At 71.6% G+C, this 57,671-nt stretch carries 47 protein-coding genes and 1 riboswitch (1 of these 48 running past the window's edge); of the genes, 24 read left to right on the forward strand and 23 right to left on the reverse strand.

The window, feature by feature from the left end; all coding sequences use genetic code 11:
• From ACIQOE_RS36550 to ACIQOE_RS36560, 3 genes are all read right to left on the reverse strand, one after another.
• On the reverse strand, positions 1 to 890 hold an 890-nt coding region (locus ACIQOE_RS36550), incomplete at its 3' end, for an alpha-amylase family glycosyl hydrolase (protein ID WP_401416247.1).
• Positions 887 to 2,950 (reverse strand): alpha-1,4-glucan--maltose-1-phosphate maltosyltransferase, encoded by a 2,064-nt coding sequence (locus ACIQOE_RS36555; protein WP_365558814.1) that lies wholly within the window; start codon positions 2,948 to 2,950, stop codon positions 887 to 889. The genes ACIQOE_RS36550 and ACIQOE_RS36555, both read right to left, overlap by 4 nt.
• Positions 2,951 to 3,215: 265 nt before the next feature.
• Positions 3,216 to 4,418, reverse strand: coding sequence for a S8 family peptidase (locus tag ACIQOE_RS36560; RefSeq protein ID WP_401416250.1), 1,203 nt, complete (start codon positions 4,416 to 4,418; stop codon positions 3,216 to 3,218).
• Between the two features lie 218 nt (positions 4,419 to 4,636).
• Here ACIQOE_RS36560 and ACIQOE_RS36565 point away from each other — a divergent pair, with 218 nt between their 5' ends.
• Positions 4,637 to 7,261, forward strand: coding sequence for a glycosyltransferase family 1 protein (locus ACIQOE_RS36565; RefSeq protein WP_401416252.1), 2,625 nt, complete (start codon positions 4,637 to 4,639; stop codon positions 7,259 to 7,261).
• A 67-nt stretch (positions 7,262 to 7,328) separates the two neighbouring features.
• On the opposite strand, the gene ACIQOE_RS36570 is transcribed toward ACIQOE_RS36565, so the two are convergent.
• From ACIQOE_RS36570 to ACIQOE_RS36600, 7 genes are all read right to left on the reverse strand, one after another.
• The gene (locus ACIQOE_RS36570; RefSeq protein WP_351323398.1) at positions 7,329 to 7,844 is read right to left on the reverse strand and encodes a DUF1990 domain-containing protein; all 516 of its coding nucleotides are present in this window, start codon (positions 7,842 to 7,844) and stop codon (positions 7,329 to 7,331) included.
• 70 nt (positions 7,845 to 7,914) lie between these two features.
• Positions 7,915 to 9,558, reverse strand: a complete 1,644-nt coding sequence (locus ACIQOE_RS36575) for a M4 family metallopeptidase (protein ID WP_401416255.1) — start codon at positions 9,556 to 9,558, stop codon at positions 7,915 to 7,917.
• A 250-nt stretch (positions 9,559 to 9,808) separates the two neighbouring features.
• Positions 9,809 to 11,842 (reverse strand): M4 family metallopeptidase, encoded by a 2,034-nt coding sequence (locus tag ACIQOE_RS36580; protein WP_401416257.1) that lies wholly within the window; start codon positions 11,840 to 11,842, stop codon positions 9,809 to 9,811.
• A gap of 289 nt (positions 11,843 to 12,131) precedes the next feature.
• Positions 12,132 to 13,874, reverse strand: coding sequence for an ABC transporter ATP-binding protein (locus tag ACIQOE_RS36585; protein WP_401416259.1), 1,743 nt, complete (start codon positions 13,872 to 13,874; stop codon positions 12,132 to 12,134).
• Positions 13,871 to 15,637 carry an ABC transporter transmembrane domain-containing protein gene (locus tag ACIQOE_RS36590; protein WP_401416261.1) on the reverse strand — a complete coding sequence of 589 codons (1,767 nt, stop codon included), beginning with the start codon at positions 15,635 to 15,637 and terminating at the stop codon, positions 13,871 to 13,873. The genes ACIQOE_RS36585 and ACIQOE_RS36590 overlap by 4 nt, the downstream gene beginning before the upstream one ends.
• 22 nt (positions 15,638 to 15,659) lie before the next feature.
• Entirely contained in the window at positions 15,660 to 17,537 is a 1,878-nt protein-coding gene (locus tag ACIQOE_RS36595) for an ABC transporter ATP-binding protein (RefSeq protein WP_401416263.1), read from the reverse strand.
• The gene (locus ACIQOE_RS36600; protein WP_401416266.1) at positions 17,534 to 19,387 is read right to left on the reverse strand and encodes an ABC transporter ATP-binding protein; all 1,854 of its coding nucleotides are present in this window, start codon (positions 19,385 to 19,387) and stop codon (positions 17,534 to 17,536) included. The genes ACIQOE_RS36595 and ACIQOE_RS36600 overlap by 4 nt, the downstream gene beginning before the upstream one ends.
• Positions 19,388 to 19,583: 196 nt before the next feature.
• On the opposite strand from ACIQOE_RS36600, the gene ACIQOE_RS36605 reads away from it, so the two are divergent.
• The 4 genes from ACIQOE_RS36605 to ACIQOE_RS36620 are packed head-to-tail and all read left to right on the forward strand — an operon-like array spanning position 19,584 to position 23,131.
• Positions 19,584 to 20,492, forward strand: coding sequence for an ATP-binding cassette domain-containing protein (locus ACIQOE_RS36605; protein WP_401416269.1), 909 nt, complete (start codon positions 19,584 to 19,586; stop codon positions 20,490 to 20,492).
• On the forward strand, positions 20,489 to 21,223 hold the full coding sequence (locus ACIQOE_RS36610; RefSeq protein ID WP_365558830.1) for an ABC transporter permease: 735 nt from the start codon (positions 20,489 to 20,491) through the stop codon (positions 21,221 to 21,223). The genes ACIQOE_RS36605 and ACIQOE_RS36610 overlap by 4 nt, the downstream gene beginning before the upstream one ends.
• 29 nt (positions 21,224 to 21,252) lie before the next feature.
• Positions 21,253 to 22,497 carry a sensor histidine kinase gene (locus tag ACIQOE_RS36615; protein ID WP_365558832.1) on the forward strand — a complete coding sequence of 415 codons (1,245 nt, stop codon included), beginning with the start codon at positions 21,253 to 21,255 and terminating at the stop codon, positions 22,495 to 22,497.
• Positions 22,487 to 23,131 carry a response regulator gene (locus ACIQOE_RS36620; RefSeq protein ID WP_401416273.1) on the forward strand — a complete coding sequence of 215 codons (645 nt, stop codon included), beginning with the start codon at positions 22,487 to 22,489 and terminating at the stop codon, positions 23,129 to 23,131. Before ACIQOE_RS36615 ends, ACIQOE_RS36620 begins: the two co-directional genes overlap by 11 nt.
• Before the next feature lie 40 nt (positions 23,132 to 23,171).
• Here ACIQOE_RS36620 and glgX read toward each other — a convergent pair whose 3' ends face one another.
• Positions 23,172 to 25,403, reverse strand: a complete 2,232-nt coding sequence (gene glgX, locus ACIQOE_RS36625) for a glycogen debranching protein GlgX (RefSeq protein WP_399012791.1) — start codon at positions 25,401 to 25,403, stop codon at positions 23,172 to 23,174.
• Between the two features lie 243 nt (positions 25,404 to 25,646).
• On the opposite strand from glgX, the gene ACIQOE_RS36630 reads away from it, so the two are divergent.
• From ACIQOE_RS36630 to ACIQOE_RS36655, 6 genes are all read left to right on the forward strand, one after another.
• Positions 25,647 to 26,882, forward strand: coding sequence for an Ig-like domain-containing protein (locus ACIQOE_RS36630; RefSeq protein ID WP_351323410.1), 1,236 nt, complete (start codon positions 25,647 to 25,649; stop codon positions 26,880 to 26,882).
• Positions 26,883 to 27,058: 176 nt separating this feature from the next.
• Positions 27,059 to 28,285 (forward strand): Ig-like domain-containing protein, encoded by a 1,227-nt coding sequence (locus tag ACIQOE_RS36635; RefSeq protein ID WP_365558834.1) that lies wholly within the window; start codon positions 27,059 to 27,061, stop codon positions 28,283 to 28,285.
• 29 nt (positions 28,286 to 28,314) lie between these two features.
• On the forward strand, positions 28,315 to 29,082 hold the full coding sequence (locus ACIQOE_RS36640) for an enoyl-CoA hydratase/isomerase family protein (RefSeq protein WP_401416278.1): 768 nt from the start codon (positions 28,315 to 28,317) through the stop codon (positions 29,080 to 29,082).
• A gap of 187 nt (positions 29,083 to 29,269) precedes the next feature.
• Positions 29,270 to 29,878, forward strand: a complete 609-nt coding sequence (locus ACIQOE_RS36645; protein ID WP_351323413.1) for an ATP-binding protein — start codon at positions 29,270 to 29,272, stop codon at positions 29,876 to 29,878.
• Between the two features lie 63 nt (positions 29,879 to 29,941).
• Positions 29,942 to 30,736 carry a polysaccharide deacetylase family protein gene (locus ACIQOE_RS36650; RefSeq protein ID WP_351323415.1) on the forward strand — a complete coding sequence of 265 codons (795 nt, stop codon included), beginning with the start codon at positions 29,942 to 29,944 and terminating at the stop codon, positions 30,734 to 30,736.
• The gene (locus tag ACIQOE_RS36655; RefSeq protein ID WP_351323416.1) at positions 30,736 to 31,929 is read left to right on the forward strand and encodes a YncE family protein; all 1,194 of its coding nucleotides are present in this window, start codon (positions 30,736 to 30,738) and stop codon (positions 31,927 to 31,929) included. Before ACIQOE_RS36650 ends, ACIQOE_RS36655 begins: the two co-directional genes overlap by 1 nt.
• Before the next feature lie 9 nt (positions 31,930 to 31,938).
• On the opposite strand, the gene ACIQOE_RS36660 is transcribed toward ACIQOE_RS36655, so the two are convergent.
• The gene (locus ACIQOE_RS36660) at positions 31,939 to 32,571 is read right to left on the reverse strand and encodes a GNAT family N-acetyltransferase (RefSeq protein ID WP_401416281.1); all 633 of its coding nucleotides are present in this window, start codon (positions 32,569 to 32,571) and stop codon (positions 31,939 to 31,941) included.
• A gap of 188 nt (positions 32,572 to 32,759) precedes the next feature.
• On the opposite strand from ACIQOE_RS36660, the gene ACIQOE_RS36665 reads away from it, so the two are divergent.
• Positions 32,760 to 32,972 carry an EF-hand domain-containing protein gene (locus ACIQOE_RS36665; RefSeq protein ID WP_351323419.1) on the forward strand — a complete coding sequence of 71 codons (213 nt, stop codon included), beginning with the start codon at positions 32,760 to 32,762 and terminating at the stop codon, positions 32,970 to 32,972.
• A gap of 66 nt (positions 32,973 to 33,038) precedes the next feature.
• On the opposite strand, the gene ACIQOE_RS36670 is transcribed toward ACIQOE_RS36665, so the two are convergent.
• A complete protein-coding gene (locus tag ACIQOE_RS36670) occupies positions 33,039 to 33,827 on the reverse strand; it encodes an ATP-binding cassette domain-containing protein (RefSeq protein ID WP_365558841.1) in 789 nt (262 codons plus the stop codon).
• A gap of 144 nt (positions 33,828 to 33,971) precedes the next feature.
• On the opposite strand from ACIQOE_RS36670, the gene ACIQOE_RS36675 reads away from it, so the two are divergent.
• Entirely contained in the window at positions 33,972 to 34,649 is a 678-nt protein-coding gene (locus ACIQOE_RS36675) for a FadR/GntR family transcriptional regulator (protein ID WP_401416284.1), read from the forward strand.
• A gap of 69 nt (positions 34,650 to 34,718) precedes the next feature.
• The gene (locus ACIQOE_RS36680; protein ID WP_351323422.1) at positions 34,719 to 35,417 is read left to right on the forward strand and encodes an NAD(P)-binding domain-containing protein; all 699 of its coding nucleotides are present in this window, start codon (positions 34,719 to 34,721) and stop codon (positions 35,415 to 35,417) included.
• A 74-nt stretch (positions 35,418 to 35,491) separates the two neighbouring features.
• Here the strand turns inward: ACIQOE_RS36680 and ACIQOE_RS36685 are convergent, their stop codons facing one another.
• The 9 genes from ACIQOE_RS36685 to gcvT form a co-directional block, all read right to left on the reverse strand.
• The gene (locus ACIQOE_RS36685) at positions 35,492 to 36,052 is read right to left on the reverse strand and encodes a glycoside hydrolase family 25 protein (RefSeq protein ID WP_351323423.1); all 561 of its coding nucleotides are present in this window, start codon (positions 36,050 to 36,052) and stop codon (positions 35,492 to 35,494) included.
• An 81-nt stretch (positions 36,053 to 36,133) separates the two neighbouring features.
• Entirely contained in the window at positions 36,134 to 36,649 is a 516-nt protein-coding gene (locus ACIQOE_RS36690) for a helix-turn-helix domain-containing protein (RefSeq protein WP_401416287.1), read from the reverse strand.
• Positions 36,650 to 36,861: 212 nt separating this feature from the next.
• On the reverse strand, positions 36,862 to 38,343 hold the full coding sequence (locus tag ACIQOE_RS36695; RefSeq protein ID WP_401416290.1) for a SagB family peptide dehydrogenase: 1,482 nt from the start codon (positions 38,341 to 38,343) through the stop codon (positions 36,862 to 36,864).
• Between the two features lie 40 nt (positions 38,344 to 38,383).
• On the reverse strand, positions 38,384 to 39,667 hold the full coding sequence (locus ACIQOE_RS36700) for a YcaO-like family protein (protein WP_401416292.1): 1,284 nt from the start codon (positions 39,665 to 39,667) through the stop codon (positions 38,384 to 38,386).
• A 78-nt stretch (positions 39,668 to 39,745) separates the two neighbouring features.
• Positions 39,746 to 39,904 carry a hypothetical protein gene (locus tag ACIQOE_RS36705; RefSeq protein ID WP_351323427.1) on the reverse strand — a complete coding sequence of 53 codons (159 nt, stop codon included), beginning with the start codon at positions 39,902 to 39,904 and terminating at the stop codon, positions 39,746 to 39,748.
• A gap of 106 nt (positions 39,905 to 40,010) precedes the next feature.
• The gene (locus ACIQOE_RS36710; RefSeq protein ID WP_351323428.1) at positions 40,011 to 41,378 is read right to left on the reverse strand and encodes an L-serine ammonia-lyase; all 1,368 of its coding nucleotides are present in this window, start codon (positions 41,376 to 41,378) and stop codon (positions 40,011 to 40,013) included.
• Between the two features lie 56 nt (positions 41,379 to 41,434).
• Entirely contained in the window at positions 41,435 to 42,697 is a 1,263-nt protein-coding gene (gene glyA, locus ACIQOE_RS36715) for a serine hydroxymethyltransferase (protein ID WP_351323429.1), read from the reverse strand.
• Between the two features lie 31 nt (positions 42,698 to 42,728).
• On the reverse strand, positions 42,729 to 43,106 hold the full coding sequence (gcvH, locus tag ACIQOE_RS36720) for a glycine cleavage system protein GcvH (protein ID WP_351323430.1): 378 nt from the start codon (positions 43,104 to 43,106) through the stop codon (positions 42,729 to 42,731).
• Between the two features lie 131 nt (positions 43,107 to 43,237).
• Complete coding sequence (gene gcvT, locus ACIQOE_RS36725; protein ID WP_401416297.1) at positions 43,238 to 44,365, reverse strand: glycine cleavage system aminomethyltransferase GcvT; 1,128 nt, start codon at positions 44,363 to 44,365, stop codon at positions 43,238 to 43,240.
• A 157-nt stretch (positions 44,366 to 44,522) separates the two neighbouring features.
• Positions 44,523 to 44,620: riboswitch (glycine riboswitch) on the reverse strand.
• 162 nt (positions 44,621 to 44,782) lie between these two features.
• On the opposite strand from gcvT, the gene ACIQOE_RS36730 reads away from it, so the two are divergent.
• From ACIQOE_RS36730 to ACIQOE_RS36775, 10 genes are all read left to right on the forward strand, one after another.
• On the forward strand, positions 44,783 to 45,469 hold the full coding sequence (locus ACIQOE_RS36730) for an AAA family ATPase (protein ID WP_401416300.1): 687 nt from the start codon (positions 44,783 to 44,785) through the stop codon (positions 45,467 to 45,469).
• Between the two features lie 104 nt (positions 45,470 to 45,573).
• On the forward strand, positions 45,574 to 46,365 hold the full coding sequence (locus ACIQOE_RS36735; protein WP_362642329.1) for an enhanced serine sensitivity protein SseB: 792 nt from the start codon (positions 45,574 to 45,576) through the stop codon (positions 46,363 to 46,365).
• 181 nt (positions 46,366 to 46,546) lie between these two features.
• Complete coding sequence (locus tag ACIQOE_RS36740; protein ID WP_351323434.1) at positions 46,547 to 47,338, forward strand: enhanced serine sensitivity protein SseB C-terminal domain-containing protein; 792 nt, start codon at positions 46,547 to 46,549, stop codon at positions 47,336 to 47,338.
• A gap of 674 nt (positions 47,339 to 48,012) precedes the next feature.
• Positions 48,013 to 49,020, forward strand: coding sequence for an ABC transporter permease (locus ACIQOE_RS36745; protein WP_351323435.1), 1,008 nt, complete (start codon positions 48,013 to 48,015; stop codon positions 49,018 to 49,020).
• Positions 49,021 to 49,089: 69 nt separating this feature from the next.
• On the forward strand, positions 49,090 to 50,886 hold the full coding sequence (locus tag ACIQOE_RS36750; RefSeq protein WP_365558853.1) for an ABC transporter substrate-binding protein: 1,797 nt from the start codon (positions 49,090 to 49,092) through the stop codon (positions 50,884 to 50,886).
• Positions 50,887 to 50,997: 111 nt separating this feature from the next.
• Positions 50,998 to 51,996, forward strand: coding sequence for an ABC transporter permease (locus ACIQOE_RS36755; protein WP_351323437.1), 999 nt, complete (start codon positions 50,998 to 51,000; stop codon positions 51,994 to 51,996).
• Positions 51,993 to 53,090: an ABC transporter ATP-binding protein gene (locus tag ACIQOE_RS36760; protein WP_351323438.1), complete on the forward strand. Its 1,098-nt coding sequence runs from the start codon at positions 51,993 to 51,995 to the stop codon at positions 53,088 to 53,090. The genes ACIQOE_RS36755 and ACIQOE_RS36760 overlap by 4 nt, the downstream gene beginning before the upstream one ends.
• A 14-nt stretch (positions 53,091 to 53,104) precedes the next feature.
• Positions 53,105 to 54,403, forward strand: coding sequence for an ABC transporter ATP-binding protein (locus ACIQOE_RS36765; protein WP_401416305.1), 1,299 nt, complete (start codon positions 53,105 to 53,107; stop codon positions 54,401 to 54,403).
• A gap of 97 nt (positions 54,404 to 54,500) precedes the next feature.
• Positions 54,501 to 55,892, forward strand: a complete 1,392-nt coding sequence (locus ACIQOE_RS36770) for a M1 family metallopeptidase (RefSeq protein WP_365558857.1) — start codon at positions 54,501 to 54,503, stop codon at positions 55,890 to 55,892.
• 47 nt (positions 55,893 to 55,939) lie between these two features.
• The gene (locus tag ACIQOE_RS36775) at positions 55,940 to 56,599 is read left to right on the forward strand and encodes a trimeric intracellular cation channel family protein (RefSeq protein WP_351323442.1); all 660 of its coding nucleotides are present in this window, start codon (positions 55,940 to 55,942) and stop codon (positions 56,597 to 56,599) included.
• On the opposite strand, the gene ACIQOE_RS36780 is transcribed toward ACIQOE_RS36775, so the two are convergent.
• Positions 56,508 to 57,671: the 3' portion of an alpha/beta hydrolase-fold protein gene (locus ACIQOE_RS36780; RefSeq protein WP_351323443.1), read on the reverse strand. 66 nt of this gene lie beyond the right edge of the window; 1,164 of the gene's 1,230 nt are visible here — the last part of the coding sequence; its start codon lies beyond the right edge, outside the window; the stop codon is at positions 56,508 to 56,510. The genes ACIQOE_RS36775 and ACIQOE_RS36780 overlap by 92 nt on opposite strands.

Raw genomic sequence — 57,671 nt, forward strand, 5'->3', positions numbered from 1 at the left:
GCCATGAAGATGCGGGGCATCACCGGGAAGTGGAACGCCATGTGGCATTCGTCGCCGCCCTTGGCGTAGTCGCCGAAGTAGTCGACGACGTCCTCCGGCCACTGGTTCGCCTCCGCCAGCAGCACGGTGTCCGGGTACTGCGAGTCGATCTCCTTGCGCACCCGCTTCAGGAACTCGTGGGTGGCCGGCAGGTTCTCGCAGTTGGTGCCCTCGCGCTGGTAGAGGTAGGGCACCGCGTCCAGCCGGAAACCGTCGATGCCGAGGTCCAGCCAGAACTTCAGCGCCGAGAGGATCTCCTCCTGGACGGCCGGGTTCTCGTAGTTGAGGTCCGGCTGGTGGGAGAAGAAGCGGTGCCAGAAGTACTGCTTGCGGACCGGGTCGTAGGTCCAGTTGGACGCCTCGGTGTCGACGAAGATGATCCGCGCGTCCTGGTACTGCTTGTCGTCGTCCGCCCAGACGTAGTAGTCGCCGTAGGGTCCGTCGGGGTCCTTGCGCGACTCCTGGAACCACGGGTGCTGGTCGCTGGTGTGGTTCATGACGAAGTCGATGATCACGCGCATGCCGCGCTGGTGGGCGGCGTCGACGAAGTCCACGAAGTCGGCGAGGTCACCGAATTCGGGGAGGACGGCGGTGTAGTCGGAGACGTCGTAACCGCCGTCCCGCAGGGGTGACTTGAAGAAGGGCGGCAGCCAGAGGCAGTCGACGCCGAGCCACTGGAGGTAGTCGAGCTTGGCGGTCAGACCCTTGAGGTCGCCGATGCCGTCACCGTTGCTGTCCTGGAAGGAGCGCACCAGGACCTCGTAGAAGACGGCGCGTTTGAACCAGTCGGGGTCCCGGTCCTTCGCCGGCGTGTCCTCGAAGGTGTCCGGGACGGGTTCGTTGACGATCATATTGTGGGTGACCCTCCGATCTGCGGGGACGGTCGCAGCACCGTGAAGATATGCGCGGGTCGTCGACCCGGTTCCAGGCGCACATAGTTGGCCCTGCCCCAGTTGAAGGTTTCGCCGGTGAGCTCGTCGCGCACCGGTACCGACTCGTGCCAGTTCAGGCCGAGTTGCGGCATGTCCAACGAGACCGTGGCCTCCTGGGTGTGGTGGGGGTCGAGGTTGGCGACCACCAGAACCGTGTTCGAACCGCTCCGCTTGCTGTAGACGATCACCGATTCCTGGTCGGCGTGGTGGAAGTGGAGATCACGCAGCTGCTGCAGGGCAGGACTGGCGCGCCGGACGGTGTTGAGGCGGGTGATGAGGGGGGCGATGCCCTCGGTGTCGGCGCGGGTCCAGTCGCGGGGTGAGAGCTGGTACTTCTCGGAGTCGAGGTACTCCTCGCCGCCTTCTTTCAGCGGTGTGTTCTCGCAGAGTTCGTAGCCGCTGTAGATGCCCCAGGTGGGGGAGAGGGTGGCGGCCAGGACGGCACGGACCTCGAAGGCGGGACGGTGTCCGTGCTGGAGGTAGGCATGCAGGATGTCGGGGGTGTTGGCGAAGAAGTTGGGCCGCATCCAGGCGGCGGACTCGCCGGACAGCTCGGTGAGGTAGTCGGTGAGTTCCTGCTTGGTGGTGCGCCAGGTGAAGTACGTGTACGACTGCTGGAACCCGGTCTGGGCCAGGGTCCGCATCATCGCGGGGCGGGTGAAGGCCTCGGCGAGGAAGATGACGTCGGGATCGGTCCGGTTGATCTCCGCGATCACGCGCTCCCAGAACACCACGGGCTTGGTGTGCGGGTTGTCGACCCGGAAGATCCGCACGCCGCAGTCCATCCAGTGCCGCAGGATCCGCACCGTCTCGGCAATGATCCCGGCCATGTCGGTGTCGAAGGCGACGGGGTAGATGTCCTGGTACTTCTTGGGCGGGTTCTCGGCGTAGGCGATGGTCCCGTCGGGCCGGTGGTGGAACCACTCCGGATGCTTCTCCACCCAGGGATGGTCCGGGGAGCACTGCAGGGCGAAGTCCAGGGCGATCTCCAGGCCGTGCCGGGCGGCCTCGGCGACGAACCAGCGGAAGTCCTCCACCGTGCCCAGATCCGGGTGGACCGCGTCGTGGCCGCCCTCGGGCGAACCGATCGCCCAGGGCACCCCCACGTCCTCGGGCCCCGCACCCAGGGTGTTGTTGCGGCCCTTGCGGAACGTCGTGCCGATGGGATGGATCGGCGGAAGGTAGACGACGTCGAAACCCATCCGCGCGATCTGCGGCAGCCGGCGCGCCGCCGTACGGAACGTGCCGTGCGGCCGCTCGGGCGTGCCCTCCGACCGCGGGAAGAACTCGTACCACGACCCGTACAGCGCCCGCTCCCGCTCCACCAGCAACGGCAACGGCTCCGAACAGGACACCAACTCCCGCAACGGATACCGCGCCAGGACCTTGTCGACCTCGGGGCTGAGCGCGGCGGCGAGGCGCCAGGGAGCCGGGCTGTCCTCGTCGCGCAGGACCTCCGCGGCGGCCAGCAGGACGTCCCGCTTCTTGTTCTTCGGCACCCCGGCGGCGGCCCGTTCGTAGAGCCGGGCACCCTCCTCCAGGACCAGACCGGTGTCGATGCCCGCCGGGATCTTGATCTGGGCGTGATGCCGCCAGGTGGCGACCGGATCTCCCCAGGCCTCGACCTGATAGGTCCAACGGCCCGGTTTCCCGTCGACGGTGACGGTGGCGCCCCAGCGGTCGGTGCCGGGGGCCAGTTCGCGCATCGGGGTCCACGGACCGCGGCGGCCCTTGGGGTCCTTGAGGACCACGTTGGCGGCGACGGCGTCGTGACCCTCCCGGAAGACGGTGGCGGTGACCTCGAACGACTCCCCCGGCACCGCTTTGGCGGGCCGGCGGCCCTGCTGGACCAGGGGACGCACGTCGAGGACGGGGATGCGGCCGACGGCGGTGGCCTCGTCCGCGGGCTGTTCGGGCGGTGCGGCACGGGATGACGTGCGCTGGGTCGGAGGTGCTGACGACTGGTGCGTGGCGGGCATGACCGCTCCTGTCCGCGGCAACGAGGGTGTGGGCGGATGGCTGGTGACGGGACGGGTCCTGCGGCTGTATCCGAAGGTGTACTTGAGGGTCTACCTGTACGGGGTGTCAGCGCTGTGTCCTTGGGGTGTACCGGAGGAGCCTTCCCACAGTGTTCGGGTGGGCAATCCGGCACTTTGTTAACTACTCGGCCGTATGTCTACACACAAGACCGGCCCCGTTTGCGTACGAACGGGGCCGGTGGCGTGTTCGCACACGGAAAACGCTTTACGGTTCCGGCACCCGCAGGAGCCGGTTCGGGGACCCTGGCCCCACATCGGACACCTTCCCGCTCGCCGCCCCCGCAATCAGGGCGGCGGCGACCCGGGCCGGAGTCGCTCTCGGACGGTCGGCGAGATAGAGCGCGGCGGCGCCCGCCACGTGCGGTGCCGCCATCGACGTGCCGGAGCCGGTCGCGGTGGCGGTGTCGCTCCGGTTCGAGTCCGAGGTGATGGCCACGCCCGGGGCGAACAGGTCGACGGCCGGGCCGTAGTCGGAGAAGGCCGCGCGGGCGTCGGTGCGGTCGGTGGCGCCGACGGTGAGGGCCTGCGGCACGTCGGCCGGTGAGTAACCCGCCGCAGGGCGCGCGTTGTTGCCGGCGGCGACCGTGTAGGTCACCCCGGACCTGATCGAGTGGCGTACCGCGGCGTCGAGTCGGGCGTTGTGCGCACCGCCCAGGCTGAGGTTGGCGACCGCCGGTCTGCGGGCGTGCGCGGTGACCCAGTCGATACCGGCGATGACCTGCGCGGTGGTGCCGGCGCCCGTGTCGTCCATCACCCGTACCGAGACCACCCTGGCCTTCTTGGCGACCCCGTACCGGGTCCCGGCGACGATGCCGGCGACATGGGTGCCGTGGCCGTTGCCGTCACCGGCGGAGCCGTCTCCGTCGACGAAGTCCCAGCCGTAGCTCGCCCGGCCGCCGAAGTCGCGGCTGCCGATCCGGACGCCGGTGTCGATCACGTAGACGGTGACGCCCGCGCCGTCGGACGCAGGCCGGCGGTAGGACCGGTCGAGCGGCAGTCCCGCCTGGTCGACGCGGTCCAGCCCCCAGGACGGCGGGTCCGTCTGGGTGCGCGCCGGCCGCACCCGGCTGTCCTGGACGACGGACGTGACGCGCGGGTCCGCGGCGAGCCGCCGGGCCTGTTCAGCGCTTGCCCGGACGGCGTAGCCGTTCAGCACACTGCCGTAAGTATGGCTGATTGTCGCCCCGTAGCGGCCGGCCACGTCCCTGCCGGACGCCGACGCCCCCTTGATCCCCTCTCGCAGGGTCACCAGATAGCTCCCGGCGACCGAGCCGGGCCGCCCGGCACCCGCGACGGTCCCCTCCGGTACGGCGTGCGCGGGCAGGGCGGCCGACGACAGCACCACGGCCGTGACGACCGCGGTCAGGCCCCCCACCGGACGCGGACGCCGGTCGTTCCTCCTCGGCATGACGGCGCGTTCCCCCTCCTCGGCTCAGGAGGGCAGGGTCTCGTCCGGCGCCGGGTCCCACAAGGGCGCACGGCGCGTCCCGGTCCCTCCGCCGGGGGACGGAGCCGGGGGTCCGTTGGCCGAGCTCCGACGGCGGCCGCCCCGACACCGGTACCGTCTGAGGGACGCCGAGCCGCACACCGCCGTACGGCTCTCACCACGAACGCGTGGAGTGGAATGTGAAGGCGATCCGTCGGTTCACCGTCCGTCCCGTTCTCCCCGAACCCCTCCGTCCGCTCAGCGACCTGGCGCGAAACCTGCGCTGGTCCTGGCATACCGAGACCCGTGACCTCTTCCAGTCCGTCGATCCCGAGCGCTGGGCCGCCTCGGAGGGCGATCCGGTGCGGCTGCTCGGCAGCGTGCCGCCGGCGCGGCTCGCCGAGCTGGCCGGCGACCGCCGGTTCCTGCGCCGGCTGACGGCGGTCGCGGACGACCTCAACGACTACGTGACCGGCGACCGCTGGTACCAGTCCCGGCCGCAGGCCGCCGAGCTGCCGGCGGCCGTCGCCTACTTCTCGCCCGAGTTCGGCATCACCGCCGCCCTGCCGCAGTACTCCGGCGGCCTCGGCATCCTGGCCGGCGACCACCTCAAGTCGGCCAGCGACCTGGGCGTACCGCTGATCGGCGTCGGCCTGCTGTACCGGCACGGCTACTTCCGGCAGACCCTGTCCCGGGACGGCTGGCAGCAGGAGCACTATCCCGTCCTGGACCCGAACGAACTCCCCGTGGTGCCGCTGAAGGAGGCCGACGGCACCCCGGCGCACGTCTCGCTGGCGCTGCCCGGCGGCCGGGTGCTGCGGGCCCGGATCTGGCTGGCCCAGGTCGGCCGGGTCCCGCTGCTGATGCTGGACTCCGACGTGGAGGACAACGACTTCGGCGAACGCGGGGTCACCGACCGGCTCTACGGCGGCGGCAGCGAGCACCGGCTGCTCCAGGAGATGCTGCTCGGCATAGGAGGTGTGCGGGCCGTACGGACGTACTGCCGGCTGACCGGACACGCCGAGCCCGAGGTCTTCCACACCAACGAGGGGCACGCCGGGTTCCTCGGCCTGGAGCGGATCGCCGAGCTGTGCGCACAGGGGCTGGACTTCGACTCCGCGCTGGAGTCGGTGCGTGCCGGAACCGTCTTCACCACCCACACCCCGGTCCCGGCCGGCATCGACCGCTTCGACCGGGAGCTGGTCGCCCACCACTTCGGCCCGGACGCCGAACTCCCCGGCATCGGCGTGGAACACATCCTGCGCCTCGGGATGGAGACCTACCCCGGCGGCGAGCCCAACCTCTTCAACATGGCCGTGATGGGCCTGCGGCTCGCCCAGCGCGCCAACGGCGTGTCGCTGCTGCACGGCAACGTCAGCCGGGAGATGTTCGCCGGGCTGTGGCCGGGCTTCGACGCCGACGAGGTGCCGATCACCTCCGTGACCAACGGCGTGCACGCCCCGACCTGGGTGGCGCCCGAGGTGGTCCGGCTGGGGGCGCGGCAGCTCGGCGACCGCCGCACCGAGGAGGCGCTGACCGTCGGCGGAACCGAGCGCTGGGACGCGGTCGCCGACGTCGGCGACCAGGAGATCTGGGACCTGCGCCGGAACCTGCGGGAGCAACTGGTCCTGGAGGTACGGGAGCGGCTGCGCGCCTCCTGGCGGCAGCGCGGCGCGGGCACCGCCGAACTGGGCTGGATCGACCACGCCCTCGACCCCGACGTCCTGACCATCGGCTTCGCCCGGCGCGTGCCCTCGTACAAGCGGCTCACGCTCATGCTGCGCGACCGCGACCGGCTGATGGACCTCCTGCTGCACGCCGAGCGGCCGGTCCAGGTCGTGGTGGCCGGCAAGGCGCACCCGGCGGACGACGGCGGCAAGCGGCTGGTCCAGGAACTGGTCCGGTTCGCCGACGATCCGCGGGTGCGGCACCGGATCGTCTTCCTGCCCGACTACGGCATGGCGATGGCGCAGAAGCTGCTGCCCGGCTGCGACATCTGGCTGAACAACCCGCTGCGCCCGCTGGAGGCGTGCGGGACCAGCGGGATGAAGTCGGCGCTGAACGGCGGCCTCAACCTGTCGGTGCTGGACGGCTGGTGGGACGAATGGTTCCAGCCGGACTTCGGCTGGGCGATCCCGACGGCGGACGGCGCCGCCACCGATCCCGACCGCCGGGACGACATCGAGGCGGCGGCGCTGTACGACCTCCTCGAACAGCGGGTGACCCCCCGCTTCTACGAGCGGGGCCGCTCCGGGCTCCCGGACCGCTGGATCGAGATGGTCCGCCAGACGCTGACCCTGCTGGGTCCCAAGGTGCTGGCGGGCCGGATGGTCCGCGAGTACGTGGAGCGCCTGTACACCCCGGCGGCCCACGCGCACCGGTCCATGACCCCGGACGCGGCGGCGGGACTGGCGGCGTGGAAGGTCAGGGCGCGGGCGGCCTGGCACGGTGTGTCCGTGGACCACGTCGAGGCGGCCGTCACCACGGCCACCGCCGAACTGGGCACCACGCTCGCCCTGCGCGTCCGCGTCCGCCTCGGCGACCTCACGCCCGACGAGGTGGAGGTGCAGGCGGTCTCCGGCCGCGTCGACTCCGAGGACCGCATCACGGACGCGACGACGGTGCCGCTGAAGCCGACCGGAGGCCCGGACCTGGAGGGCCACTGGACCTACGAGGGCCCGCTGTCCCTGGACCGCACCGGCCCCTACGGCTACACGGTCCGCATCCTCCCCGCCCACCGCCTGCTGGCGTCGGGCGCGGAACTGGGGCTGGTGACCGCGCCGTCGCAGGGCGCGGGGGAGGGCGCGGGGGTGCTGATGCGGTGAGGCGGGCGGTCCGGCGGCCCGGGCGGAGCGGTCCGCCCTGGCCGCCGGACGGTGCGCGGGCGCCCGGTCAGAACGCGTCCGGCTCGTCCGCGCACAGACCGCGCAGCACCTTGCCGCACCTGCGCGCGTAGGCCTGCTGCAGGCCCCGGGTCGCCGGGCCGCCCGCGCGGGCGTACCACTTGGCGGGCCTGCTGAAGGCGGCGACGGTCAGCCAGACCGTGCCGTCGCCGGTGCGGGTGACCAGGAAGGCCTCCTCGCCGGACTCGGGGTGGCCGGGCAGGGTGCCGTAGGCCCAGCCGGCCCGGCGGGACTCCTCGAGAGTCCACACTATGCGGCAGGGCGCCTTGATCAGGCCGGCCAGGCTGACGGTGACGTCGACGCCGGTGGCCGCGCGGTCCGCGGAGGCTTCGATGCCGACGCCCAGGGCGCGGTGGAGTTCCCAGGTGAGGACCGCCTCGGCGGCCTTGCGGAAGACCTCCGCGCCCTCGCCTATGCGCGTGCGCACGTGGAGCGGGTGGAAGCCGGGCGGGCAGGCGGCGAGGTCGTCGAGCGTCGCGCCGACCGCCTCGTACGTGAAGGACATGGGGGAGAGCGTAGGGCGGACCCCGGGGACAACGTCGTCCCGGGGTCCGCCCGTAAGCGCTGTGATCAGGTCACGTGACGTTCACGGCCGACCAGGCGGCCGCCACCGTGTTGTACTCGGTGGAGCCGGAGCCGTACAGGGCCGCCGCCGCCGACAGGGTGCCGGTGCGGGCCGACTTGTAGTTGGTGGTCGACGTGAAGTACGTCGTCAGCGCCTTGTACCAGATCTGCAGGGCCTTGGCCCGGCCGATGCCGGTGACCGTGGAGCCGTTGTAGGTCGGGGAGTTGTAGGACACCCCGTTGATGGTCTTCGCGCCGCTGCCCTCGGACAGCAGGTAGAAGAAGTGGTTGGCGACACCGGACGAGTAGTGCACGTCCAGGTTCTTCACCGACGAGGACCAGTTGTCGGCCGAACCGCCGTCCTTGCTGGGCTTGTCCATGTAGCGCAGCGGGGTGCCGTTGCCGTTGATGTTGATCTTCTCGCCGATGAGGTAGTCACCGGGGTCGGAGGCGTTGGCGGCGTAGAACTCGACGCCGGTGCCGAAGATGTCCGAGGTGGCCTCGTTCAGGCCGCCGGACTCACCGCTGTAGTTGAGGCCCGCGGTGTTGGAGGTGACACCGTGGCTCATCTCGTGGCCGGCCACGTCCAGGGCGGTCAGCGGGTGGGTGTTGCCGGAGCCGTCGCCGTAGGTCATGCAGAAGCAGCTGTCGTCCCAGAAGGCGTTGACGTAGCCGCTGCTGTAGTGGACCCGCGAGTAGGCCGCGACGCCGTTGTTCTTGATGCCGTTGCGGCCGAAGGTCGCCTTGTAGAAGTCCCAGGTCTCCTGGGCGCCGTAGGCCGCGTCCACGGCGGCCGTCTGGTCGGTGGAGGAGCTGGAGGCCGTGCCCGTGCCCCAGGTGTTGTCGGCGTCGGTGAACAGCGTGCCGGTGCCGGAGGTGCCACGGGCCAGGTTGTACGTCTTGTGGCCGCCGCGCGTGGTGTCGTACAGCTGGTACGTCGAGCCCGACAGGTTGGTGCTGAGGCTCACGGTGCCGGAGTAGAGGCTCTTGCCGGTGCCGGTGGCGTTCTCGATGCCCTGGTACTCGAAGAGCTTCTTGCCGGTGGCGGCGTCGGTGATGACGTGCAGCTGGTTGGGCGTGCCGTCGTCCTGGAAGCCGCCCACGACCGTCTCGTAGGCGAGGACGGGGGTGCCGGAGCCGGCCCAGATGACCTTGCGGGCGCCGTCGGCGGCCGACTTGGTGGAGCCGAGGGTCTTGGCGACGCCCAGCGCCGACTTCTCCGCCTTGGCGGTGCTGATCTGCGGGGTGAGGGAGGCCACCTTGATGGCCGCCTTCGTCGCCTTGGTGACGCCCTCGGTCTTGCCGGCCTCGGAGGTGTGCACGACCAGGTCGCCGCCGAGGACCGGGAGGCCCGCGTAGGTGCGCTCGTAGCGCGTGTGGACGGTGCCGTCGACGTCCTTGACGACGTCCTTGACGACCAGCTTCTCCTTGGCGCCGAGGCCTATCTGCTGCGCGGTCTCGGTGACGTCCGCCTGCGCCTTCTGGATGAGGGCGGTGCGGGCGGAGTTGGAGAGCAGGGTGGGGGCGGCGGCCAGCGGCTGCTTGGCGGCGGCCGAGGCGTTGGTGGTCAGGCCCGTGGTCAGCAGGGCGCCGGCGGCGACAGCGGTGGCGATGGCCAGAGTGGTGCGCTTGTGACGCGCGTAGAGGGGGCTCACTCAAGCTCCTTCAGGTGTGGGGAGTCCGGGCGGTGTGGGGTGACCGGACCGGCTGTGGGGTGGTGAAGTTGCTTTGCTGTGCGACGGGTGAAGGAAGAGTGACATCAAGGTCGCGTACATGTCAGGACCCTGAAGTGATGTTGGCTGAAAAGCAGGTGTCCGGTGAACATTGCCGCCGTGTAAAACGAGCGCCGCCCGAGGGACTCGAACCCCCGGACGGCGCCCGTGGCCCGCACCCGTGTCCTGCGGTTTACGGGAAGGTCAGCTTCCAGCTGTTGATCTTGCCGACGTCCTGCGCGGCCTGGTCCTGGACCTTCAGCTTCCAGGTCCCATTGGCCGATTCCGACGAGGCGTTCACCGTGTAGGTGTCCGTCACGTTGTCCGCGGAGTCCGAGGAGCTGAAGTTCTTCAGGCGGTAGGACGTCCCGGACGGGCCGACCAGGTCGACCACCAGGTCGCCGCGCCAGGTGTGGCTGATGTTCGGCGTCACCTGGAGGTTGGTCGGCGCGTTCCCGGTGCGGCCGGAGACCGCGATGGACGAGGTGACCGCGGGCCCGTTGTCCGGGATCGACACCACCGTGGTGCTCTCGTACGACGTGCCGCCCCCGCCGCCACCGCCGGAGCGGGAGCCGACCGCGATGGCCGCCCAGGCGTCCTGGACCGCCTTGTACTCGGCGCTCGTGGTGCCGTACAGCTCACCGGCCGCCGCGAGGGTGCCGGTGCGGGCGGCGGCGTAGTTGGTGGTCGAGGTGAACTTGGTGGTGAGCGCCCGGTACCAGATCTGCAGCGCCTTGTCCCGGCCGATGCCGGTGACCGGAAGGCCGTCGGCGGTCGGCGAGTTGTAGCTGACGCCGTTGATCACCTTGGCGCCGCTGCCCTCGCTCAGCAGGTAGAAGAAGTGGTTCGCCGGGCCGGACGAGTAGTGCACGTCCAGGCCGCCGAGCCCCGAGTACCAGCTGTCCTTGGACGCGCCGTCCTTGCTCGGCTTGTCCATGTAGCGCAGCGGGGTGCCGTCGCCGTTGATGTCGATCTTCTCGCCGATGAGGTAGTCGCCGACGTCCGTGGAGTTGGCGGCGTAGAACTCCACACCGGTGCCGAAGATGTCCGAGGTGGCCTCGTTCAGGCCGCCGGACTCGCCGGAGTAGTTGAGGCCCGCGGTGTTGGAGGTGACACCGTGGCTCATCTCGTGGCCGGCCACGTCCAGGGCGGTCAGCGGGTCCGCGTTGCCGGAGCCGTCGCCGTAGGTCATGCAGAAGCAGCCGTCGTCCCAGAAGGCGTTCACGTACGAGTTGCCGTAGTGGACGCGCGAGTAGGCGCCGACGCCGTTGTTCTTGATGCCGCTGCGGCCGAAGGTGTTCTTGTAGAAGTCCCAGGTCTCGGCGGCCCCGTAGTGCGCGTCGGCGCCCGCGGTGGCGGCGTTCGACGTGGTGCCGTTGCCCCAGGTGTTGCTCGACTGGGAGAACAGCGTGCCGGTGCCCGAGGTGCCGTGGTTCAGGTTGTACGTCTTGTGGCCGCCGCGGTCGCCGTCGGTCAGGTTGTACGTCGAGCCCGACTGGGTCGTCGACAGCGAGACCGTGCCGCTGTACTGGGTGTTGCCGGTACCGGTGACGTTCTCGATGCCCTGGTACTCGAAGAGCTTCTTGCCGGTGGCGGCGTCGGTGATGACGTGCAGCTGGTTCGGCGTGCCGTCGTCCTGGAAGCCGCCCACGATCGTCTCGTAGGCGAGGACGGGGGTGCCGGAGCCGGCCCAGATCACCTTGCGGGCGCCGTCCGCGGCCGACTTCGTGGAGCCGAGGGACTCGGCGCGGGAGACGGCCGTCCTCTCGGCGCTCGCCGCGCTGACCGCCGGGGTCAGGTCCGCGACCTTGAGCGCGGCGTTGTTCGCCTTGATCACGCGCTCGGTGGCGCCCGACTTGGCGGTGTCGACGATCAGGTCGCCGCCGAGCACCGGCAGGCCCGCGTAGGTGCGCTCGTAGCGGGTGTGGACGGTGCCGTCGGCGTCCTTGACGACGTCCTTGACGACCAGCTTCTCCTGGCTGCCGAGGCCGATCGCCCTGGCGGTGGCGGTCCGGTCGGCGCTCGCGTCACGCAGCAGCTCGGCGCGCTGCGAGGGCGACAGCTTGACGGCGGCGTGCGCGGAGCTGATCCCGGCGGAGTGCGGCGCGGCCGGGGCGGCGCTGGCGGCGCCCGACTGGACGGCCGCGGCGATCAGGGCGGAGACGCCCGCGAGGGCAACTACTGCGGTGCGGTGGGGGGTGCGTCTGCGAGAGGAACTGCTTCTCAACACTGACTCCTTCTGCGTGGCCGCGGGTCGCACGGCCAGGGGAGATCCGGACGGCGGGTGGGCCGTCCGGGCAGAACTGCGGAACAGGCGGAACGCGGAACCACGTACGCGTGCAGTGCCGGACCCGGCAGCGACGGGGTGATCCTGTGGGGTTGCTGTGGGTCGGCCGTGGGAAGAGTGGCACCAGAAAACGCGATCTGTCAGGACCGCGTCAGGAATTTGGCCGGAAATGGTTCGTTGACCGGATGTTCATGTTCGGTATGCGGATCGTTCGGCAGGTGACCGGATCTCACACCGTCGTGTCGCCGTGCCAGGTCGCCCAGAGCGCCGCGTACGCCCCGCCCGCCGCCACCAGCTCCTCGTGGGTGCCGAGTTCGGTGAGCCGGCCGCCCTCCATCACGGCCACCCGGTCGGCGTCGTGCGCGGTGTGCAGCCGGTGGGCGATGGCGATGACCGTACGGCCCGCCAGCACGGCGGCCAGCGCGCGCTCGGCGTGCCGGGCCGTCGCCGGGTCCAGCAGCGCCGTCGCCTCGTCCAGGATCAGCGTGTGCGGATCCGCCAGGACCACCCGGGCGAGCGCGAGCTGCTGCGCCTGCGAGCCGTCCGTGGCCCGCCCGCCCGCGCCCAGCACCGCGTCGAGCCCGCCGGGCAGGCCACGGACCCACCCGTCGGCGCCGACCGCCGCCAGCGCCGACCACAGATCCGCGTCGCCCGCGGCCGGTTCGGCGATCAGCAGGTTGTCCCGGACCGTGCCGAGGAAGACATGGTGCTCCTGGGTGACCAGGACGACCTGGCGGCGCAGCACCTCCGGCTCCAGCCCGGCGATCGGCACCCCGCCCACCGTCACCGTGCCCGACCCGGGCGCGTCCACGCCCGCCAGCAGCCGGCTCAGCGTCGTCTTGCCGGCGCCGGACGGCCCGACCACCGCGAGCCGCTCCCCGGGCCGCACCGTCAGATCCACCCCGCGCAGCACCTCGCCGCCCCGCTCGTAGGCGAACCGCACCCCGCGCACGTCGATCCGGTCGCCCGCGGGCACCGCCGACCCGCCCTCCGGCGCCGTCCGCGGAGCCTGCGCCAGCCCCTCCACGCGGGCGAACGAGGCACCGCTGGACTGGAGTTGCTCCACCCGCATCAGGATCTGGTCCAGCGGCTCCGTGAACTGCCGCAGATACAGCGCCGCCGACACCACCACCCCGACCCCGGAGTGCAGCAGCCCCCCGAGCAGGAGCACCCCGGCCACCGGCACCGAGTACGACACCTCGACCGCGGGGAAGAAGACGGTCCGCAGGTACAGCGTGTGGAAGCGGGCCTTGCGGTTGGCCTCCAGCGCCTGCCGGCCCGCCGTGATCCGCTGCTCCTGGAGCCGGAACGCCTCCACGGTACGCGCGCCCGCCACCGTCGCCGTGACGATCTCCGCGACCCCGGACGTCGTTGCGCCCTCCGTGAGATAGCCGTCCCTGGCCCGCCGCAGGTACCAGCGCAGCGCCAGCCAGACCGGGGCCAGGCCGAGCACCCCGCACGCGCCCAGCACCGGGTCCAGCGCGAACACCGCGGCCATCACGAACAGCGCCTGCACCGAGCAGACCAGCAGCTCGGGCCCGGCGTCGCGCAGCGTGGTGCCGACGGTGCCCACGTCCGAGGTGCCGCGCGCGGTCAGGTCCCCGGTGCCGGCCCGCTCCACCACCGACGCGGGCAGCGCGAGCGCCCGGTCCACGAACTCCTCGCGCACCCGGGCCAGGGTCCGCTCCCCGAACCGGTGGCCGAGGTAGCGGGCGGAGCGGGCGAGCAGCAGCTGGACGAGCGCGCAGAGCAGGATCCACAGGGCGAGGCGGTCCACGGCGCCGACGCCGCGGCCGGCCCGCACCGCGTCCACGATCCGGCCCACCAGCCACGGGCCGGCCAGTCCGGCGCCGGCGGCGAGCGCGTTCAGCAGCAGGGCGGCGGCGAAGGCCCCGCGGTCGGCCAGCACCAGACGGACCAGGGCCCTGCGCACGGCGGTCCGTCCGGCGACGGGGAGCTGGTTCGGCGTCACCGCACGGCCTCCTCTTCCTCTTCCGCGTCCCGCGCCACCAGGGCGCGGTAGCCGGGCTCGTGCTCCAGCAGGCCCTCGTGCGTGCCGGTCGCCGCGACCTTGCCGTCGACCAGGTAGACCACCTCGTCGGCGCGGGCCAGCATCAGCGGTGACGTCGTGGTGAGGAGGGTGGTGCGGCCGGCCCGGGCGGTGCCCAGCCGCTCCGCGACGAGGGACTCGGTGTGGGCGTCGAGGGCCGAGGTCGGTTCGACGGCGAGCAGGACCTCGGGGTCGGCCAGCAGCGCCCGCGCCAGCCGGACCCGCTGGCGCTGGCCGCCGGAGAGGTTGCGGGCCTGGGCGGAGAGCTCCGAGTCGAGGCCGTCGGGGAGGGCTTGCGGGATGTCGGTGGCCGCGGCCGCGTGGAGGGCACGGGCGGTTCGCGCGTCCGGGGGCGCGTGCTCGGGTGCTCCGCCGGCCGCGGGTGCGTCCGGGCCGGTCGCGCGGTTCCCCGCGCCCGCGAGGGAGTTGCGGAGGGTGTCGGCGAAGAAGTGGGACTCGTGGTCGGCCACCAGGATGCGGGACCTGACGTCCCGCAGCGGGACGGCGTCCAGGCGGGTGCCTCCCCAGGTCACGTCCGACGGGGCGTAACGCCCGAGGCGGTCCACCACCGCCCCCGTCTCCGCCCCGGCGGCCCCCACCAGGGCCGTCAGCAGGCCGGGCCGGACCCGCACCCCCGACTCCGGGTCGTGCAGGACCGCGGGACCGCCCGGCGCCCGGTCGGTGCCCTCGTCCGGCTCCGGGGCCAGACGCAGCAGGCGGACCACCCGGCGCGCGGCCACCACGCCCCGGCTGAGCTGGTAGCCCATCTCCAGGAAGAACGCCACCGGGCCCACCAGGACCGCGACATAGCCGTACACCGACACCAGCTCGCCCACCGTGATCTCCCCGCGGGCGGCCATCCGGGCGCCGATCCAGGTCACCACCGCCAGGTACACCGTGGGCAGGCCGACGCCCAGGGCCTGCACCCAGCTGGCGACCGCGCCCACCCGATAGCCCTGCACGCGCAGGTGCTGCGAGTCCCGGCGGAAGGCGTCCGCGAACAGGCCCTTGCCGCCGAGGCCGTTGAGGACGCGGAGACCGCCCGCCAGATCGCCGATGCGGGCCGTGAGGACGCCCTGGCGCTCCCGGTACTCGGTCTCCCTGCCCTGGAGCCGCCGGGTCAGCGGGCCCGCGAGCAGCGCCACCACCGGCACCCCGAGCAGGACCACACCGGTCAGCAGCGGCGAGATCGGCATCAGCAGGCCGGCCACCACCCCGTACACCACGACCGCGCCCACCCCGGGTCCCACGACGGTCAGCGCCTGGGCGATGGTGTGCACGTCCCCGACGCCGATCGTGACGACCTCACCCGCTCCGGCCCGTCGGGGCAGCGCCGCCCCGAGCCGCACCGCGTGGCCGACGACCACCTTGATCGTGCGGAAGTAGGCGTCCATGCGGACCCGGGTCATCGTGCGGTGGCGCATGATGCTGATCCACGCGTTGACCGCCCCGAGGACGAAGACCGCCGCCGTCCACCCGGCCAGCACGCCCGTCCGCCCCGGCACCAGGCCGTCGTCCACGGCCCGTGCCATCAGGTACGGCGCGCCGGCCATCAGCGTCAGCCAGGCACTGGCCAGCAGCGCACCGGCCAGCGAGCGGCCCGGCTGCCGGCGCACCAGCCACCACAGGTAGGACCAGCCGCCGCGTGTGTCGGGCGTGCCCGGATCCTCGTACGCGTCGATCACCCTGCGCCCCCGTTCCCGTCCGTCAGGCCAGACTGTCCCGCCACGCCCGGTGCAGGTCCGCGAACCGGCCGGTGCCCGCGATGAGTTCGGCCGGGCGGCCGTCCTCCACGATCCGGCCGTGCTCCATCACGAGGACCCGGTCGGCGATCTCCACGGTGGACAGCCGGTGCGCGATCACCACCGCCGTACGGCCCTTCAGCACCGTCGACATGGCCCGCTGCACGGCCCGTTCGCCCGGGATGTCCAGCGAACTGGTCGCTTCGTCGAGGATCAGCACCGCCGGGTCGGCGAGCAAGGCGCGTGCGAAGGAAACCAGTTGGCGCTGCCCGGCCGAAATGCGCCCGCCGCGCTTGCGGACGTCGGTGTCGTAGCCGTCGGGCAGGGCCGCGATGAACTCGTGGGCGCCGATCGCCTTGGCCGCCTGTTCGATCTCCTCGCGGGTGGCGTCCGGGCGGCCGATGGCGATGTTGTCGGCGACCGTCCCGGAGAACAGGAACGCCTCCTGGGTGACCATCACGACCCCGCGCCGCAGTGCGGGCACGCTCAGTTCGCGCAGGTCCACGCCGTCCAGCAGGACCCGTCCCTCGGTCGGGTCGTAGAAGCGGGCGAGCAGCTTGGCGAGGGTCGACTTGCCGGCGCCGGTGGAGCCGACCACCGCGACCGTCTGCCCGGCCGGCAGGGCGAGGCCGAAGCGGGGCAGCACCTCGCCGCCGGTGCGGTAGGCGAAGCGGACCCCGTCGAAGACGACCTGGCGGCCGGGCAGTTCGCCCTCCAGCGGGGGCAGGTCCCGCGGGACCGAGGGCTCCGGCACGGACGGGGTCTGGGCCAGCAGGCCCGCGATCTTCTCCAGCGAGGCGGCCGCCGACTGGTAGGAGTTGAGGAACATGCCGAGGCGGTCGATCGGGTCGTACAGCCGCCGCAGGTACAGGACGGCGGCGGCCAGGACTCCCAGCTCCAGCGAGCCGGACGCCACCCGGTAGGCACCCCACAGCACGATCACCGCGACCGAGGTGTTGGCCACCAGCCGGGACCCGACGACGTACCGGGCCATTTCGAGGAGCGCGTCGCCGTTGGTGCGTTCGTGGCGGTGGTTGAGGACCGCGAACTCGGCGTCGTTGGCGGCCTCCCGGCGGAACGCGCGCACCGGGCGGATGCCGTTCATCGTCTCCACGAACTTCACGATCACCGCCGCGATCGCCGTGGACCGCGTCTTGTACACCCGCACCGCGCGCCGTTGGTAGAGCCGGATCAGCTGGTAGAGCGGCACGAAGGAGGCCACGGCCACCGCGCCCAGGCCCAGATCCAGCCAGAGCAGCATCGCGGAGATGTAGACGAAGGAGAGGATGACCGTGACGAGTTCCTGAAGGCCCTCGCTCAGCAGCTCGCGCAGCGACTCGACGTCCGTGGTGGAGCGGGAGATCAGCCGGCCGGACGTGTAGCGCTCGTGGAAGTCGACGCTCAGGGCCTGCGCGTGCCGGAAGATACGGCCGCGCAGGTCGAGGAGGACGTCCTGGTTGACGCGCGCGGAGGCCTCGATGAAGGCGTACTGGAGGCCGCCGGAAAGCAGGGCGCTCAGCGCGTACCCGGCTCCCACCGCGATCAGCGGACCGTGGTCGTGGGCGCGGAACGCCGGTACGGCGCGGTCGATGGCGTAGGCCACCAGCAGCGGGCCCGCCTGGGCGGCGGCCTGCTGGAACAGCAGCAGGACCGTGGTCACGGCGACCCGTGCCTTCAGCGGCGCGAGCAGCGAGCGCAGCAGGGCGGCCGTGGCGCCGGGCGGCACCGGCAGGACGTCCCGGTCGAAGGGGTCGCCGGTGGCGGACGCGGCGTCGGCGGCCGCCGCGCGGCGGGAGCGTTCGTCGTCCTCGTCGGGGGCGGGCAGGGAGGTGGCGGCGGTCATCGGCGGTGGTCCTCCCCGGACATCAGGCGGGCGTACTCGGCGTTGCCGCGGAGCAGTTCCTGGTGGGTGCCGACGGCGGTGACCCGGCCGTCGGAGAGCAGGGCGACGCGGTCGGCGAGCAGGACGGTGGAGGGGCGGTGGGCGACGATCAGGGCGGTGGTGCCGGACAGCACCTCGCGCAGGGCCGCCTCCACGGCCGCCTCCGTGTGCACGTCCAGGGCGGACAGCGGGTCGTCGAGGACGAGGAAGCGGGGCCGTCCCACGACCGCCCGGGCCAGGGCGAGGCGCTGGCGCTGGCCGCCGGAGAGGCTGAGGCCCTGCTCGCCGACCTGGGTCGCGGTGCCGGCGGGCAGGGCGTGCGCGAAGTCCGCCTGGGCGATGGCCAGGGCCCGCTCCAGCTCCGGTGCGCCGGCTCCGTCACCGGCGCCCATCAGCACGTTCTCGCCGACCGAGGCGGAGAAGAGGGTGGGTTCCTCGAAGGCCACGGCGACCAGGGAGCGGAGTTCCTCGCGGGGTATGGCGGTGATGTCCCGGCCGTCGAGGGTGATGTGTCCCGACGTGGTCTCGTGCAGGCGCGGGACGAGGGCGGTGAGGGTGGTCTTCCCGCTGCCGGTGGCGCCGACCAGGGCCATGGACTCGCCGGTGCGGACGTGCAGGTCGATCTCGGCGAGGGTGGGCGGTGAGCCGGGGGCGGCGTCGGGGTAGCGGAAGGAGACGGACCGGAAGCGGATGCCATCGTTGTCGGCCGCGGGAGCTGATCCGGGTGCCTGGGGAGCGGCGCCCCGAAGGGGCGCGGGGAACTGCGCGCCCGGTCCCCGCCGGCCCGCACCCGAAGCCGCGTCCTTTCGGCCCGCGTCCTCCCGCACCGCGTCCCGCACCTCGAAGTACCGTTCGGTCGCCGTCGCCGCCTCCTGGCTCATCGCCAGCAGGAACCCGATCGACTCCACCGGCCAGCGCAGCGCCAGCGCCGTCGACAGGAACGCCACCAGCGTCCCCGCGCTCAGCTCGCCCTCGGCGACCTGCACCGACCCCCACACCAGGGCCGCTCCGATGGCCAGCTCCGGGAGGGTCACGATGACCCCCCAGATCGCCGCCAGCATCCGCGCCTTGCGCAACTCCGTGCCCCGCAGCGTCCACACCAGGTCGCGGAACGCGCGGGCCTGACTGCGGTGCCTGCCGAACCCCTTGATGATGCGGATGCCGAGCACGCTCTCCTCGACCACCGTCGTCAGGTCGCCGACCTGGTCCTGGGCGAGCCGGGCCACCGCCGCGTACCGCTTCTCGAAGACCGCGCACGTCCACATCACGGGGACGGTGGGAACGAGGATGACCAGGCCGAGCGTCCAGTCCTGGAGCAGCATGATGAGCACGCCGATGACGATGGTCACCCCGTTGACCAGGAGGAAGGTCAGCGGAAAGGCGAGGAACATGCGCAGCAGCATCAGGTCGGTGGTGGCCCGGGAGAGCAACTGGCCGGAGGCCCAGCGGTCGTGGAAGGCGACCGGCAGCCGTTGCAGGTGGCCGTAGAGGTCCGCCCGCATGCCCGCCTCCACGCGGGACAGCGGCCGCGCCACCAGCCAGCGCCGCAGGCCGAAGAGCACCGCCTCGGCTATCCCGAGCAGCAGCAGGTACAGCGCGCCGAGCCAGACCCCGCCGGGATCGCGGTCGGCCACCGGACCGTCCACCATCCACTTGAGGACGAGCGGGATGACCAGTCCCACGCAGGAGGCGATCACCGCGACGAACGCGGCGACGGACAGCCGCACCCGGACCGGCCGTACGTACGGCCACAGGCGCAGCAGGGTACGGCCGGCGGACCGGTCCTCGGTGGTTGCACGTGTCGGAGGCATCAGGAGCGAGCCTACGGAACGCCACTGACAACGCCCACCGAGTTTTGGCCGGACCCGCCTCCGCCGGTGGTCCTACGACCTGGGGGAACGTTCGGGCGGTCGGACGACCGGAGCCCGCGCATCAACCGATCGGCCGATGCGCTTTCCAGCGGGCCGGGCGATGTGCCGTGCCCGGCCCGGACGGGACCCTCGACGCATGCCATCCGTCATCGAAGTGACAGACCTGCGCAAGTCGTACGGCGGCCGGACCGTCGTGGACGGGGTGAGTCTCGCCGTCGAGGAAGGGGAGATCTTCGGGATCCTCGGACCCAACGGCGCCGGCAAGACCACCACCGTGGAATGTGTGGAGGGACTGCGAGTGCCCGACGGCGGCCGCGTCCGGGTCACCGGCCTCGATCCGGCCGCCGACCACCAGGAGGTCGCCCGCGTCCTCGGCGCCCAGCTCCAGCAGAGCGAGCTGCAGCCCAAACTCACCGTCCGCGAGGCCCTGGAGCTGTACGCCTCCTTCTACCCGGCGCCGCTCGACTGGGCACCGCTCGCCGAACGGCTCGCGCTCACCGACAGGCTCGCCACCCGGTTCGGCAAGCTCTCCGGCGGCCAGCGGCAACGCCTGTTCATCGCGCTGGCCCTGATCGGGAACCCCCGGGTCGTGGTCCTGGACGAACTGACCACCGGGCTCGATCCGCGGGCCCGGCGCGACACCTGGGAGCTGATCGAGGACGTCCGGGACCGGGGCGTCACCGTGCTCCTCGTCACGCACTTCATGGAGGAGGCGCAGCGGCTGTGCGACCGGATCGCGGTGATCGACAAGGGGCGGGTGGCCGCCCTGGACACCCCGGCCGGACTGATCCGCCGCTCCGCCGGGGCCACCCACATCAGCTTCACGCCCTCGTCCCCGCTGGACGACGAGGACCTGGCCGCGCTCCCGGCCCTCGCCTCGATCGAGCACAAGGACGGCCGGGTCACGCTCTCCGGCACCGACGAGACCGTGAACGCGGTCATCACCCTGCTCGCCCGGCACCGCGTCACCGCCCACCAGCTCAGGGTCGTGGACGCGACCCTGGACGACGCGTTCCTGGACCTGACCAAGGAGGAAGCGGTATGAACACCGCCGTCCTGCGCACCGAGTTCCGTCTCTTCCGCCGCGAACCCGGCGCCGTCTTCTGGGTGTTCCTCTTCCCGACGCTGCTGCTGGTGATCCTCGGCTCGATCCCCTCGTTCCGGGGCGCCGACGCGTCGCTGGGCGGGCTGCGGCCGGTCGACGCGTACGTCCCCATCGCCGTGCTGATCGCCCTGATCATGTCCGGGGTGCAGACCCTGCCGCAGGCCCTGACCGGCCACCGGGAGCGCGGCATCCTGCGCCGGATGCGGCTCACCCCCGTGCGGCCCTCCGCGCTGCTGTCCGCGCAGATGGCGGTGCAGGGCACGGTCGCGCTGGGCTCGGCGCTGCTCGCGCTCCTCGTCGGCCGGCTCGCCTTCGGCGTACGGCTGCCGGAGCAGCCGGCCGGCTACCTGCTGGCGCTGCTGCTCGCGGCCGCGGCGGCCCTCGCCCTCGGCTCGCTCGTCTCGGCGCTGTCCCGCACCACGAAGATCGCGGGTGCGATCGGCTCGGCGGTCTTCTTCCCGATGATGTTCTGCGCGGGCGTGTGGATCCCGGTCCAGGAGATGCCGCACGCCATGGCCCGCGTCGTGGAGGCGACGCCGTTCGGCGCGGCGGCCCGTGCGCTGGCGCAGGCCGCCGCGGGACACTGGCCCGGCTGGGACCACCTGGGCGTGCTCGCGGCCTGGACGGTCCTGCTGACCGCCGGTGCCGCCCGCTGGTTCCGCTGGGAGTAGGGGGGAGGCCGGCCGTGCAGACTGGGGACATGACCGCCGAGGACCACCGGATCGACCGGCGCTGGGAGCAACTGCACACCTGGGGGCCGTTCGGGTTCCTCGGCATCAGCATCGTCCTCGGGGTCGCCACCGCCGGCCCCGACACCCCCCGCGCGCTGTGGTGGACCGCCTGGTCCCTGGTCGGCGCCGCGGTCCTGCTCCAACTGTGGTGGCACGCCACCCGGTTCCGCCGCGCCGAGCGCGGCCGTACGCCCTCCGCCGCCGGGAGCGCCTACTACGCGGTGCGCTGGGCGCTCGCCTTCGCGCTCGCCTGGCTCAACCCGTTCTTCGCGTTCTACGCCGCCACCGGCTACATGGACGCCGACGAACTGCTGCCGCGCCGGTGGCGGCGGCTCGGGCTGCTGGCGAGCGCGGTCACCGTGGCCGGCGCGCAGTCGGGCGGGATGCCGTTGCGCAGCACCCTGCAGTGGAGCCTGTTCGGCGTGCTGCTGGCCGTCAACTCCGTGCTCCAGATGGCCATCTCCCATCTCAACGAGCAGGAGAAGCAGCGCTCCCGCGAGCGCACCGAGACCATCGCCGCGCTGCGCCAGGCCCTTCAGGAGAACGCGGCGCTGCACGCGCAGCTCCTCGTCCAGGCCCGGGAGGCCGGGGTCGCCGACGAGCGCCGGCGGCTGGCCGCCGAGATCCACGACACCATCGCCCAGGGGCTGGCCGGGATCATCGCCCAGCTCCAGGTCGTCCTCAACACCCCCGACCCGCGGGCGGCCGAGGAGCACACCGGCCGCGCCCTGGACCTGGCCCGGCACAGCCTGGGCGAGGCCCGCCGCTCCGTGCACAACCTGGCCCCGGTCGCCCTGGAGCACGACGCACTGCCCGAGGCGCTGCGCAAGACGGTCACCGAATGGGCCGAACGCACCGACACCCGGGCCGAGTTCGTCCTCACCGGCACCGCCGAGCACCTGCACGAGGAGGTCGCGGCCACGCTCCTGCGCATCGTCCAGGAGGCGCTGTCCAACGCGGCACGGCACGCCCGCGCCTCCCGCGTCGGCGTCACCCTCTCCTACGCGGGCGACGAGGTCATCCTCGACATCCGTGACGACGGCGCCGGTTTCGACCCCCTCGCGCTGCCCGCCCGCAGCAGCGCCGGCGGCTTCGGCCTGGACGGGATGCGGGCCCGCGCCGAGCGCATCGCCGGCGCCCTGACCGTGGAGTCCGAACCGGGGCTCGGCACGGCCCTGTCGGCACGCGTACCGTTGGTCCGCCATGACAGCTGACCGCCCGATCTCCCTGCTGATCGTCGACGACCACCCCGTCGTCCGCGACGGCCTGCGCGGCATGTTCGCCGCCGCCCCCGGATTCACGGTCCTCGGCGAGGCCCCGGACGGCGTCGCGGCCGTGGTGCTCGCCGGCGAACTCGACCCCGACGTCGTCCTCATGGACCTGCGGATGCCGGGCGGCGGCGGAGTGGACGCCATCCGGGAACTGACCCGGCGGGGCGCCCGCGCCAAGGTGCTGGTCCTCACCACCTACGACACCGACTCCGACACCCTGCCCGCCATCGAGGCGGGCGCCACCGGCTACCTGCTCAAGGACGCCCCGCGCGAGGAGCTGTTCACGGCGGTCCGCGCCGCCGCCCAGGGCCGCACCGTCCTCTCCCCGGCCGTCGCCTCCCGCCTGGTCTCCGCCGTCCGCGCCCCCGCCGCCCCCGGCAACGAGCCGCTGTCCGCCCGCGAACGCGAGGTGCTGGCGCTGGTCGCGCGGGGCACGTCGAACCGCGAGATAGCCCGCGAACTGTTCATCAGCGAGGCCACGGTGAAGACCCACCTCACCCACCTCTACGGCAAGCTCGGCGTCAACGACCGGGCGGCGGCGGTCGCGACGGCCTACCAGCGGGGGATCCTCGGCTGAGGGCGCCGCCGGACGCCGGACCGGGCCGGACCGCGGGACCTCAGCCGGCCACCCTGAGCAGCAGCACCGTCCGGGGCGGCACCGTGATCGCCGTCCCGGCCTCGTGGACCGCCCCGGGAGCCTCCTGCTGGTCCTCCCGCGAGGTGTCCACCAGCACCTCGTAGCGTTCCGCCCACGGCGGGCCCGGCAGCAGGAACTGTGCCGGGCGGTCACCGGCGTGCAGGACGGTCAGGAAGCTGTCGTCCAGGACCGGCGCCCCGCGTTCGTCCCGGCCCGGGATGTCCCGCCCGGAGAGGTACATGCCGAGGGTGGCGGCGGGCGCGTACCAGTCGCCCTCGGTCATCTCCTCGCCCTGCGCGGTGAACCAGGCGAGGTCGCGCAGCCCGTCCGCCGAGTGGGCGCGGCCCGAGAAGAAGGCGCGGCGGCGCAGCACCGGATGGCGGTGGCGCAGCCGGATCAGCCGGGAGGTCAGGTCGAACAGCGGCCGCCAGTCCGGATCGTCCAGCAGGGTCCAGTCCAGCCAGCTGATCTCGTTGTCCTGGCAGTAGGCGTTGTTGTTGCCGCGCTGGGTGCGGCCCAGTTCGTCACCGGCGACCAGCATCGGGACACCCGTCGACAGCAGCAGGGTGGTCAGCAGGTTCCGCAACTGCCGCCTGCGCAGGGCCCGTACGTCCTCGTCGGCCGTCTCGCCCTCCGCCCCGCAGTTCCAGGACCGGTTGTCGCCGGCGCCGTCGCGGTTGTTCTCGCCGTTGGCCTCGTTGTGCTTGGCCTGGTACGACACCAGGTCGCGCAGCGTGTAACCGTCGTGCGCGGTGATGAAGTTGACGGACGCGTAGGGCCGCCGGCCGCCCCAGGCGTAGAGGTCGCTGGAGCCGGAGAGGCGGTAGCCGAGGTCGCGGACGTCCGGGAGGGCGCCGCGCCAGAAGTCCCGGACGGCGTCCCGGTAGTGGTCGTTCCACTCGGTCCACAGCGGCGGGAAGGCGCCGACCTGGTAGCCGCCGGAGCCCACGTCCCAGGGTTCGGCGATCAGCTTCACCCGGCGCAGCACCGGGTCCTGGGCGATCACCGCGAGGAAGGGGGAGAGCATGTCGACGTCGTGCATCGAGCGGGCCAGCGCGGCGGCCAGGTCGAAGCGGAAGCCGTCCACGCCCATCTCGGTCACCCAGTACCGCAGCGAGTCCGTGATCAGGCGCAGGACGTGCGGCCTGACCACGTGCAGCGTGTTGCCGCAGCCGGTGTAGTCGGCGAACCGGCGGGCGTCGTCCTGGAGCCGGTAGTAGCCGCGGTTGTCGATGCCCTTCAGGGACAGCGTCGGCCCCAGCTCCCCGGCCTCGGCCGTGTGGTTGTAGACCACGTCGAGGACGACCTCGATGCCGGCCGCGTGCAGCGCTCGCACCATCCGCTTGAACTCGCCGACCTGCTGTCCCGTCGTACCGGAGGCGGCGTAGGCCGCGTGCGGGGCGAAGTAGCCGATGGAGTTGTAGCCCCAGTAGTTCCGCAGGCCCCGTTTGAGCAGGTGGTCCTCGTGCGCGAACTGGTGCACGGGCAGCAGTTCCACCGCCGTCACGCCGAGGTTCACGAGGTGCTCGACGGCGGCCGGGTGGGCCAGGCCCGCGTAGGTGCCGCGGAGTTCGGCGGGTATGCCCGGGTGCAGTCTGGTGAAGCCGCGCACGTGCAGCTCGTAGATGACGGAGTCCGCCCACGGCGTCTTCGGGCGGTGGTCGTCCGACCAGTCGTCGTCGTCGTGCACGACCACGCCCTTGGGGACGTGCGGTGCCGAGTCCCGGTCGTCCCGGACGGTGTCGGCGACCTGCTGGTCGGGCCAGTCCCGGACGTGCCCGTACACCTCGGGCGGCAGCCCGAACTCGCCGTCCACCGCACGCGCGTACGGGTCGAGCAGCAGTTTCGCCGGGTTCCAGCGAGCGCCGGTCCACGGGTCCCAGCGGCCGTCGACCCGGTAGCCGTACCGCTGGCCCGGCAGCACGCCCGGCACGAACCCGTGCCAGATCTCGTGCGTCAGTTCGGTCAGCGGGATCCTCGTCTCCCGCCCCTGTTCGTCGAAGAGGCAGAGCCGGACCGCCTCGGCCCCGGCCGCCCACAGGGCGAAGTTGGTGCCGGCCACCCCGTCCGGACCGACCCGGAACCGGGCGCCCAGCGGGGTCGACGACCCCGGCCAGGCGGCCGGGACGGGCAGGGCCGTCCCGTTCACCACGGGGGCGTCCGCCCTCGGGGCCCGCGCCCGTGCCCCCTGCTGCTCGGCTGCGCTCGTCACCTGTCGGCCCCTTTGTCGTTCGGCGGCTCGCCGATCCGCGGGGCGCGCGCGACCCGTGTCCGGCCGGCCGGCCGTGCCCGGACTCCCGGTCCCGGGTACGGTCGGCGGCTCGCTACGGGCACGCCCGTGACGGCTCTCGCACGGGCGCGGCGGCTCCCCAGCTCGTCGTCCTTCCCTCTGTTCTGCCCAGTGCCGGCGTCGCACTCACGTTTCCCCGGGGCGGGCCCGGTCGTTGAGTCCCACGTGAGGCATCCACAACGGCGCGCACGGCGCGCGGGGGCCGCGCTGGCCGCGGTACTGACATGGGCGGGGCTGCTGGCGGGCGCCGCCGGCTGCTCCTCGGACGACGGAGCGGGGCTCGGCATCGACCACGTCCTCGGCGGCGCACCCCCCGCCCCCGAGGACGTCATCCGCATCTCCCCGGGCGACGGCACCAAGGCCGTACGTCCGGGCGCACGGCTGACGGTACGGGTGCCCGGCGGCCGCCTGGAGTCCGTGAGCGTCGTCAAGTCCCAGGACGCCCAGGACTCCCCGGTCCCCGGGCACATCGCCGCGGACGGCACGACCTGGCAGCCCGACGACCCGAAACTCGCGCTCGCCGCCAAGTACACGGTCGACGCCGTCGCCCGGGACGGCGACGGCCGCCGCTCGGCCCGGCACACCACCTTCACCACGCTGGTCCCCGACGAGCGCTTCATCGGGTACGTCACGCCCGAGAACCGCGCCACCGTCGGCACCGGCATGATCGTCTCCCTCTCCTTCAGCCGCGACATCGACAACCGCGCGGCGGTCGAGCGCGCGGTCCGGGTCAGCGCCCAGCCCGACGTCGAGATCCGCCCGCACTGGTTCGGCAAGAACCGTCTCGACTTCCGGCCCGAGCACTACTGGCAGCCCGGCACGGTGGTCACCGTCGGCCTCGAACTGCGCGACGTCGAAGGCGCCCGCGGGGTCTACGGGCTGCAGCACAAGACGTTCACCTTCACCGTCGGCCGCAGCCAGGTCTCCCTGGTCGACGCGGCCAAGCACACCATGGAGGTCCGCCGCGACGGCAACCTCCTCGCCACCGTGCCGATCACCGCGGGCGCGCCCGCCCACACCACCTACAACGGGAAGATGGTGGTGATGGAGATGCACGAGGTGACCCGCATGAACAGCCAGACGGTCGGCTTCGGCGGCGAGTACGACATCCCGGACGTCCCGCACGCCCTCAAGCTCACCGACTCCGGCACGTTCCTGCACGGCAACTACTGGGCGCCGGACGCACCGGGACGCGTCAACGTCAGCCACGGCTGCGTGGGCCTGCTGGACGTGAAGGGCGGCAGCTCGGACACGCCGGCCGGCTGGTTCTACGACCGCTCCCTGATCGGGGACGTGGTCGAGGTCGTGCACAGCAACGACAAGACGGTGGCCGCCGACAACGGCCTGGGCGGCTGGAACATGGCGTGGAAGGAGTGGAAGGCGGGCGGCGCGGTCACGTGACCGGACGCCGCCGGTCCGGTGCCGGGCGGAGACCTCCGCGCGAGGCGACGGAAGTTGCGACGCAACGGTGACATTCGCCCAACACCAAGCTCAAAACCCTCCGGTTACTATGCGCAAATGCGCGGGCGGAACGCGCCGGGGTGGGCCTGACCAGGCCCTCGGAGGGGAGAACGACGTTGAACGTACGGCCGATATCGGGGGCGGCGGTCCGGGCCCGGGGCAAGGGTCTGGCCGTCGTGGCCGGAGTTCTGCTCATGGCGGTCACCGCGTGCGGGGGCAACGCCTCCGACAAGGGGGACGGGGCCGGCAAGGAGAAGGACTCGACGACGCAGGCGAGCAAGCAGTCCCTCGCCACCGTCAGCATCAGCCCCAAGTCCGGCGCGACCGACGTGGACACCAGCGGGGCGCTCAAGGTCAGCGCTGCCAAGGGCCGGCTGACCGACGTGGAGGTCAAGGACTCCAAGGGCCGGAAGGTCGAGGGCACGATCGCGGCGGACGGGGCCGGCTGGACCCCGGCCGGGCACCTGGCCAGCTCCACCAAGTACACGGTGCACGCGGTCGCCAAGGACTCCGAGGGGCGTGAGTCGGCCGAGGACGCCACGTTCACGACGCTCACCCCGAAGAACACCTTCACCGGCTACTTCACGCCCGAGGACGGTTCCACGGTCGGCGTCGGGATGCCGTTCTCCATCCGGTTCACCCGGGGCATCACCGACCCGGCCGCCGTCGAGAAGGCCATCACCGTCAAGACCGAGCCGGCGGTGGACGTCGAGGGCCACTGGTTCGGCAACGACCGCCTCGACTTCCGTCCCGAGAACTACTGGAAGTCGGGCACCAAGGTCTCCGTCACGCTGAACCTGGACGGCGTCCAGGGCCGGGACGGCGTCTACGGCAAGCAGGCCAAGACCGTGAAGTTCACGATCGGCCGCAACCAGGTCTCGGTCGTCGACGCCAAGAAGCACACCATGAAGATCATGCAGGACGGCAAGGTCGTGAAGACCCTCGCCGTCACGACCGGCAAGCCCGGCTACGACACGTGGAACGGCCAGATGGTCATCAGCGAGAAGCTGCGGGTGACCCGGATGAACGGCGAGACGGTCGGCTACGGCGGCGAGTACGACATCAAGGACGTGCCGGACGCGATGCGGCTGACCACGTCGGGCACCTTCATCCACGGCAACTACTGGGGCGGGGACGCCTTCGGCAACTACAACGCCAGCCACGGGTGCGTGGGGCTCCGCGACGTCCGCGGCGGCGGCGACCGCGGGGTGCCGGCCGCCTGGTTCTTCGACCACTCCATCATCGGTGACGTGGTGACGGTCAAGAACTCGCACGACGAGACGGTCTCCCCGGACAACGGCCTCAACGGCTGGAACATGTCCTGGAAGCAGTGGACCGCGTGAGGGCAGTGAACGCCCGCTAACCTGCGGGCATGACTGTGACCCTCGAAGTGGCCGAAGGCGTCGGGACCCTCCGCCTCGACCGGCCCCCGATGAACGCCCTGGACGTCGCCACCCAGGACCGGCTCAAGGAACTGGCGGAGGAGGCCACCCGCCGCGCGGACGTCCGCGCCGTCGTCATCTACGGCGGTGAGAAGGTCTTCGCGGCGGGGGCCGACATCAAGGAAATGCAGAACATGGACCACGCGGCGATGATCGTGCGCTCCCGTGGCCTGCAGGACTCCTTCACCGCCGTCGCCCGCATCCCGAAGCCGGTCGTCGCCGCCGTCACCGGATACGCCCTCGGCGGCGGCTGCGAGCTCGCCCTCTGCGCCGACTTCCGGATCGCCGCCGACAACGCCAAGCTCGGCCAGCCGGAGATCCAGCTCGGGCTGATCCCGGGCGCCGGCGGCACCCAGCGGCTGCCCCGGCTGGTCGGGCCCTCCAAGGCCAAGGACCTGATCTTCACCGGCCGCATGGTCAAGGCGGACGAGGCCCTCACCATCGGCCTGGTCGACCGGGTCGTACCCGCCGCCGACGTCTACACCGAGGCGCACGCCTGGGCGGCCCGGCTGGCGCGGGGGCCCGCGATCGCGCTCCGCGCGGCCAAGGAGGCGGTCGACACCGGTCTCGAGACCGACCTGGAGACCGGGCTCGCCGTCGAACGGAACTGGTTCGCAGGGCTGTTCGCGATGGAGGACCGCGAGCGCGGTATGCGCAGCTTCGTGGAGGACGGGCCGGGCAAGGCCAAGTTCCTCTGATCGGGCGCCTGTTGTGAAACCTCCGCCGAACCGCTTGCAATTGACATGATGTCTCGTTCCCGGTCCCTCGATGGGGCGGTTTATGGGAGCCTTAACGCACCCTTAAGTCTGCCTTGTCGAGGGAGTCTGTCGATTGCCCGGAGACGCGTCGTCACCGCAGGTGGGGCGGGCCGTGAGCGCCCCTGAAATGCCGTTGGCATATGCCGCCCGACCGGTGCCGGGCGGGAGCGCGGCGGGGGCGTATTCCTCCGGAACGGCCCCGGCGGGCACGCCGGACGGCCATGATGGGGGCATGGCGGGGCTGGAGGGCATCGAACAGCCGCGGGGACACAGCCGTGCGGCCGCGGCGCGGTGGTCGCCTGCGGTCGAGGACGAGCGGGCACTGAAAGCGATCGAGCTGTTCGGCAACCCGACGGAGGCCGAGGTTCCGCTGCCGTCCCGCCCCGAGTCCGCCGCGACCGCCCGCCGGCTCGTCCAGGTCGTCGTCCTGCGCCAGTGGCGGCTCAGCCCCAAGACGACGGAGGACGCCGTCTTACTCGTCTCCGAACTTGTGGGCAACGCCGTACGGCACACCGGCGCCCGCGTGTTCGGACTGCGGATGCGCCGCCGCCCGGGATGGATCCGCGTCGAGGTGCGGGACCCCTCGCGCGGCCTGCCGTGCCTGATGCCGGTCCAGGAGACCGACCTCAGCGGGCGCGGCCTGTTCCTGGTGGACAAGCTGTCGGACCGCTGGGGCGTCGACCTGCTGCCGCGCGGAAAGACGACCTGGTTCGAGATGCGCGTGGCGGACCGGTAAACGGCTCGCCTGACAAGCCCCCTATCAGGTCAATCACCCGTTTTCTCACCCCACCCCCCTTAAATGGGGCGGGTGACCACCTCCAACCGACGCGGCGTCCTCCGCGCAGGCGCCGGCCTCATCGCCGGAGGCACACTCGCCACGGGGTGCGGCACCACCGGTACGGGCACACCGCCCCCGCACCTGGCCGCCGACCTCGCATCGACCAGCCCCACCTCGGCCGCGCCCTCCGCGCCCGCCCCGCGCGCCTTCCCCGGCCTTCCGCTCCAGATCACCCACGGCCCGCGCGCGAGCACCGCCGTCGCCCTCACCTTCCACGGCCAGGGCGACCCCGACCTCGCCACCCGGCTCCTGACCACCGCCGAGAAACACGGCGCCCGCCTCACGGTCCTGGCCGTGGGCAGCTGGCTGGACGCGTGTCCCGCCATGGCCCGCCGCATCCTCGACGGCGGCCACGACCTCGGCAACCACACCCAGCGGCACATCTCCGTCAACGCCATGGCCGAGACCGGTGCCCGCGCGGAGATCACCGACTGCGCGGACCGGCTCAGACGGCTCACCGGCTCGATCGGCAGCTGGTTCCGCCCGTCCAGGTCGCCCACCGCCTCGCCGCTCGTCGCCCGGCTCGCCACCGAGGCCGGCTACCCGCACGTGCTGTCGTACGACGTCGACTCGCTCGACTACACCCGGCCCGGCGCGGCCGCCGTCACCCGCAAGGTGCTCGCGGAGGTCACCGGCGGCTCGGTGGTGAGCATGCACTTCGGCTATCAGGACACCGCCGACGCCCTCCCCGACGTCCTCCAAGAACTCGACCGTCGCGGACTGCGCGCGGTCACCACCACGGAGCTGCTGAGCTGATGCGAACCACGAAAGCCGCCCGGCTGCCCGTCGTCGGCGCCGCCCTCGCCGCCCTGGCGCTGCTGTCCGCGTGCGGCGGCGGATCCGGGGACCCCGAGACCCCGGCCGCCCGCACCACCGTCCCCGCGCAGGCGGAGGCGAAGAAGGCGGGACCGTCCGTCGACGTGCTGCCCGGCATGCCCCCGGTCCTGGACCCGCACGACGTGTACGCCGCCGACCGCCCCGGCAACCTCTCGCCCGTCGTCAAGGACTTCCCGTCCCGGATCTACGTCCCCAACACCAACTCCGACACGGTCACGGTCATCGACCCGAAGACCTACCGGGTCATGGAGACCATCCGGGTCGGCCGGCAGCCCCAGCACGTCGTGCCGTCCTGGGACCTGAGGACCCTGTGGGTCAACAACGACCTGGGCAACAGCCTCACCCCCATCGACCCGCGCACCGGCCGGGCCGGAGAGCCGGTGCCCGTGCACGACCCCTACAACCTGTACTTCACGCCCAACGGCAAGTACGCGATCGTGATGGCCTCCAACGACCGGCAGCTGGTCTTCAGGGACGCCCACACCATGAAGACCGTCAAGGCCGTCCCGGTCACCTGCTACGGCGTCAACCACGCCGACTTCTCCCTGGACGGCCGGTACTTCATCGTCTCCTGCGAGTTCAGCGGTGAGCTGCTCAAGGTGGACACGGAGAAGATGGAGGTGCTCCGGCACGAGAAGCTGCCCTACCAGGGAGCCATGCCGCAGGACGTCAAGGTCTCGCCCGACGGCAAGCTGTTCTACATCGCCGACATGATGGCCGACGGGCTGTGGATCCTGGACGGCGACCACTTCACCAAGCCCTCGTTCCTGGCCACCGGCAAGGGCGCGCACGGCCTGTACGTCAGCCGGGACTCGCGCGAGATGTACATCTCCAACCGGGGCGAGGGCACTGTCTCCGTCTTCGACTTCGCCCAGAAGCGGCTCACGAAGAAGTGGCGGCTGCCGGGCGGCGGCAGCCCGGACATGGGCGGGGTGTCGGCGGACGGCAAGGTGCTGTGGCTGTCCGGCCGGTACAACTCCGAGGTGTACGCCATCGACACCGGCACCGGCGCCGAACTGGCCCGCATCCACGTCGGCAGCGGCCCGCACGGCCTCGCCGTCTACCCGCAGCCCGGCCGCTACTCCCTCGGCCACACCGGCATCTTCCGCTGACCGCCGGGCTCACGCCCGCAGCAGCAGCGCCTCGGCGCCGACCGGCCGGTAGCCGGCCGCCTGGAACGCCCGCACGCTGCGGGCGTTCCCCGGCGCGACCTGCGCCCACAGCGGCTCCCCGGCCAGCTGCCGGGCGGCGGTCACCAGCGCCCGGCCCAGTCCCCGCCGCCGTACCCCCTCGTCCACCTCCACCGACACCTCAAGACGCCCCGCGACCCCCCGCCCCAGCACCACCACCCCGCCCTCCGCGGCCCAGGCGCGCACCTCGCCGCGGCGGGCGCGGGCGTAGGCGACCCGGGCGTGGCCGACACCGGCGAGTTCGGTCAGCGGGAGGGCGGGACGGCCCGGGAGCGGCTCCGCGACCAGCAGCGCGTCGACGGTCTCCTGCTCGCGGCCGGTACGGTCCATCAGGGCGGTGAGGAAACGCGCGTTCATGGTCGCGCACAGCGGATCGCACGGGATCGCGCGCAGGGTCTCGTGCACCCACCGCGGGTCCTCGTCGGTGAAGACGACCGAGTGTGCGGTGAAGGAGAGGACCCCCGCGTCCCGGGCGGACGGCTGCGGCACGACGGTCGTACGCCCGTCGGGCGGCGGGAACACCCCACGGGCCGCCGCGTCGAGAATGTCCGCCAAGGTCTCCATGACCGTGTCCGCTCCTTGGGTCTTCGGCCACGCCGAACCCGGCTGCCCGGCGCGTCCCGGCCCGGAACGTCACGCCCCGGAGTCGGCCTGGACGGCCGCGGCCCTGCGGGCTCGTACGGACCGTTAATCTGACCTGCGACAGTACGCCGACATGGCACAGGCAACACGAACAAAAAGGGGCGGATCCGGTGGCGGACATCGAGGAAGCACGCAAGCAGTTCGAGCGGATCGATGCGGACGGTGACGGCTACATCACCGCCGACGAGTTCAAGTCCGCTCTCGCGCAGGGGGGCGACTGGAACGTCACCGTGACGGTGGCCGAGGCCATCATCAAGACCCGCGACCTGGACGGCGACAAGGTCCTGTCCTTCGACGAGTTCTGGGCCCACCTGAACAAGTAGGCGCCGGCGGCACAGCGCGAGGGGGCCCGGGATCCGGGCCCCCTTCCGCGTGTCCGGGGCCGGGGCTCAGGCGCCGTGCTCGACGCGCACGGTCCAGCGGCCGCCGTGCCGCTCCAGGGTCAGCGGCAGGTCGAAGCACTTGCCGACCTGGTCGCCGGTGAGGACCTCGGCGGCCGGGCCCTGCGCCAGCGCCCGGCCGTCGCGCAGGAGCAGCGCGTGCGTGGTGCCCGCCGGCAGCTCCTCCAGATGATGGGTGACCAGGACGGTCGCCAGGTGCGGGTGCGTCCGGCGCAACGCGTCCAGCGCGCCGAGCAGCCGTTCCCGGCCCGGCAGGTCCAGGCCCGTGGCCGGTTCGTCGAGCAGCAGGAGCCGGGGCTCGGGCATCAGGGCGCGGGCGATCAGGGTCCGGCCGCGCTGTCCCTGCGAGAGCGTGGGCCAGCGGGCCTCCCGGTGCCCGGCCAGCCCCAGTGTCCCGGTCAGCCGGTCGGCGCGTGCCGTCTGTTCCGGCGTCGGACGCCACCGGGGCAGCAGCGCCGCGGAGTTGGTCAGCCCGGTCAGGACCACGTCCCGCACCCGCAGCGGGCCGGCCGGCGAGTGACGGGGGTCGACGTGGCCCACCTGGGTCCGCAGTTCGCGCAGGTCCACGCGGCCCAGCCGGGCGCCGAGCACCTCCACCGTGCCGTGCGTCGGATGGACCAGCGCCCCGAGCAGGCCGAGCAGGGTCGACTTCCCGGCGCCGTTGGCCCCGAGCAGCGCCCAGTGCTCGCCGGCCCGCACGGTCAGGGACACCTCCTGGAGGATGGGCCGCCCGTCGCGCACCACGTGCACGTCCTGCGCGTGCAGCACGACGCTCATCGCGTCACCGTCCGGCGGGCGAGGCCTGGCATGGGGAGAACACCGCGGAACGTCATGACGGGTACGCTAGCCACTCCTCAGGTTCTCAGACAAGTGAGAGTTCCTGGGTACCGTGTCGGTCCGCAGCAGAGTGGGTGACCCCGCATGGCCCTCGGTCCCGTCCGCCCGAGCCCCCTGGTCGAACAGGCCGCCGCCCGGCTGCGCGAGCAGATCACCGGCGGCACCTGGCCGGTCGGCACCCGGCTGCCCGGCGAGACGACGCTGGCGAAGGAACTCGGCGTCGGCCGCTCCACGGTCCGCGAGGCGCTGCGCGCGCTCACGGGCGCCGGTCTGGTGCGGCCCCGGCAGGGCTCGGGCGTCTTCGTCGTCGCCACCGAGCCCGCCGAGGACTGGCCGGCCCGGCTGCGCAGGGCCGCGGTGACGGACGTGTACGAGGTCAGGACGGCGCTCGAAGTGCACGCCGCCCGGCTCGCCGCCGCACGCCGTACCGCCGAGGACCTCACGGCGATCGAGGCGGCGCTGGCGGCCCGGCGGGCGGCGGGGGACGCGGACGACCCGGCCTTCGTCGACGCCGACATCGCCTTCCACGCGGCGGTGGTCGCGGCCGCCCACAACCCGGTGCTCGCCGACCTGTTCGCCGAGTTCCGGCCGGTGCTCCGGGCGGGCCTGATCGAGCTGCTGGCCCTGACCGGTCTGCGCGCCGCCGACCCGGTCACCGGGGACGAGGCCCACGAGGCGCTGGTGCGGGCGCTGGCGGCCGGTGACGCGGAGGCCGCGGTGCGGGTGCTCGGGGCGGAACTGGCCGATCCGTTCGCCGGCTGACCGATCACCCGGTCGGCGCAGCCGTGGAATAGGCCCCGCGCGCCCGGGGTTGTCGCCGCATGCCAGTGCATGCATGCGCGTGCATCGAATCGCGAAAGGCGTGTCATGAAGATCGGCATCATCGGCGCGGGCAACATCGGCGGCAACCTCACCCGGCGGCTGACCGCCCTCGGCCACGAGGTGTCCGTCGCGAACTCGCGCGGACCCGAGACACTGCACGACCTCGCCGAGGAGACGGGGGCGACCGCCGTACGGGCCGAGGAGGCCGCGCGCGGCGCCGAGGTCGTGGTCGTCACGGTCCCGGTGAAGGCGGTTCCCGGCCTGCCCGCAGGCCTGCTGGACGGCGCGGCGGCGGATGTGGCCGTGATCGACACCGGCAACTACTACCCGCGTGAGCGCGACGGCCGGATCGACGGCATCGAGGACGGGGACGTGACGGAGAGCCGCTGGACCGAGCGGCAGATCGGACACCCCGTGATCAAGGCGTTCAACGGCACCTACGCCCAGGACATCCTGGACCGCCACCGCCCGGCAGGCGACCCCGGCCGCCAGGCCGTCCCGGTCTCCGGCGACGACGAGGCGGCCAAGCGGGTCGTCCGCGCGCTGATCGACGAACTCGGCTTCGACACGGTCGACAACGGCGGCATCGACGACTCCTGGCGCCAGCAGCCCGGCACCCCGGTGTACGGCCTGCGGGCCGGCGCCGACGAGGTGCGCAAGGCGCTCGCGGAGGCGTCTGCCGAGCGGCCGGAGGCCTTCCGGGGATAACGCGCACCGCGCACCGCGTCCGCCGGGGCGGCCGGCGGCGGGCCGGATCCGGCAAGCCCGGTCCCGCCGCCGGCTCAGCCGCCCTTCACCGCCCAGGACTTGAGGGCCGCCTTGGAGGCGAAGTCCGCCACGTTCTTGTCGTGCGGGTCACTGGTGTACTGGTGGAACCGCCAGTCGGCCTGGATCCGCGGGTGCCCGGCGCTGACGTAGTCGGCTATCCACAGGCCGTCGCCGGCGAACGAGGTGGTGTCGACGTTCAGCCAGAAGTCGCGGTTGGTGTAGAGCACCACGCGGTGGCTGGGCCGCAGTCGCTGCACCGCGCGGAGGAAGCGGTCCTTCTCGGCGTTGCTCGCGTGCGTGCCGTCGCCGGTGGTCTCCCAGTCGACGGCGAGGATCTCGCCCGCCTTCTCGGGGGCGTGCTGGACGAAGTACTGGGCCTGGGCGTCGAGGTTGCCGGGCCACAGGAAGTGGTAGTAGCCGACGACCAGTCCGGCGTCGCGGCCGGTCTTGGTCTGGGCGGCGAGCTTGGGATTGACGTACGAACGCCCCTCCGTCGCCTTGATGAAGACGAAGGAGACGCCGTCGGTGTCGTAGGCGGAGGACTGGTACGCGCTCACGTCGATACCGTGCAGCATGTGGGGGACTCCCCGGGGAGCAGGAATTGAGAGTGCGTGTTCCGTATTCCCCGGATCGGCGCCGCCGACCCTCTCGCGCCGTCAGGGGGCGGCGTCGTTCCCGCGGTGGGCTTCGATGTGGAGCGTCGGGGTGGTGCCGAAGGCGGCCTTGAAGTGCCGGATGAAGTGACTCGCGTCCGAGAACTGCCATCGTGCCGCGACCTCGGAGATCCGCCGGGCGTGGGACGACCCGAGGAGGTCGTCGTGCGCCCTGTGCAGACGCCGGTGGCGGGCGAAGGACATGACGGAGTCACCGGACCCGGAGAAGCAACGGTGCAGCGTCCGGAGGGAGACCCCGAGGACCCGCGCGATCAGCGCGGGCGACAGGTCGGGTCTGTCGAGGTTCGCCTCGATGGCACTCCTGGCCGCTCGCAGGAGCGGCAGCGACGGGTCCTGCGTACCGGGGCCGGAGACGTCCCTCCGTGTCTCCTCCGGGCCCGTCCCGAGGCCGCACCCGCCGCCCGCCGGCTCCGCCGGGCCGGCCAACGGGGCGCCTGGGAAGGGGAGTTCCGTTCCGCCGTCGGGGCGCTCCACCCGACCGGAGACCGTGTCGACCATCCGTGCCCTCCTTCGCTCCCCGGGACCGCGGCCGCCGGAGCGACCGCCGAGGGGTCCAGGGAACCGGTCGGCCGTTCACGTCCGGTCGACATCGGGTTCACGTCCGGTCTACGACGGGTCCCGGCACCGGCCACGGAGCGCGGAGGGGGGGGCGAAATCAGCTGGTGGGAAAGGGTGTTCGGCGCGGTCGGCGACCTCTTCGGCGAGACCCGTCACGCGTCCTGCGCGGCCCTGCTTCCGAGGAGGAACTCGCCCACCGTCGACTCGGTCTCCCAGGGCAGCCCCGTCGCCGCCGCGAAGGCGTCGCCGTCGCCGCTGCCCAGAGCGCACCCCGCCAGCCCCATGGCCGTCGCGACGCCGTACATCACCTGGTACAGCACGCCCACGTGCTTGAGGGTCATGGCGTACCCCATCGCGGAGTACTTCCACATGACCCGCCCGAACCGCGCGGTGACCAGGAGGGCCACCTGAGGGGGAGAGGACATCCGCGCGGTCAGCCGTGACATCTCCGAGAGCCGTCGCACGGCGGGCCCCGGCCGCGTGACCAGTTCCAGCACGTGCCGCTCCGGGTCGTAGTGGTAGAGGCCCGGCGGCATCCCGTCGACCCGCTCGACCAGCGGATAGATCTCCAGCTCGTGGCTGCCGCCGCCGGACGGATAGGGGCGGTCGCCCACCTCCTGCTTCCCGTCGCCGCGCACGCCGCGGTTGCGGGCACAGCGGTACAGGAACTCGCCGAGCCGGGCGAGGGTGAGCGGCGCCGTGTCGTCGTGGCGCCGCAGCGACCGGCGGTCCTCCAGCACCTCGGTGAGGGTCATGTCGTTCGCCCGCAGGTCCTCCAGGTCCGCCCGGGGCAGCGGGACCACCGGTCCGCCGAACGGCGGACGGACGGCGGGCAGGGGGTCGGTGACGCCCTCGGCCCAGCGGGTGCCGCCGAAGGGCGCGTCGTGCCGGCCGTCCCGGCTTCGGCTGTGGAACAGCAGCTCGTGCGGGGCCCATTGGGCATAGCGGAACTCGCGCTCGTGGCCGCCGTCCCGCGGGACGAGGAAACCCTGCCGTGCCAGGGCGCCGAGAACGGCCGGAACCGCCTCGGGCCACTCCACCGGATGCGGCCCGGCTGCCGCCGCGTCCCGGGCGGCCGGTGCGGCCAGCGAGGCCAGCAGGCCCACGAGCCCGGCGTCGTGGATCTCCGCCGCGACCTGCGCGAGCGGCGACTCCAGCACCATCCCCGACGTGTCCGCGCGCAGCACGGCGAACCGGGACAGCCGCAGAGCGGCCGGGTCGGGCGCGGCGGCGGAGCCGGCCGGGGGCGGGGCGGCCGGTCCGAGCGGCCGGAAGGTCAGCAGCCGTGTCCGTCCGGCCGTCAGCGTCACCGAGAGCCAGCCGTGCGCCCGCAGCCTGCGTACGAGTTCGCGCACCCGGGGCAGGTCCGGCTCGGCCACCCGGCCGCGGACGCCGGCCAGCAGCGACTCTTCGTCCGCGGCCCCGGCACCCAGCAGCTCCAGGGCCGCGCTCCGGTCCGGTGTCAGCGCGCCGAGGAAGGTCCCCCGCTGCCCGGCGTAGACGCGGGTCGCACCGGTGGCGTCCGGTACGACCCGGGCGCCGGGACGAAGCCGCAGGAGTTCACGGACGGGCGCCGCGCCGTGCACGGCGGCACGCTCTTCGCCGTCACGGTGGGAAACGCCGGTGCCGGTCACGTCGGTTCCGCCTCTCCGCGTCCCCGGATTCCCGGGGCGGTCAATTTCCCATGTAATGGCGTCCGCGCGGGCCCGGAACGACCGCGATGCCGTCGGTCACGAGCATGAAGCGCTCCATTCCAGGAACGAAGACGTTGACCACGGCGAGGCCTTCCGGGGTTTCGGTCCTGCGGCGGAGGACCGGAAATCCGTGAGCGGAAAGACGGCCCAGCAGTTCCTCCAGATGCCGCCGGGGCGTGGCCGGATGACTCGTCGACTCGAACGGCACCGGCTCGGCGGTGGGCAGCAGCGCGGTGAAATCCGCCAGCCGGCAGGACCGCAACGACGGGAAGTCCCGCGTACCGTCGTGCCGCGGGAACATCGCGGACGGAAAGAGGCGGTCCGCGTCGGCGAATTGCGCGGCGCCCTGGATCTGGATCAGTTCGCTCAGCGCCCGGTGTGCCGCGTGGTCGGACGACAGGGACGCACCGCAGCCGCGGATGCGGGCGGGATCTCCGTCATGGGGCGGCAGGAAGGCGAGGTACGCCGGAACCCCCACGTCCGTGGTCATGTTGATCAGATGCACGGTCCGGCCGGTCACCTCGTCGGCCAGCTCCGCCAGCCTCGCCGGAGCGGCCGGCAGCGTGGCCCTGTCCACGACCCGCAGTCGCGGACGCCGGCGGCGGAGGAACTGGCCGATCAGCAGCAGCGAGAAGGCGTCGCGTTCCACGACCTCGTTGAGCGCGTGCACCGTCGCCTCGTCCGCGGTGACACCGGAGGCCCAGCCGTTGTTGCTGGAGTACCGCCACACCCCCGCGTAGTCGTAGGTGTCGCCGAGAGCGGCACGGAAGGACGGATCGGCGTCCACGTAACCGGGCGTGGACAGGAAGACGGGCACCGGGACGGTGGCCCCCGAGAAGAGGTCCTCGTACTCCAGGCACCCGATGCCGCCGTCCGGGAACTCGCCGAGCAGACGGACGGCCTGGTCGGGGAAGAGCGGGCTGTCGTGGTGAGCGAGCGCGTGGGCCCGTTCGCTGCGCACCGCGCCGGGATCGAAGTAGTCCTTCTCGCTCACGTAGTGTTCGAGAGCTTCGAAGAGAGCACCCACACGCGCCGCCTCCGGCGCGCCCTTTCCCAGCCCGAATCCGTCCTCGACCCTGGTCGCGCCCTTTCTCAGTTCGCACGCCCACGCCCCGGATTCCGCCTCCAGAACCGGGACGAAACGGGCTTCGAGGCCCAGTGAGCGAGCGGCGGACAGACCGTGCCGCAGGGCATCGGCGAGTTCGTTCTCCCGTTCGCCGGCCTGTATCGGCCTGGCGACGTCCACCGTGGCGCTTTCCGTCATCAAGGATCCCTCTCGAGTGAGAAAGTGCGCCGCAGCCGACTCGGAGGAGTACGGCTGCGGCCACGTCGGAGCGTTGACTTATCGGTCGGCGCCGGAAGGAAGCGAGGAATCGACGGCCTCGTCCTCGAAACCGGTGCTGAGCATGCAGGCGAGGGCCGCGCGCTCGCTTTCCGCGAGAACGACGTCCTCGCTGCCGATGGCGGCGGTGCAGCGCGCCCTGAGGTCTCCTGTACCCATGGAATTGCCTCCCTGGAGTTGTTCCGCTCTTGCCTCGCGGGAGACATTAGGACGGCTCACAGCGGCATGGATTGCACGTCAGTGCCAGGGCCGGGAGGCTAGCCCGCTAGCACTCGATGATGTTCACCGCGAGTCCGCCCCGCGCCGTCTCCTTGTACTTGACGCTCATGTCGGCGCCGGTGTCCTTCATGGTCTTGATGACCTTGTCCAGGGAGACCTTGTGGGAGCCGTCGCCGCGCATGGCCATGCGGGCCGCGGTGACCGCCTTGACCGCGGCCATGCCGTTGCGCTCGATGCACGGGATCTGGACCAGGCCGCCGACCGGGTCGCAGGTCAGGCCGAGGTTGTGCTCCATGCCGATCTCCGCCGCGTTCTCCACCTGCTCCGGCGAGCCGCCCAGCACCTCGGCGAGCGCGCCCGCCGCCATCGAGCAGGCGGAACCGACCTCGCCCTGGCAGCCGACCTCGGCGCCGGAGATGGAGGCGTTCTCCTTGAAGAGCATGCCGATCGCGCCGGCGGCGAGGAGGAAGCGGACCACTCCGTCCTCGTCGGCGCCGGGGACGAAGTTGATGTAGTAGTGCAGGACCGCAGGGATGATGCCGGCCGCGCCGTTCGTGGGGGCGGTGACCACGCGGCCGCCCGCCGCGTTCTCCTCGTTCACGGCCATCGCGTAGAGGGTGATCCACTCCATCGCGTGGGCCAGCGGGTCGCCCTCGGCGCGCAGCTGGCGCGCGGTGACGGCGGCCCGGCGGCGGACCCGCAGACCGCCCGGCAGGATGCCCTCGCGCGACATCCCGCGCGTGACGCAGGCCTGCATGACCCGCCAGATGTCCAGCAGGCCCGCGCGGATCTCGTCCTCGGTGCGCCAGGCCCGCTCGTTCTCCAGCATCAGCGCGGAGATCGACAGACCCGTCTCCTTCGTCAGGCGCAGCAGCTCGTCGCCCGTGCGGAAGGGGTACTTCAGGACGGTGTCGTCCAGCTTGATGCGGTCGGCGCCGACCGCCTCCTCGTCGACCACGAACCCGCCGCCGACCGAGTAGTACGTCTTGGAGAGCAGCTCCGCCCCGGAGGCGTCGTACGCCCACAGGGTCATGCCGTTGGCGTGGTACGGCAGGGCCTTGCGGCGGTGCAGCTTCAGGTCGGCGTCGAAGGAGAACGCGATCTCGTGCTCGCCGAGCAGGGACAGGCGCTTGGCGGCCTTGATCGTCTCGATCCGGTCGTCCGCACCCTCCACGTCGACCGTGCGCGGCGAGGCGCCCTCAAGGCCCAGCAGCACCGCCTTCGGGGTGCCGTGCCCGTGGCCGGTCGCGCCGAGCGACCCGTACAGCTCGCAGCGCACCGAGGCGACGGAGTCCAGCAGTCCTTCGTTGCGCAGGCGCAGGGCGAACATGCGGGCGGCGCGCATCGGGCCGACGGTGTGGGAGCTCGACGGGCCGATGCCTATCGAGAACAGGTCGAAGACCGAGATGGCCACGGGAACTCCTTGGAACAGGGCGGGGGCACACGCCATCGGGTGCCCCCACCAGGGAACTACTTGTTCAGACCGGGGTAAAGCGGGTGCTTGGCCGTCAGCGCCTCGACCCGGGCCGCCAGGGCCGCAGCGTCGTAGGACGGCTTCAGCGCCTCGGCGATCACGTCCGCGACCTCGGCGAAGTCCTCGGCCGTGAAGCCGCGGGTGGCCAGCGCCGGGGTGCCGATCCGCAGACCCGAGGTGACCATCGGCGGTCGCGGGTCGTTCGGGACGGCGTTGCGGTTGACCGTGATGCCGACCTCGTGGAGACGGTCCTCGGCCTGCTGCCCGTCCAGCTCGGACGCGCGCAGGTCGACGAGGATCAGGTGCACGTCCGTGCCGCCGGACAGGACGTTCACCCCGGCCTCGCGGGCGTCGGGCGCGGTCAGCCGCTCGGCGAGGATGCGCGCACCCTCCACCGTACGACGCTGGCGCTCCTTGAAGTCCGCGGAGGCGGCGACCTTGAAGGAGACCGCCTTCGCCGCGATCACGTGCTCCAGGGGACCGCCCTGGAAGCCCGGGAAGACGGAGGAGTTCAGCTTCTTCGCGAAGGCCTGCCGGGCCAGGATGATGCCGCCGCGGGGACCGCCGAGGGTCTTGTGGGTGGTGGAGGTGACCACGTCGGCGTACGGCACCGGGTTCGCGTGCAGACCGGCGGCCACCAGGCCGGCGAAGTGGGCCATGTCGACCCACAGGTAGGCCTCGACCTCGTCGGCGATCCGCCGGAACTCGGCGAAGTCCAGCTCGCGCGGGTACGCGGACCAGCCGGCGATGATCACCTTCGGCCGGTGCTCCTTGGCGAGGCGCTCCACCTCGGCCATGTCCACCAGACCGGAGTCGTCCACGTGGTACGCGACCACGTCGAACTGCTTGCCGGAGAAGTTCAGCCGCATGCCGTGGGTCAGGTGACCGCCGTGGGCGAGGTCCAGGCCCAGGATGGTGTCGCCGGGCTGGGCCAGCGCGAACAGGGCCGCCTGGTTGGCGGAGGCGCCGGAGTGCGGCTGCACGTTGGCGTACTCGGCGCCGAACAGCTCCTTCACCCGGTCGATGGCGATCTGCTCGGTGACGTCGACGTGCTCGCAGCCGCCGTAGTAGCGGCGGCCCGGGTAGCCCTCGGCGTACTTGTTGGTGAGGACCGAGCCCTGTGCCTCCATGACCGCGACCGGCGCGAAGTTCTCCGAGGCGATCATCTCCAGAGTGGACTGCTGGCGTACCAGCTCGGCGTCGACCGCGGCCGCGACCTCGGGGTCGAGCTCGTGCAGGGGCGTGTTCAGAACGGACATCTGTTTCTACGACTCCTGTAGGTACGGCGCCTCAGCCGGCGGTGAACGCGGTGTACTCGTCGGCGGAGAGCAGGTCGGCCGGCTCGTCCGCGAACCGCACCTTGAACAGCCAGCCGCCCTCGAAGGGGGCCGAGTTCACCAGGGACGGGTCGTCCACGACGTCCTCGTTGATCTCGGTGATCTCACCGGTGACCGGCGAGTAGAGGTCGGAGACCGACTTGGTCGACTCCAGCTCGCCGCAGGACTCGCCCGCGGTCACGGTGTCGCCGACGGCCGGGAGCTGGACGAAGACGACGTCACCGAGCGCGTTGGCCGCGTGCTCCGTGATGCCGACCGTCGCCACGCCGTCCGCGGCGGCCGACAGCCACTCGTGCTCCTTGCTGTAACGCAGCTGCTGGGGGTTGCTCATGGCCTGAATTCTCCTGTACGCGGTGGGGTGCTGGTGAAAGAGGAGTGCGGGAAACACACGTGAGCAGCGGAAATGTGCGCAGGGTCACGCACCGCCGGGCTCGGTGTCTTTCTCTGGGTCCGCCTCGGGATCTACTTCTGGCGCTTGTAGAACGGCAGGGCCACGACCTCGTACGGTTCGTGGCTGCCCCGGATGTCGACGCCGACACCCGCGGTGCCCGGCGCCGAGTGCGCCGCGTCGACGTACGCCATGGCGATCGGCCTGCCGAGCGTGGGGGAGGGGGCGCCGGAGGTGACCTCGCCGATCACCTTGCCGTCCGCGACCACCGGGTAGCCGGCGCGCGGCACCCGGCGGCCCTCGGCGACCAGGCCGACCAGCACCCGCGGCGGATTCGCGGCGGCCCGGTCGGCGGCCTCGGTCAGCGCCTCGCGGCCCACGAAGTCGCCGTCCTTCTCGAACTTCACGACCCGGCCGAGGCCGGCGTCGAAGGGGGTCAGCGAGGTGGTCAGCTCGTGCCCGTACAGCGGCATGCCCGCCTCCAGGCGGAGCGTGTCGCGGCAGGACAGGCCGCAGGCCACCAGGCCGACACCGGCGCCCGCCTCGGTCAGCGCCTCCCACAGCGCCACCGCGTGCTCCGGCTTCACGAACAGCTCGAAGCCGTCCTCGCCGGTGTAGCCGGTGCGGGCGATCAGCGCCGGGACGCCGGCGACGGTGCCGGGCAGCCCGGCGTAGTACTTGAGGCCGTCCAGGTCGGCGTCGGTGAGCGACTTCAGGATCCCGGGCGACTCCGGTCCCTGGACGGCGATCAGCGCGTACGCGTCCCGGTCGTCGCGCACCTCGGCGTCGAAGCCGGCGGCGCGCTCGGTCAGCGCGTCGAGGACCACCTGGGCGTTGGAGGCGTTGGCCACGACCAGGTACTCGGTCTCGGCCAGCCGGTAGACGATCAGGTCGTCGAGGATGCCGCCGTCGGCGCGGCAGATCATGGTGTAGCGGGCGCGGCCCACGCCGACGGAGGCGATGTTGCCGACCAGGGCGTGGTTCAGCAGGGCGGCCGCCTCGGGGCCGGTCACCGCGATCTCGCCCATGTGGGAGAGGTCGAAGAGCCCGGCCCTGGTCCGCACCGCGACGTGCTCGTCGCGCTCGGAGCCGTAGCGCAGGGGCATGTCCCAGCCGGCGAAGTCGGTCATGGTGGCGCCGAGCGAGCGATGCAGGGCATCGAGCGCGGTACGGCGGAGTCCAGCGGAATCGGAACTGCTCATCGGTCGGTCGTCTCCCAAAGATCCCAGGGCATGACAGGCGAGGTCGGTCCTCCCCATCTGTCATCGGAACCTGAGAGGTTCGCCTCGACCACGGACGTGGTCGAAGGCTTGCACCTTGGGTGGGACCGCCGGCGGGCGGTCCGCTTTTCAGATGTGCCTCGCCCGCGCGGTAACGGTGCCTGAGAGATTCAAGGGAGGGACTTGCTCCTTCGGCGCCCCGGTGAAGACTGCCGGGGACTCTCCCGCGCGGATTCAAACGGCCGGTATGCAGTTGGCGCGCACATCATTGCATGCCGGGCCGGGCTTTGTAACAGCCCTGTGGCCGGAACCGGACGGAACCGCGAGACACCGTGCATTACCTTCTCTTTACAATAAGCGGGGAGAACCTTTCCTGAGCCCCCAGGGAGGACGGTCACGGTGACAAGGACCACGGCATACGCGACGACGACGGGCATCGCCCTGCCGGGACAGCCGGCGGCCCCGGCCCGCGAGCGGCACGGGGAGCGCCCGGCACGCGTGGTGCGCGACCTGCGCGACCGGACCGGCCGCAGCCCGCAGGGCCTGCTCTTCGGCCCCCGTGACCTGGTCGTGGTCACCGGCCTGCCCGGCAGCGGCAAGTCCACCCTGATGCACCGCACCGTCCAGGGCATCCGGATCGACTCCCAGGACACCCGCGACCGCTGGGACGCCCGCCTGGCCCGCTTCCTGCCGTACGCCCTGTACCGCCCGCTGGTCCGCCTCGCCCACTACGCCGGACTGCGCCGCGCGCTGCGCAGCGGCGAGGGCGTGGTGGTGCACGACTGCGGCACCCAGGCCTGGGTGCGCGACTGGCTGGCCCGCGCGGCCCGCCGCCGCGGCGCCACCCTGCACCTGCTGCTCCTGGACGTCCCGCCGGGCACGGCGCTGGACGGCCAGCGCGAGCGGGGCCGCGGCGTCTCCCGCTACGCCTTCCTGCGCCACCGGCACGCCGCGTCCCGTCTGGTGCGCGCGGTGGAGAGGGGCGGGCTGCCCCGGGGCGTCGGCTCGGCGGTGCTGCTCGACCGGGACGCGGCCGACGTGCTGTGCCGGATCGCCTTCCGCGAGCCGGAGAAGTGCGCGGGGTGAGGCTCCCCGCGCGGGCGGGCGGCTCGCAGGGGTGGGGCATTGTCACAGCCACCCGATAGCCTTTTCGGACTCAGCAGCAGCGGTTTCCAGCAGGCGGTAGGCAGATGGACTTCCCGGCGGACATTCCCGCGGACTTCCCGGCACAGACGCACCCCCACCCGCACGGCGGGTGGCCCGGCAACGAACTGGAGGAGGTCCTGTCGGCCTCCCTCGGCGTCCCCGCGGCCGCCGGCCGGCTCATCGAGGTACTCGGCCGCGGTTTCCTGTGGATCCCGCTGCCCGAGGGCGGCGGCCCGCACAGCGGTTCCCTCGACCTGCCCACCACGGAGATCGAGGGCCGGGTGTACGTGCCGGTCTTCAGCTCCGAGGAGCAGTTCCGCCAGGTGGCCGGCTCCCACCTGTCGTACACCGTCGCCCCGGCCGTCGAGTTCGCCCGCGGGCTGCCCCCGCAGGTCGGCATCGCCGTGAACCCCGGCGGCACGGTGGGCGTCCCGCTGCCGCCGGAGGCGGTCGCCGAGCTGTGCCGGGCCGGCCGCAGCGAACTGGACGGTTCGGCCTCGGGCGGCCGGGTACGGCTCTTCGAACCGGACTGGCAGGACGACCCGATGGACTTCCTGGCCGCGGCCTCCGCGGAGTTCGCGGCCACCGGCGTGGTCGCCACGGCCCGCCGCTGCCTCGCCGCGGTCGAGACGGCGGACCCGGTGATGTTCGTGGGCGTCGAACTCTCCCAGTGGGAGGGCGACATCAGGGCGCTGCCCCTGGAGGCGCTGGGCCGGGCGCTGGGCCGGGTCCCGGTCGGGTGGCCGGTGAACCTGGTCCTGCTCGACGTCGCGGACGACCCGGTGGGCCACTGGATGCGGGAGCACGTCCGGCCCTTCTACCAGTACGGCCACTGAGAGCGCCCCGCCAGGGGCATCGGGGCCGCCTCCGGCCGGAAACCGGGGCGGAACCGGGGGAGAACCACGACGAAGCGCACCCGCCGCCGGACCGTCGGCGCCACCGGCCCCGGCGCTTAAGCTGTCTCCGAACGCGGGGCGACCTCCAACGCGGGGCAACTCAATGAAGGGGCGGTAACACGTGAGCGCCAGCGGCACCGCGGCGGCCGGGCAGGTCGAGCACATGCTGCGCCAGGTAACCCCCGGGCGCTACGACGCCTACGAGGCACTCCTCCGCGCCCTCGCCACGCCGTCCTCCGGTCAGGTCTGGATGCTCCTCTGGCACGGCCAGGGCGGCTCCCCGGACGCCCAGTACGGGAACATGGAGGTCGAGGGCCACGGGTACGCCCCGTGCGTGACCTCGGCCCAGGAACTGTCGGCGAGCGGCTGGAACCGTTCCTACGAGGTCGTCGACGGCCTCGACGTGGCCCGCACGCTCTACCCCGACCACTTCGGCCTGTGGCTCAATCCGCACGCCCCGGGCGGCGGGGTCGGCATCCCGTGGCTGGACCTGCGGCGGATCGCGACCGGCCTGGAGCGCCAGCCCGCGGGCCCGCTGCGGCTGGCCGAACCGTCCATCGAGGTCCCGCAGTTCTACGCCCTGCTGTCGCAGAACGCCCACCGCACGCCCGCGGTCCGCTCGCTGCGGCGGGCCTGGGTGCAGCCGGCGCTGGGTGATCCGTATCTCGCCATCGGGCTCGACGTGTACGACACGTCGCCGCCGGCCGTGGACTCGGTGCGGGCGATGATGCAGCAGTCGATCGGGGCGGTGCCGGACGGCCTGCCGGTGTCGACGGTCGCCATGACCGACGAGTACGACCCGGTGGCGATGTGGATGCGGGCGGCCGCCCGCCCGTTCTACGACCGCGAGGCCCACGCGGCACCGGCACCGGCGGCGGGGTACGGCTATCCGCCGGCGCCCGGCGGCTACTGAGCACGCGACCGCACCGCGCCCGTCCCCGAAAGGGACGGGCGCGGTGTTTTGCGCGGGCGGATTCGAGATCACCGGCACGGGAATTCCCGCCGCGTCGGGTGACCGCCGCCGGCCGTCCGGCGCGAGGAAACGGGCGAGGCGGCCCTGACGGAGCCCCTGGGCGCCCGAGGGGCGGCGCCGACCGGCTGACCTCGTACGCGCCCGTGGCGGGCGCGGAGGCGGACGCCGGGCGGGGACGACGGCAGGGCCGCCGTGAGCGCGCCGCAAAGGGAATCCCGAGGGCCCCGGTATTCCGGTCCTGGGAATCCCCAATTCCGTTGATGAATTCCCTTCACCACGCTGTGATCCAGATCACAGGAGACTCGGGTGTGGCCGGGATCCGGGCGGGCGCGCGGGCGGGTCTCCGCGTGTAGACCGGAGGGTTTGCGCGGCTGATGTGACGTCTTGTCAGGCTTGCCCCTGTCCGACAGGTGTTACCCGTCGTTCGGATAACGAAACCGTTTGCTCGTATCACGGTTGCGCATCCATTCACCGCCAACTCTGGCAACTGGTCGCCACAGCGTTGAAGACTCGCGCTCCAAGGGGTGTTCACCCCTGCCCAGGAGAGAGTGATCATGCCGCTACCAGCGGCAAGTGCAAGCCGGCTACAGCCGGTTGAGAGGGGTCCCTGCCAGATGACGGCACCATTGCACGAGCCGACCGCGGAAGCGGCCCCGAGCGCGGCCGAGGAAGCGGCGGCGGCGACCGCCGGCGAAAAGGCCGTTCAGGGGCGTTCCCTGGGCCGGATCGCCTGGGAGCGCCTGAAGCGGGACAAGCTCGCCCTCACGGGCGGCATAGTCGTGCTCGTCCTCATCGTGGTCGCCCTCCTCGCGCCAGTGATCACCCACCTGCTCGGCCAGGATCCGGACGCCTACAACGAGACCCTGATCGACCCGCTGTTCGGCACCCCCAAGGGGTCCCTCGGCGGCATCAGCGGCGACCACCTGCTGGGCGTCGAGCCGGTCAACGGCCGCGACATCCTCGCGCGCATCCTCTACGGCGCCCGCGTGTCCCTCCTGGTCGGTTTCCTCTCCGCCCTCGTCGCGGTGGTGCTGGGCACCATCCTCGGCATCCTGGCGGGCTTCTTCGGCGGCTGGGTGGACTCGCTCATCAGCCGCGTGATGGACGGCCTGCTGGCCTTCCCGCAGCTGCTCTTCACGATCGCCCTGGTCTCCGTCATGCCGAACAACATGCTCGGCCTGTCCGGCTCCAACGTGCGCGTCTTCGTGATGATCCTGGTCATCGGCTTCTTCGGCTGGCCCTACATCGGACGCGTGGTGCGCGGCCAGACGCTCTCGATGCGTGAGCGCGAGTACGTCGAGGCCGCCCGGTCCCTGGGCGCCGGCCGGTTCTACATCCTGTTCAAGGAACTGCTGCCGAACCTGGTCGCGCCGATCATCGTCTACACGACGATGATGATCCCCACCAACATCCTCACCGAGGCGGCCCTCAGCTTCCTGGGTGTCGGCGTCAAGCCGCCCACCTCGTCCTGGGGACAGATGCTGTCGAGCGCGATCGACTACTACGAGTCCGACCCCATGTACATGGTGGTCCCGGGTGTGGCGATCTTCATCACCGTGCTCGCCTTCAACCTCTTCGGCGACGGCGTGCGTGACGCGCTGGACCCGAAGGCCTCCCGCTGAACTGCCGTACTCCAAGCGTCCCGTGGCACCAACACGGGGTCTCTCATCTAATCCGGAGGATCCGAGATCGTGACTACCCAACGCACCTCAGGGCGGCGTAAGCAGGCGTTTGCCGCCGCTGCTGCGGTCGCCGCACTGCTGACCACGGCGGCGTGCGGCGGCAGCAGCGACGACAACGGCGGCGGTTCGAAGAACGGCGCCGCCGGCTTCGACGCGGCCAACAACAAGGTCGCCCAGGCCTCGCTCGCCAAGAAGGGTGGCACGCTGCGCTTCGGTGGAGCCCAGGACGCCGACTCGTGGGACACCACGCGTGGCTACTACGGCTTCATGTGGAACTTCGCGCGCTACTACAGCCGCCAGCTGGTCACGGGCAAGACGGAGCCGGGCAAGGCCGGCGCCGAGCTGACCCCGGACCTCGCCACCGGTCTCGCCAAGGTCTCCGACGGCGGCAAGACCTACACGTACACCCTGCGTGACGGCGTCACGTGGGAGGACGGCAAGCCGATCACGTCCAAGGACGTCAAGTACGGCATCGAGCGCGTCTGGGCGCAGGACGTGCTGTCCGGCGGCCCGACGTACCTGAAGGACTTCCTCGACCCCAAGGGCGAGTACAAGGGTCCCTACAAGGACACCTCCAAGGACCACCTGGGCCTGAAGTCCATCACCACGCCGGACGACAAGACGATCGTCTTCCACCTCCCCGAGGCCAACTCGGACTTCCAGGAGGTCCTCGGCCTGGTCTCCGCCTCGCCGGTCCGCCAGGACATGGACACCAAGTCCAAGTACGGCCTGAAGCCGTTCTCCTCCGGCCCGTACAAGTTCGAGTCGTACAGCCCCGGCAAGAGCCTGACGCTGGTCCGCAACACCGAGTGGAAGCAGTCCTCGGACCCGGTCCGCAAGGCCTACCCGGACAAGATCACCGTCCAGTTCTTCTCGGACGCCAACCAGCTGGACCAGCGCCTGCTCAACGGTGACCTGGACCTGGACATCAACCAGACGGGCATGTCCCCGCAGGGCCGCACCACCGCCCTGAAGGAGCACAAGGCCAACCTGGACAACCCGGTCTCCGGCTACATCCGTTACGCGGTCTTCCCGCAGAGCGTGAAGCCGTTCGACAACATCGAGTGCCGCAAGGCCGTCATCTACGGCGCGGACCACGTCTCGCTGCAGACCGCGCGCGGTGGCCCGATCGCCGGTGGTGACATCGGCACCAACATGCTCCCGCCGTCCGTCCCGGGCTCCGAGGGCCAGAAGTACGACCCGTACTCCATCGCTGGTGCCAACAAGGGCGGCAACGCCGACGAGGCCAAGAAGGCCCTGAAGGCGTGCGGCAAGCCGAACGGCTTCTCCACCACCATCGCGGTCCGCAACAACAAGCCGGTCGAGGTGGCCACGGCCCAGTCGCTCCAGGCGTCGCTGAAGAAGATCGGCATCAACGCCCAGATCGACCAGTACGACGGTTCGCAGACGGCCGGCATCATCGGCAGCCCGTCGAACGTCAAGAAGAAGAACTACGGCATCATCATCATGGGCTGGGGTCCGGACTTCCCGACCGTCCAGGGCTTCGGTCTGCCGCTGTGGGACAGCAAGTACATCCTGCAGAGCGGTAACAACAACTACGCCCTGATCAAGGACAAGACGATCGACGGTCTGTTCTCGCAGTACGTCACCACGCTGGACGACGCGGGCAAGACCAAGATCTCGACCGAGATCAACCACAAGGTCATGGAGGGCGCGTACTACCTGCCCTTCACCTTCGAGAAGTTCATCAACTGGCGTAGCGACAACCTCGCGAACGTGTACACGTCGGACAACTACAGCGGCATGTACGACTTCGTGAACCTCGGTCTGAAGTCCGCGAAGTAATCCCGGCACACCCGCCGTACGGCACGAAAGGCAGGTGAAGGCCGGCGTCGCGTGGTCGCGGGCCATCGGAAGACCTCCGGTGGCCCGCGGCCCGGCGGCGGGCCGTAAGCTGTGCTCGCTTACCTGATCAGGCGGCTGTTCGCCGCCGCTGTGATGCTCGTGGTCATCGTCATGGTGGTCTTCGGCATCTTCTTCCTCGTCCCCAAGTGGGCAGGCGTCGACATCGCCGCGAGCTTCGTGGGGAAGCAGGCCGACCCGGCTGCGGTCGAGGCCGTGCGGCAGAAGCTGGGTCTCAGTGACCCGATCTACTCCCAGGTCTGGGAGTTCTTCAAGGGCATCTTCGTCGGCCGCACCTATTCGGGCGGCGGCGACGTCACGCACTGCGCCGCGCCCTGCTTCGGTTACTCCTTCCGCAGCGAGCAGGCCGTCTGGCCGGTGCTCACCGACCGCTTCCCGGTGACCCTGGGTCTGGCGCTCGGTGCCGCCGTACTGTGGCTGATCTTCGGTGTCGCGGCCGGTGTGCTCTCCGCTCTCAAGCGGGGCACCATCTGGGACCGCGGCGCGATGGTCGTCGCCCTGGCGGGTGTCTCCCTCCCCATCTACTTCACCGGTCTGCTCAGCCTGGCGATCTTCGCCTTCGGGCTGAAATGGATCGACGCGCAGTACGTGCCCCTCGACCAGAGCATCGGCGGCTGGTTCGGCGGCATGATCCTGCCCTGGATCACCCTCGCGTTCCTCTACGCGGCGATGTACGCCCGGATCACCCGCGCCACCATGCTGGAGATCCTCGGCGAGGACTACATCCGCACGGCGCGCGCGAAGGGCCTCAAGGAGCAGACGGTCATCGGCAAGCACGCCATGCGCTCCACGATGACCCCCATCCTGACCATGCTCGGCATGGACCTCGGCGCCCTCATCGGCGGCGCCATCCTGACGGAGTCGACGTTCAACCTGCCCGGCCTCGGCCGCGCGGTGCTCGACGCCATCCGCAACCAGGACCTGCCCATCATCCTGGGCGTGACCCTGATCACTTCTCTCGCGGTGCTGATCGCCAACCTCGTGGTGGACATCCTGTACGCCGTGATCGACCCCCGAGTGAGGCTCACATGACCGACCTGAGCAAGAGCGGGGCCGCCCTGGGCGAGCCCACCTCCGCTTCGCCCGCCCCGACGTCCTTCCTGGAAGTGCGCGACCTGAAGGTGCACTTCCCGACCGACGACGGTCTGGTCAAGTCCGTGGACGGACTCAGCTTCTCGCTGGAGAAGGGCAAGACCCTCGGCATCGTGGGCGAGTCCGGCTCCGGCAAGTCGGTGACCTCGCTCGGCATCATGGGCCTGCACACCGCCGGCCAGTACGGCAAGCGCAAGGCGCAGATCTCCGGCGAGATCTGGCTGGACGGCACCGAGCTGCTCACCGCCGACCCCGACCACGTGCGCAAGCTGCGCGGCCGTGACATGGCGATGATCTTCCAGGACCCGCTGTCCGCGCTGCACCCGTACTACACGATCGGCCAGCAGATCGTGGAGGCGTACCGGATCCACCACGACGTCGACAAGAAGACCGCCAAGCGCCGTGCGGTCGAGATGCTCGACCGGGTGGGGATCCCGCAGCCCGACAAGCGCGTCGACAACTACCCGCACGAGTTCTCGGGCGGTATGCGTCAGCGCGCGATGATCGCGATGTCGCTGGTGAACAACCCCGAGCTGCTGATCGCGGACGAGCCGACGACCGCCCTGGACGTGACCGTCCAGGCGCAGATCCTGGACCTGATCCGGGACCTGCAGACGGAGTTCGGCTCCGCGGTCATCATCATCACCCACGACCTGGGCGTCGTCGCCGAACTCGCCGACGACATCCTGGTGATGTACGGCGGCCGCTGCATCGAGCGGGGTCCGGCCGACAAGGTGTTCTACGAGCCCCGGCACCCCTACACCTGGGGTCTGCTCGGCTCGATGCCGCGGCTCGACCGCGAGCAGCAGGACCGCCTGATCCCGGTCAAGGGCTCCCCGCCCTCCCTGATCAACGTCCCGTCCGGCTGCGCCTTCAACCCGCGCTGCCCGTACGCCGACGTCCCGAAGGACAACGTCACCCGCACGGTCCGCCCCGAGCTGACCGAGGTCGGCAGCCAGCACTGGGCCGCCTGCCACATGACGCAGGAGCAGCGGGAGCGTATCTGGACCGAAGAGATTGCGCCGAAGCTGTGAGCGAGGACAAAGCGGTGACCATCCCTGCGCAGAGCGAAGGTGCCACCCTCACCAAGGACGCCGCCCACGGCGAGACCCTGCTGAAGGTGACCGGGCTCCAGAAACACTTCCCGATCAAGAAGGGCCTGCTCCAGCGGCAGGTCGGAGCCGTGCACGCGGTCGACGGCCTCGACTTCGAGGTCAAGGCCGGCGAGACGCTGGGCGTCGTGGGCGAGTCGGGCTGCGGCAAGTCGACGATGGGCCGGCTGATCACCCGGCTGCTGGAGCCGACCGGCGGCAAGGTCGAGTTCGAGGGCAAGGACATCACCCACCTCGGGGTCGGCGGGATGCGTCCGCTGCGCCGCGACGTGCAGATGATCTTCCAGGACCCGTACTCGTCGCTGAACCCGCGCCACACCATCGGCACGATCGTCAGCGCGCCGTTCAAGCTGCAGGGCGTCACGCCTCCCGGCGGTGTCAAGGCGGAGGTCCAGCGGCTGCTGTCGGTCGTGGGCCTCAACCCCGAGCACTTCAACCGCTACCCGCACGAGTTCTCCGGCGGCCAGCGCCAGCGCATCGGCATCGCCCGCGCGCTCGCCCTGAAGCCGAAGCTGGTCGTGGCGGACGAGCCGGTGTCCGCGCTGGACGTGTCGATCCAGGCCCAGGTCGTCAACCTGCTGGACGACCTCCAGCAGGAGCTCGGCCTGACGTACGTGATCATCGCGCACGACCTCTCGGTGGTCCGGCACGTCTCGGACCGCATCGCGGTGATGTACCTCGGCAAGATCGTGGAGCTGGCCGACCGCGAGTCGCTGTACAAGGCGCCGATGCACCCGTACACCAAGGCGCTCATGTCGGCGGTGCCGATCCCGGACCCGCGGCGCAAGAACGCCAAGAGCGACCGCATCCTGCTCAAGGGTGACGTGCCCTCGCCGATCTCGCCGCCGAGCGGCTGCCGCTTCCACACCCGGTGCTGGAAGGCGACGGAGATCTGCCGGACGACCGAGCCGGTGCTCGTCGAGCTGAAGCCCGGCCAGCAGGTCGCCTGCCACCACCCGGAGTCCTTCGAGGACCAGGCCCCGCAGGACACGGTGCTGCTGACCGCCGCCAAGGAGGCGGCCGAGCTGGTCTCCGACGAGGTGCTGGCGGAGTCGGCGGAGACGTCGGCGGCGGTGGCGGCGGAGGTGGCCGAGACCGCGGAGCCGGCCGAGACCGCGGAGCCGGCCGAGACCGCGGCCCCGGCCGAGGCTGCGGCCCCGGCAGGGACTGCTTCCGAGTCCGCCGAGTCCTCCGAGTCCTCCGAGGATGCGGGCCAGGAGTCAACGGACAAGTAACACATGACAAGTTGGTAAAGTCATGTACATGTCTGAACGGGAGAGTTCAGAGTCGTCCGCGTCCGACGTATCGGCGCACGCGCGAAAGGGACGGCTCATGAAACTCTCCCGTTCGGCACGTCTGGCGGCTGTCGCGACCGCGGCAGCCGCCTCCTTCGTCATCGCGGCCGCACCCGCCCCCGTCCAGGGCGCTCCCGGCATCGGCGACCCCTACTTCCCGGAGCTGGGCAACGGCGGTTTCGACGCCCGCCACTACGACCTCGACGTGGCGTACAACCCGGACACCGACCGCCTCGACGGCGTCACGACCCTCACCGCCCGGGCCACCCAGAACCTCTCCTCCTTCGATCTCGACCTCCAGAAGCTGGAGGTCGCGCGGGTCGAAGTGAACGGCAGGAACGCCCGGTTCACGCGCAGCGGCGACGAGATCACCATCACCCCGAGGAGCACGCTGCCCAAGGGGCGCGAGTTCACCGTCTCGGTCACCTACGGCGGCATACCCGAGGCCCTGAGCGGCCCCATCGTCTTCGGCTCCGACTACGGCTGGATGAAGACCGCCGACGGCGTCTTCGTCGCCTGCGAGCCCAACGCCGCCTCCACCTGGTTCCCGTCCAGCGACCACCCCTCCGACAAGGCCACCTACGACATCCGGATCAAGGCCCCCAAGGGCCTGACCGGCGTCTCCAACGGACGGCTGGTCTCGACGTACGACAAGGGCGCCTCGACCTACACGCACTGGCGCGAGAGCAGGCCCATGGCGACCTACCTCGCCACCGCCACCATCGGGAAGTTCGACGTGCGGACCGGCAGGACGCCCTCGGGCATCCCGATCTACGTCGCCATCGACCCGGTCCTCGCGAACAGCAACAGCGTCGACGTGTACGCCGTGACCGCCGCGGCCACCGACTACTGGTCGAAGCTCTTCGGGCCGTACCCCTTCGAGGAGACCGGCGCCATCGTCGACGACATGCCGGAGGCCGGGTTCTCGCTGGAGGTGCAGAGCAAGCCGGCCTACTCGGCGGTGCGCAACGAGAGCACCATCGTGCACGAGCTGGCCCACCAGTGGTTCGGCGACTCGGTGAGCGTGGCGCAGTGGAAGGACATCTGGCTCAACGAGGGCTTCGCCACCTACGCCCAGTGGCTGTGGGCGGAGCACCAGGGCACCCGTTCGGCCCACGACTCCTTCCTGGCCGGCTACGACTCCCGCCCCGCGGACAACGCCTTCTGGCAGACCGTCGTCGCCGACCCGCAGCGCGACACGATGTTCGCCTCGGCCGTCTACCAGCGCGGCGCCATGACCCTCCAGATGCTGCGCGAACGCATCGGCGACACCGCGTTCTTCAAGCTGCTGCCCGCCTGGACGAAGCTGCACCGCTACGGCAACGCCGACACCGCCGACTTCATCCGGCTCGCGGAGAAGATCTCCGGGCAGCAACTGGACGACCTCTTCCAGACCTGGCTGTTCACTCCAGGGAAACCCGCCCTGTAAGCCTGGCTTTGTAAGGTTCACGCACCCTGACAGGTCACAATGTCAGGGTGCAGCTCCAGCAACTCTTCTCTCCCTCCGTCCAGCACACGCTCGATGTCATCGGCATCTTCGTCTTCGCGATCTCCGGCGCGCTGCTGGCGGTCCGCAAGAACTTCGACGTCTTCGGCATCGCCGTGCTCGCCGAGGTCACCGCGCTGGGCGGAGGGATCTTCCGGGACGTGATCATCGGTGCGGTGCCCCCGGCCGCCTTCACGGACCTCGGGTACTTCGTCACCCCGCTGCTCACGGCGCTCGTGGTGTTCTTCCTGCACCCGCACGTCGAACGCATCCAGTCCGCGGTGCTGGTCTTCGACGCGGCCGGCCTCGGCCTGTTCTGCGTCACCGGCACCACGAAGGCCTACTCCTACGGCCTCAACCTGACCTCCTCGGTGGCCCTCGGGCTCGCCACCGCGGTCGGCGGCGGTGTGCTCAGGGACGTGCTCGCCAACGAGGTCCCCTCGCTGCTGCGCTGGGACCGCGACCTGTACGCGGTCCCGGCGATCGTCGGGGCGACCCTGGTGGCCGTGTGCATCCGCTACGACGCGCTGACCCCGCTCACCAGCGGGCTCGCGGTCGTCACCGCTTTCGTGCTGCGCCTGCTCGCGATGCGGTTCCACTGGCGAGCGCCGCGCGCGTGGAACCGGCGGACGACGGTTCGCGAGGAGTAGCGCCGGACCTGAGGTGGCTCTGGCCCATGTTGACCGTCAGCCACTCGAAGACCGACGGCACCTGGGGCCGCCACAGCGCCATGTTGTGCCCGCCCGCGCTGCGCGGCAGGAACACCACGTGCACGGTGGTCGGCGCCTTGGCGACCTGTTCGAGCGCCACGCCGGCCTGGTAGCCGTCGCCGGACTCGCCGGAGAGGTAGAGGGCGATCCGGGGCGGGACGGGCGCCTTGCGCAGCAGCAGGTAGGGGTTGTTCCGCTCGCGCAGGGTCACGCTCTGCGCGGTGAGCGAATTGCGTTCGCCGATGGGGTCGTTGTAGCCGGACAGGCTGATCGCGGCCCGGTAGCGGTCCGGGTGGGCGACGGCCAGCTTGACCGCGCAGTGCGCGCCCGCCGAGTACCCGGCGACCGCCCAGTTCGCGGGCGCGGCGGCGGCGCGGAAGTTGTCGCTCACCATCCTCGGCACGTCGATGCTGAGCCAGCTGTCGGCGTTGACGGTGCCCGGGACGTTCGCGCAGCCGGTGTCCGTGCCGGCCAGCAGGTTGGTGCGCGGCGCCACCAGGATGAAGGGCGCGACCCGGCCGCTGCGCATCAGCGGCTCCAGCTGCTCGTGCACCTTCAGGGAGCCGAACCAGGCCTTGGCCGAGCCGGGGTAGCCGGGCAGCAGCTCCACCACCGGGAACCGGTGCTTGCGGTAGGCCGGTTCGCCGTACTGGGGCGGCAGCCAGACGTAGACCTCGGCGTCGACGCCCGAGACGCGGCCCTTGAGCTGGGTGACCCGCACGCCGCCGGCCGCGTGCATGGCGGGTCCGTCGGCGGCCGTGAACTCCTGCCTCACCTTGGGCAGCCGCCGCAGCGCTATGCCGCCGGTGCCGTCCCGGCCGAGGTTCGCGGCCTGCTGCACGTGGTTGCCGGTGCCGAGCAGGTCGGCCCAGTTGTCGTACAGGTTGTTCTGGTTGTTGACCATCACGAAGATCAGCGTCACCGCGGTGGCCTGGGCGAACAGGAGCATCAGGACCCGGGCCGCGGCGCGCACGGCCTGGGGCCCGCGCATCCTGGACCACAGGACGAGCGG

This window comes from Streptomyces sp. NPDC091282 (assembly GCF_044757385.1).
GTDB lineage: Bacteria > Actinomycetota > Actinomycetes > Streptomycetales > Streptomycetaceae > Streptomyces > Streptomyces gramineus.

Coding starts and splice junctions, on each gene's coding strand:
- ACIQOE_RS36670 (WP_365558841.1), bottom strand. CDS start 33,827: ATGAGCGTCGTGCTGCACGCGCAGGACGTGCACGTGGTGCGCGACGGG.
- ACIQOE_RS36645 (WP_351323413.1), top strand. CDS start 29,270: ATGCCGTTGGCATATGCCGCCCGACCGGTGCCGGGCGGGAGCGCGGCG.
- ACIQOE_RS36600 (WP_401416266.1), bottom strand. CDS start 19,387: ATGCCTCCGACACGTGCAACCACCGAGGACCGGTCCGCCGGCCGTACC.
- ACIQOE_RS36690 (WP_401416287.1), bottom strand. CDS start 36,649: ATGGTCGACACGGTCTCCGGTCGGGTGGAGCGCCCCGACGGCGGAACG.
- ACIQOE_RS36760 (WP_351323438.1), top strand. CDS start 51,993: ATGACCGACCTGAGCAAGAGCGGGGCCGCCCTGGGCGAGCCCACCTCC.
- ACIQOE_RS36685 (WP_351323423.1), bottom strand. CDS start 36,052: ATGCTGCACGGTATCGACGTGAGCGCGTACCAGTCCTCCGCCTACGAC.
- ACIQOE_RS36745 (WP_351323435.1), top strand. CDS start 48,013: ATGACGGCACCATTGCACGAGCCGACCGCGGAAGCGGCCCCGAGCGCG.
- gcvT (WP_401416297.1), bottom strand. CDS start 44,365: ATGAGCAGTTCCGATTCCGCTGGACTCCGCCGTACCGCGCTCGATGCC.
- ACIQOE_RS36675 (WP_401416284.1), top strand. CDS start 33,972: ATGGCCCTCGGTCCCGTCCGCCCGAGCCCCCTGGTCGAACAGGCCGCC.
- ACIQOE_RS36640 (WP_401416278.1), top strand. CDS start 28,315: ATGACTGTGACCCTCGAAGTGGCCGAAGGCGTCGGGACCCTCCGCCTC.
- ACIQOE_RS36610 (WP_365558830.1), top strand. CDS start 20,489: ATGAACACCGCCGTCCTGCGCACCGAGTTCCGTCTCTTCCGCCGCGAA.
- ACIQOE_RS36615 (WP_365558832.1), top strand. CDS start 21,253: ATGACCGCCGAGGACCACCGGATCGACCGGCGCTGGGAGCAACTGCAC.
- ACIQOE_RS36705 (WP_351323427.1), bottom strand. CDS start 39,904: ATGGGTACAGGAGACCTCAGGGCGCGCTGCACCGCCGCCATCGGCAGC.
- ACIQOE_RS36770 (WP_365558857.1), top strand. CDS start 54,501: ATGAAACTCTCCCGTTCGGCACGTCTGGCGGCTGTCGCGACCGCGGCA.
- ACIQOE_RS36660 (WP_401416281.1), bottom strand. CDS start 32,571: ATGGAGACCTTGGCGGACATTCTCGACGCGGCGGCCCGTGGGGTGTTC.
- ACIQOE_RS36735 (WP_362642329.1), top strand. CDS start 45,574: ATGGACTTCCCGGCGGACATTCCCGCGGACTTCCCGGCACAGACGCAC.
- ACIQOE_RS36700 (WP_401416292.1), bottom strand. CDS start 39,667: ATGACGGAAAGCGCCACGGTGGACGTCGCCAGGCCGATACAGGCCGGC.
- ACIQOE_RS36595 (WP_401416263.1), bottom strand. CDS start 17,537: ATGACCGCCGCCACCTCCCTGCCCGCCCCCGACGAGGACGACGAACGC.
- ACIQOE_RS36650 (WP_351323415.1), top strand. CDS start 29,942: ATGGGGCGGGTGACCACCTCCAACCGACGCGGCGTCCTCCGCGCAGGC.
- ACIQOE_RS36570 (WP_351323398.1), bottom strand. CDS start 7,844: ATGTCCTTCACGTACGAGGCGGTCGGCGCGACGCTCGACGACCTCGCC.
- gcvH (WP_351323430.1), bottom strand. CDS start 43,106: ATGAGCAACCCCCAGCAGCTGCGTTACAGCAAGGAGCACGAGTGGCTG.
- ACIQOE_RS36555 (WP_365558814.1), bottom strand. CDS start 2,950: ATGCCCGCCACGCACCAGTCGTCAGCACCTCCGACCCAGCGCACGTCA.
- ACIQOE_RS36605 (WP_401416269.1), top strand. CDS start 19,584: ATGCCATCCGTCATCGAAGTGACAGACCTGCGCAAGTCGTACGGCGGC.
- ACIQOE_RS36560 (WP_401416250.1), bottom strand. CDS start 4,418: ATGCCGAGGAGGAACGACCGGCGTCCGCGTCCGGTGGGGGGCCTGACC.
- glyA (WP_351323429.1), bottom strand. CDS start 42,697: ATGTCCGTTCTGAACACGCCCCTGCACGAGCTCGACCCCGAGGTCGCG.
- ACIQOE_RS36655 (WP_351323416.1), top strand. CDS start 30,736: ATGCGAACCACGAAAGCCGCCCGGCTGCCCGTCGTCGGCGCCGCCCTC.
- ACIQOE_RS36680 (WP_351323422.1), top strand. CDS start 34,719: ATGCATGCGCGTGCATCGAATCGCGAAAGGCGTGTCATGAAGATCGGC.
- ACIQOE_RS36620 (WP_401416273.1), top strand. CDS start 22,487: ATGACAGCTGACCGCCCGATCTCCCTGCTGATCGTCGACGACCACCCC.